42 protein-coding genes, 1 pseudogene and 1 riboswitch are annotated in these 44766 nt (G+C 60.5%); of the genes and pseudogenes, 23 read left to right on the forward strand and 20 right to left on the reverse strand.

Features of this window, described 5'->3' with window-relative positions; genetic code table 11:
* Window positions 1-62 precede the first annotated feature (62 nt).
* Window positions 63-854 (reverse strand): Type 1 glutamine amidotransferase-like domain-containing protein, encoded by a 792-nt coding sequence (locus tag FEF26_RS11110; protein ID WP_243730541.1) that lies wholly within the window; start codon window positions 852-854, stop codon window positions 63-65.
* Between the two features lie 469 nt (window positions 855-1323).
* Window positions 1324-2175 (reverse strand): alpha/beta fold hydrolase, encoded by an 852-nt coding sequence (locus tag FEF26_RS11115; protein WP_208012905.1) that lies wholly within the window; start codon window positions 2173-2175, stop codon window positions 1324-1326.
* Window positions 2176-2211: 36 nt separating this feature from the next.
* Between FEF26_RS11115 and FEF26_RS11120 the strand changes: the two genes are divergently transcribed.
* On the forward strand, window positions 2212-2784 hold the full coding sequence (locus FEF26_RS11120; protein ID WP_138253612.1) for a CGNR zinc finger domain-containing protein: 573 nt from the start codon (window positions 2212-2214) through the stop codon (window positions 2782-2784).
* An 87-nt stretch (window positions 2785-2871) separates the two neighbouring features.
* Here FEF26_RS11120 and FEF26_RS11125 read toward each other — a convergent pair whose 3' ends face one another.
* From FEF26_RS11125 to FEF26_RS11140, 3 genes and pseudogenes are all read right to left on the reverse strand, one after another.
* Complete coding sequence (locus FEF26_RS11125) at window positions 2872-4878, reverse strand: aconitate hydratase (protein ID WP_138253613.1); 2007 nt, start codon at window positions 4876-4878, stop codon at window positions 2872-2874.
* Window positions 4879-5226: 348 nt separating this feature from the next.
* A pseudogene (gene erm, locus FEF26_RS11135) lies at window positions 5227-6051 on the reverse strand (23S ribosomal RNA methyltransferase Erm).
* 415 nt (window positions 6052-6466) lie between these two features.
* Complete coding sequence (locus tag FEF26_RS11140; RefSeq protein WP_243730542.1) at window positions 6467-6943, reverse strand: GNAT family N-acetyltransferase; 477 nt, start codon at window positions 6941-6943, stop codon at window positions 6467-6469.
* Window positions 6944-7057: 114 nt separating this feature from the next.
* Here FEF26_RS11140 and FEF26_RS11145 point away from each other — a divergent pair, with 114 nt between their 5' ends.
* A complete protein-coding gene (locus tag FEF26_RS11145) occupies window positions 7058-7633 on the forward strand; it encodes a PadR family transcriptional regulator (RefSeq protein WP_138253615.1) in 576 nt (191 codons plus the stop codon).
* A gap of 52 nt (window positions 7634-7685) precedes the next feature.
* Entirely contained in the window at window positions 7686-9392 is a 1707-nt protein-coding gene (locus FEF26_RS11150; RefSeq protein ID WP_243730543.1) for an ABC1 kinase family protein, read from the forward strand.
* A gap of 38 nt (window positions 9393-9430) precedes the next feature.
* On the opposite strand, the gene FEF26_RS11155 is transcribed toward FEF26_RS11150, so the two are convergent.
* From FEF26_RS11155 to FEF26_RS11190, 8 genes are all read right to left on the reverse strand, one after another.
* Window positions 9431-10492, reverse strand: a complete 1062-nt coding sequence (locus FEF26_RS11155; protein ID WP_138253616.1) for an OmpA family protein — start codon at window positions 10490-10492, stop codon at window positions 9431-9433.
* Between the two features lie 266 nt (window positions 10493-10758).
* Entirely contained in the window at window positions 10759-11655 is an 897-nt protein-coding gene (locus FEF26_RS11160) for a dihydrodipicolinate synthase family protein (protein WP_138253617.1), read from the reverse strand.
* A complete protein-coding gene (locus FEF26_RS11165; RefSeq protein WP_243730544.1) occupies window positions 11655-12593 on the reverse strand; it encodes an EamA family transporter in 939 nt (312 codons plus the stop codon). Before FEF26_RS11165 ends, FEF26_RS11160 begins: the two co-directional genes overlap by 1 nt.
* Complete coding sequence (locus FEF26_RS11170) at window positions 12590-13330, reverse strand: B3/B4 domain-containing protein (protein ID WP_138253618.1); 741 nt, start codon at window positions 13328-13330, stop codon at window positions 12590-12592. The genes FEF26_RS11165 and FEF26_RS11170 overlap by 4 nt, the downstream gene beginning before the upstream one ends.
* The gene (locus FEF26_RS11175) at window positions 13323-13928 is read right to left on the reverse strand and encodes a helix-turn-helix domain-containing protein (RefSeq protein ID WP_138253619.1); all 606 of its coding nucleotides are present in this window, start codon (window positions 13926-13928) and stop codon (window positions 13323-13325) included. The genes FEF26_RS11170 and FEF26_RS11175 overlap by 8 nt, the downstream gene beginning before the upstream one ends.
* Window positions 13929-13992: 64 nt before the next feature.
* Window positions 13993-14985: an NAD(+) diphosphatase gene (gene nudC / locus FEF26_RS11180; RefSeq protein WP_166433004.1), complete on the reverse strand. Its 993-nt coding sequence runs from the start codon at window positions 14983-14985 to the stop codon at window positions 13993-13995.
* A 56-nt stretch (window positions 14986-15041) separates the two neighbouring features.
* Window positions 15042-16259 (reverse strand): cystathionine gamma-synthase, encoded by a 1218-nt coding sequence (locus tag FEF26_RS11185; RefSeq protein ID WP_138253621.1) that lies wholly within the window; start codon window positions 16257-16259, stop codon window positions 15042-15044.
* The gene (locus tag FEF26_RS11190; RefSeq protein WP_138253622.1) at window positions 16256-17647 is read right to left on the reverse strand and encodes an O-acetylhomoserine aminocarboxypropyltransferase/cysteine synthase family protein; all 1392 of its coding nucleotides are present in this window, start codon (window positions 17645-17647) and stop codon (window positions 16256-16258) included. Before FEF26_RS11190 ends, FEF26_RS11185 begins: the two co-directional genes overlap by 4 nt.
* Window positions 17648-17688: 41 nt before the next feature.
* Window positions 17689-17808: riboswitch (SAM riboswitch) on the reverse strand.
* 120 nt (window positions 17809-17928) lie between these two features.
* On the opposite strand from FEF26_RS11190, the gene FEF26_RS11195 reads away from it, so the two are divergent.
* From FEF26_RS11195 to FEF26_RS11225, 7 genes are all read left to right on the forward strand, one after another.
* Window positions 17929-19557: a TIGR04028 family ABC transporter substrate-binding protein gene (locus FEF26_RS11195; RefSeq protein WP_138253623.1), complete on the forward strand. Its 1629-nt coding sequence runs from the start codon at window positions 17929-17931 to the stop codon at window positions 19555-19557.
* Between the two features lie 67 nt (window positions 19558-19624).
* Window positions 19625-20563 (forward strand): ABC transporter permease, encoded by a 939-nt coding sequence (locus tag FEF26_RS11200; RefSeq protein ID WP_138253624.1) that lies wholly within the window; start codon window positions 19625-19627, stop codon window positions 20561-20563.
* The gene (locus FEF26_RS11205; RefSeq protein ID WP_138253625.1) at window positions 20560-21408 is read left to right on the forward strand and encodes an ABC transporter permease; all 849 of its coding nucleotides are present in this window, start codon (window positions 20560-20562) and stop codon (window positions 21406-21408) included. The genes FEF26_RS11200 and FEF26_RS11205 overlap by 4 nt, the downstream gene beginning before the upstream one ends.
* A complete protein-coding gene (locus FEF26_RS11210; protein WP_138253626.1) occupies window positions 21405-23090 on the forward strand; it encodes a dipeptide ABC transporter ATP-binding protein in 1686 nt (561 codons plus the stop codon). The genes FEF26_RS11205 and FEF26_RS11210 overlap by 4 nt, the downstream gene beginning before the upstream one ends.
* Before the next feature lie 55 nt (window positions 23091-23145).
* The gene (locus FEF26_RS11215) at window positions 23146-24156 is read left to right on the forward strand and encodes an LLM class flavin-dependent oxidoreductase (RefSeq protein WP_138253627.1); all 1011 of its coding nucleotides are present in this window, start codon (window positions 23146-23148) and stop codon (window positions 24154-24156) included.
* Between the two features lie 2 nt (window positions 24157-24158).
* The gene (locus tag FEF26_RS11220; RefSeq protein ID WP_138253628.1) at window positions 24159-24803 is read left to right on the forward strand and encodes a CMD domain protein; all 645 of its coding nucleotides are present in this window, start codon (window positions 24159-24161) and stop codon (window positions 24801-24803) included.
* Window positions 24803-25417, forward strand: coding sequence for an alkylhydroperoxidase domain protein (locus FEF26_RS11225; protein WP_138253629.1), 615 nt, complete (start codon window positions 24803-24805; stop codon window positions 25415-25417). The genes FEF26_RS11220 and FEF26_RS11225 overlap by 1 nt, the downstream gene beginning before the upstream one ends.
* 31 nt (window positions 25418-25448) lie before the next feature.
* Here FEF26_RS11225 and FEF26_RS11230 read toward each other — a convergent pair whose 3' ends face one another.
* From FEF26_RS11230 to FEF26_RS15760, 4 genes are all read right to left on the reverse strand, one after another.
* Window positions 25449-26075, reverse strand: coding sequence for a VOC family protein (locus FEF26_RS11230; RefSeq protein ID WP_166433006.1), 627 nt, complete (start codon window positions 26073-26075; stop codon window positions 25449-25451).
* An 86-nt stretch (window positions 26076-26161) separates the two neighbouring features.
* Window positions 26162-26389, reverse strand: coding sequence for a sulfurtransferase TusA family protein (locus tag FEF26_RS11235; protein ID WP_138253631.1), 228 nt, complete (start codon window positions 26387-26389; stop codon window positions 26162-26164).
* A gap of 22 nt (window positions 26390-26411) precedes the next feature.
* On the reverse strand, window positions 26412-27473 hold the full coding sequence (locus FEF26_RS11240) for a YeeE/YedE family protein (RefSeq protein ID WP_138253648.1): 1062 nt from the start codon (window positions 27471-27473) through the stop codon (window positions 26412-26414).
* A 247-nt stretch (window positions 27474-27720) separates the two neighbouring features.
* Entirely contained in the window at window positions 27721-27876 is a 156-nt protein-coding gene (locus FEF26_RS15760; RefSeq protein ID WP_166433007.1) for a DUF6131 family protein, read from the reverse strand.
* A gap of 303 nt (window positions 27877-28179) precedes the next feature.
* Between FEF26_RS15760 and FEF26_RS11245 the strand changes: the two genes are divergently transcribed.
* Window positions 28180-29877 (forward strand): alpha-keto acid decarboxylase family protein, encoded by a 1698-nt coding sequence (locus FEF26_RS11245; protein ID WP_243730545.1) that lies wholly within the window; start codon window positions 28180-28182, stop codon window positions 29875-29877.
* A 3-nt stretch (window positions 29878-29880) separates the two neighbouring features.
* Here FEF26_RS11245 and FEF26_RS11250 read toward each other — a convergent pair whose 3' ends face one another.
* Window positions 29881-31230 carry a proline-rich domain-containing protein gene (locus FEF26_RS11250; protein ID WP_138253632.1) on the reverse strand — a complete coding sequence of 450 codons (1350 nt, stop codon included), beginning with the start codon at window positions 31228-31230 and terminating at the stop codon, window positions 29881-29883.
* Window positions 31231-31496: 266 nt separating this feature from the next.
* Between FEF26_RS11250 and FEF26_RS11255 the strand changes: the two genes are divergently transcribed.
* Both FEF26_RS11255 and FEF26_RS11260 read left to right on the forward strand, forming a co-directional pair.
* Entirely contained in the window at window positions 31497-31934 is a 438-nt protein-coding gene (locus tag FEF26_RS11255) for a MerR family transcriptional regulator (protein ID WP_138253633.1), read from the forward strand.
* Window positions 31873-32469: a VOC family protein gene (locus FEF26_RS11260; RefSeq protein ID WP_166433008.1), complete on the forward strand. Its 597-nt coding sequence runs from the start codon at window positions 31873-31875 to the stop codon at window positions 32467-32469. The genes FEF26_RS11255 and FEF26_RS11260 overlap by 62 nt, the downstream gene beginning before the upstream one ends.
* Here FEF26_RS11260 and FEF26_RS11265 read toward each other — a convergent pair.
* Window positions 32422-33348: a sugar-binding transcriptional regulator gene (locus FEF26_RS11265; protein WP_243730547.1), complete on the reverse strand. Its 927-nt coding sequence runs from the start codon at window positions 33346-33348 to the stop codon at window positions 32422-32424. The two genes, FEF26_RS11260 and FEF26_RS11265, sit on opposite strands and share 48 nt — an antisense overlap.
* 240 nt (window positions 33349-33588) lie before the next feature.
* Between FEF26_RS11265 and FEF26_RS11270 the strand changes: the two genes are divergently transcribed.
* The 4 genes from FEF26_RS11270 (at window position 33589) to FEF26_RS11285 (ending at window position 38983) form a co-directional block, all read left to right on the forward strand.
* Complete coding sequence (locus FEF26_RS11270; RefSeq protein WP_424991739.1) at window positions 33589-35340, forward strand: glycerol-3-phosphate dehydrogenase/oxidase; 1752 nt, start codon at window positions 33589-33591, stop codon at window positions 35338-35340.
* A gap of 85 nt (window positions 35341-35425) precedes the next feature.
* Complete coding sequence (locus tag FEF26_RS11275; protein ID WP_138253635.1) at window positions 35426-36172, forward strand: MIP/aquaporin family protein; 747 nt, start codon at window positions 35426-35428, stop codon at window positions 36170-36172.
* Window positions 36173-36255: 83 nt separating this feature from the next.
* Window positions 36256-37773 carry a glycerol kinase GlpK gene (gene glpK, locus FEF26_RS11280; RefSeq protein ID WP_138253636.1) on the forward strand — a complete coding sequence of 506 codons (1518 nt, stop codon included), beginning with the start codon at window positions 36256-36258 and terminating at the stop codon, window positions 37771-37773.
* Window positions 37774-37930: 157 nt separating this feature from the next.
* Window positions 37931-38983 carry a S66 family peptidase gene (locus FEF26_RS11285; RefSeq protein ID WP_138253637.1) on the forward strand — a complete coding sequence of 351 codons (1053 nt, stop codon included), beginning with the start codon at window positions 37931-37933 and terminating at the stop codon, window positions 38981-38983.
* A gap of 32 nt (window positions 38984-39015) precedes the next feature.
* On the opposite strand, the gene FEF26_RS11290 is transcribed toward FEF26_RS11285, so the two are convergent.
* A complete protein-coding gene (locus FEF26_RS11290) occupies window positions 39016-39342 on the reverse strand; it encodes a DUF4333 domain-containing protein (RefSeq protein ID WP_138253638.1) in 327 nt (108 codons plus the stop codon).
* 275 nt (window positions 39343-39617) lie between these two features.
* Between FEF26_RS11290 and FEF26_RS11295 the strand changes: the two genes are divergently transcribed.
* From FEF26_RS11295 to FEF26_RS11320, 6 genes are all read left to right on the forward strand, one after another.
* On the forward strand, window positions 39618-40055 hold the full coding sequence (locus FEF26_RS11295) for a hypothetical protein (RefSeq protein WP_138253639.1): 438 nt from the start codon (window positions 39618-39620) through the stop codon (window positions 40053-40055).
* Window positions 40056-40393: 338 nt separating this feature from the next.
* Window positions 40394-41203, forward strand: a complete 810-nt coding sequence (locus FEF26_RS11300) for a UbiA family prenyltransferase (protein WP_243730546.1) — start codon at window positions 40394-40396, stop codon at window positions 41201-41203.
* Window positions 41200-42639: a phytoene desaturase family protein gene (locus tag FEF26_RS11305; protein WP_138253640.1), complete on the forward strand. Its 1440-nt coding sequence runs from the start codon at window positions 41200-41202 to the stop codon at window positions 42637-42639. Before FEF26_RS11300 ends, FEF26_RS11305 begins: the two co-directional genes overlap by 4 nt.
* 88 nt (window positions 42640-42727) lie before the next feature.
* The gene (locus FEF26_RS11310; RefSeq protein ID WP_138253641.1) at window positions 42728-42946 is read left to right on the forward strand and encodes a hypothetical protein; all 219 of its coding nucleotides are present in this window, start codon (window positions 42728-42730) and stop codon (window positions 42944-42946) included.
* A 176-nt stretch (window positions 42947-43122) separates the two neighbouring features.
* The gene (locus FEF26_RS11315; protein ID WP_138253642.1) at window positions 43123-43716 is read left to right on the forward strand and encodes a TetR/AcrR family transcriptional regulator; all 594 of its coding nucleotides are present in this window, start codon (window positions 43123-43125) and stop codon (window positions 43714-43716) included.
* 39 nt (window positions 43717-43755) lie between these two features.
* A complete protein-coding gene (locus FEF26_RS11320; protein ID WP_138253643.1) occupies window positions 43756-44517 on the forward strand; it encodes a maleylpyruvate isomerase family mycothiol-dependent enzyme in 762 nt (253 codons plus the stop codon).
* The last annotated feature ends 249 nt before the right edge of the window (window positions 44518-44766 follow it).

The following is a 44766-nucleotide window of genomic DNA, read 5'->3' on the forward strand; positions in this document are numbered from 1 at the left end:
CACACCGCCATCGGAGGCGCTGTTCCCTCAGCCCGCGTTCACAACCTCACGGGGAACTACAGCTAGGTGGCTCGTCCATCTGGCGAACTAACACTGGGAGAGCCTGCAATGGGCCGGCCAAGGAGCCGGACAGGTAAGTCGGCTTCGATTCCTGCATGCCCCTGACGAATGACTCGATAGGCAGGGTGACCGGGTCGTTCAGCGATTGCTTCATCGAAGATCCCGTCTTTCATCACCAACGCGCAGTATTCGTCGACCGCGAACCCATCTCCCAAGATGCCTTCGCCCACCCATTGCAGGTACTTTTCGCGACGCCCCGGTTCTCCGAAGTAGTGCGGGCATGCACTACCGGGGATAAACCCCAGCCCATCGTTCAATGGCGCTAGAGGGCCGAAAGAATCTGTGGAGGAGCTTTCAAACCAACAGTTCATGCCAGCACTGATGCCTGCAAGCACAGTGCCCACGCCGGCAGCCTCTTCCAGAATCTCAGGCAAACCGTGCAGGCGCCAGATAGCAAGAAGGTTGGCTGTGGATCCACCTCCTACGTACACGATGTCCTGGTCTAGGAGGAACCGGGGGTCTGTGTAGCCCCACGGTTGTTGGCAGAATAACGAGAGCACTGAGGTCTCGGCGTATCCGCCAAATGCGGCCTCAAACTTGTGTGCGTAGCTCGACGCGTTTCCGCTAGCTGTCGGGATGAAGCAGACCTTTGGGCGGGATTCTCCCGTGAGTTCCAGAATGTACTTATCGATCGACGTCAGTCCGCTATCAGACATGGAAAACCCGCCACCACCGAGCGCAACGACTGTCCCCTTCATCCATTCCCTCTCAGCACCGATATATTCCCGGCTCATGCCAGCCCTGTTTGTTCCACTGTACGGGTCTTAGGCGGAGGGCTTCAGTTCTATTCCGGTGAAACGATCCTGGGCGCCGGCCCATGAAGAACAACGCCGCAGCACGGACCAGTGTCAGGCTTACCGCAGCGTAGGTTGTGGCTCGGATCACTGGAAACTACAAGCGTGGAAACGAACGGACAGCCAAGAATCACCCGCGCAACCAGGGGCGCCGACAGCGATGATGCAGGCCCATCTCACCCATGGGCTCTCTGTCACGACAGCCAGTGAGGCCACCGAGGGGTCGCGGTGTTCGGGCAAGAGATCGTCCCAGCTCTCATGTGGCTCGTGAGCGTGCTGGTCAGCGGCAGGAATCATAGTGATCTGGGTGGTGGGGCGTCGTCGTCTTGTCTGTGCCAAGACAACCTCCTCAGAGCTGTGCGGAAAACTGCATAGACCTGTTGCTGCTGAGAGCGAGGGCGGACTTGGTCTACGCTGCAAGGTGGTGCTTGAGCTTATCGAGCAGGATTTCAGGCTGTTCCTCCGGGATGAAATGGCCGCAATCACTTATTGGTTCTCCGAAAGCATTCGGAGCGAAAGGCTTCCAAAACTCGACGACGTCTTTGCCTCCTACAAGTCCCTGGGCGCCCCAGAGCACCTGGACCGGGAGGTCAACAGTTCTTCCGGCGTCGAAATCTCCCGCGTCATGGACCAGATCAATGTCTGTGGCCCGGTAATCGTCGAACCCAGAACGCAGCGCCCCGGGCTGAGAGAATGCCTCCACATAGTCGCCAATGACCGGCTCTAGGGCACCGCGCTGCAGGGTCCATCGCTCAAAGAAGAAGCGAAGGTACGCATCAATATGGGGGCCGACCAGCAGCTCCGGGAGATCGTCTTTCATGTGGAAAAGCCAGTGCCAGTATCCATGGGCGGTGTCCATGCTGCCGTGGCGGAACATGTGAAGCGTCGGGGCAATGTCTAGAACTGTGAGATGCGTGAGCACTTCTCCGTGATCAAGTGCGAATCGGTGAGCGACCCTGGCGCCCCGATCATGACCGACAATGCGCACTGAGCTGTAGCCAAGGTGGTTGACCAGCTCCCGAATATCCTGAGCCATCGATTTCTTGTCAAAGCCACCGCGAGGCTTGTCCGTCAGGCCGTATCCGCGCAGATCAGGCGCGACCACGCGGTAGTGCTGAGCCAGGTCAGGAATGACCCGAGCCCAGCACTGAGAGGTTTGGGGCCACCCATGAAGAAGCACCACTAAAGGCTGTGTGCCGCCAGTATCGGTATAGCTCATCTTGATGTCACTGAGTTGTGTGATGCGCCTCATAGAAGCCATCTAACCACATAAGGTGGTTAGTTATAGGGTAGGGAAATGGAAAATTGGTTGTTTATTGGCGGTTTCGCCAGTCTCGACCTGGTCAATACCAAGCGCGATCGTTGGTCCGCAACGCCCCGGGAGACGTTGACGACCCCGGCGAGCATCACGCGGTGGGCTGATGCCCAAGGGTTCGGTCCTCATGCCTTCTGCGCTGGCGACCGTGAACTTGAAGAAGTTCGGCAGTTCCGAGAAGCGCTGTACGCATTGGTGATGTCTCCGAAGGGGCCCGCTCGTTCAGTCGACATCGACTTGATCAATCAGCATGCGTGCTCGTTGCCAGGTGCGCTCCTGCAGAAAGCTCCGCGTGAGCAGGGTGGGGTCGTTACTCGACCTGCCGTCGGGTCAGTGTCCAACCTGTTGACCGTGCTGGCTCATGAATTCATTTGGATGGTGGGGGAGTACGGCACCGGGAAGGTTAAGGAGTGCGAGCACGAACGGTGTGGCCTGGTGTTCGTCGATGCTTCGCGCGGAATGAAGCGGCGCTGGTGCTCAATGCGTCGCTGTGGCAATCGCGCTAAGGTTCAGCGGCATGCGCAGAAGGGCCAGCCCGCTCAGATCCAGGAATGAGTCCATCCTCTCCACGACTGAAGTGGCAGATTAGACGCCTCGTACTGGATTGAGCGCTTCTCTTAACGTATACCGACCAGAAAGCTCTCAGCCTTCGGGTTGGGTGGGCTTGACTTTTTCAGGGGGTACGTCGCTGTCCTGCGTGCCAGCATTGTCGGCCTCCTCCGACTGGGCGGCGCGGTAGGGAATCCTGCCTCCAGCTAAAACCATCTCCATTTGCCGTTGCGAAAGCCGATGACGCAGCTCGATCGGTTCATCACCGACCCGAACCGTCACTGAGTTCCCAGACCGCAGAGCTTGGTGCAGGCCCGAGAAGGAGAGCACATCACCTTGACTGATCTGCTCGGCATCAGCCGGATCGGCGAACTCCAGGGGCAGCACCCCAAAGTTGGCCAGGTTCTGCCAGTGAATTCGGGCGAAGGACTTTGCGACTACCACGCGCAGCCCAAGGTGGCGAGGAGCAATCACCGCGTGCTCCCGTGAGGATCCTTGGCCGTAGTTGTCACCGCCGACGATGGCGTGTCCGCCGTCGTTCTTCGCCGCCCTGGTGGGGTAGGTGTCGTCGATCTGGATATAGACGAATTCGGCGATCTTCGGGATGTTGCTTCTGTAGGGCAGGACCCGTGAACCTGCAGGCATGATCTCATCTGTGGAGACGTTATCCCCCACACTGAGCAGCACCGGAAGCTCAATGTCCTCAGGCAGCGGATCGAAAGTAGGAAGGGACTTGATGTTGGTGCCCTTGACCAGTTCCACCTCACGCGCCTTAGACTCCTCCACCGGCGGGCTCAACATCTCAGTGTTGATGCTGTACTTCTCCGGCAACTCAGGTGAGGGATAGCTCATGTCCAGATCGCGCGGATCGGTGATGCGCCCAGTCAGCGCAGCTGCGGCCGCAGTCTCCGGAGAACACAGCCACACAGAGTCCTCGTCCGTTCCGGAGCGACCTGGGAAGTTGCGCGGCATCGTGCGCAAGCTGTTGCGACCCACTGCCGGGGCCTGGCCCATGCCGATGCAGCCCAGGCAACCGGACTGATGGATGCGAGCCCCAGAACGGATCAACTCAAGTATCCAGCCGCCGCGGGTGAGGTCTTGCAGGATCTCTCGTGACGTGGGGTTGATGTCCAGGGACACTCCGCTGGCGGTCTGACTACCGCGCATAATTTCAGCAACCACAGCGAAATCGCGCAGACCCGGGTTGGCCGAGGAACCCACAACCACTTGGTGTACCTCCTCGTCTGCGACCTCACGCACCGTCACCACGTTGCCAGGAGAGGAGGGTTTGGCAATGAGTGGTTCCAGACTCGACATATCGATGCGCTCCTCGACGTCGTAGGTCGCGCCCTCGTCAGCGAGCAACTCAGTGAAGTCGTCTTCGCGGCCCACAGCTTTCAGGTAGTCGTGGGCGGCGTCGTCCGCTGGGAAAACTGTCGTTGTCGCACCGAGTTCAGCTCCCATGTTCGCGATGACGTGACGGTCCATGGCTGTCAGGTGTGCGAGTCCTTCTCCGTGATACTCAATGATCTTGCCGACTCCGCCTTTGACATCATGGCGGCGCAGCAGCTCAAGGATGACATCCTTAGCGGATACCCAGTCCGGCAGCTCACCCGTGAGTTCGACACCCCAAATCTGTGGCATCTCAACGTAAAGAGGGTCCCCAGCCATCGCCATGGCGATCTCTAGACCACCGGCTCCGATGGCCAGCATTCCCAGCGCACCGGCGGCGCATGTATGCGAGTCGGACCCGATCATCGTGGCACCGGGTCTGCCGAAATGGGCTTGGTGGACCGGATGGGAGACGCCATTGCCCGCTTTCGAAAACCAGAGCCCGTAGCGTTCGGCGGCTGACTGCAGGAACAGGTGGTCTTCAGTGTTCTTCTCGTCCGTCTGCAGAAGGTTGTGATCAACGTACTGGACGGAGAGTTCGGTTTTGATGCGTCCCAGGCCTAACGACTCAAGTTCCAGCATCACCATTGTCCCAGTAGCGTCCTGAGTGAGGGTCTGGTCGATGCTCAGCCCGATTTCGTGACCGGGTTCTGGTGTTCCACTGATCAAGTGCGAGTGAATGAGTTTCTGGGCTACATTGAGTGACATCCCCTACCTCCTGCCTGTCGGCCGTGCTGCTAAACGGGGACGCAGTGGTCGCAGCAGTAAATCTCTCCATGTGCCTTGGTGCCGTGCCCCAAGATCCGACAGCCGCACGTCCCGCAGGTCGGCGCCATAGCGTGCATGGCACACTCGAAGCTGTCGAAGACGCCGCTGCGGCCATTTTGGGTGATAGTCATAGGAGTTTCGTACGTGTTCCCGCAGGTGTCGCAGGGTGCCATGAAGAGCCTCCAATGCTCATTGGCGGTGGCCCTATATGAATGGGCCTCGAACTTCCGAGGGTATGCAGATGAGTTCGCCAGCGTCAATGATTCACTGCTGCGCTGAGAAGCGATGCTATGAAGGTCTCGTGGCCTGGCGACGGTGAGGCCCGCCGCGCGCAGACTTTCCCATGGAGCCGGGAAGGCACGCCCACAGTTTTGCCCACTGCTCGGCAGTGAGGTCCTTTGGCAGAGATTGAGCGTGAACCCCTGCTCGGCCGCATAAATGGCCCACCTCGGATTTAGTCAATCCGCGGATGCGCCTCAGGATCTGCGCTATACGCCGCCCCGGTCCGGTGAACGCTGAATGGATGAATCGCGCATACCGTTTTCGATCAGCCCACGGCACCAGGGGAATCGAGCGCCGGCTCATAGTGAAGATCCCACCGTCAACGCTCGGGGCCGGTGTAAAGGCACGCGCAGGCACTCGGCCTTCCAGCGCGAACTCATAGAACGGCGCCCATTGGGCGGTCATCATGCTCGACCCACCCACTCCTGCACGTCGTCGGGCGACTTCCCATTGCGTGAGAAGAACGGCCTCGTTCCAGTGCTGGTCGTGGAGTAATTTCCGCAGCAGGGCGGTGGTTCAGTGAAACGGCAGATTCCCTACGACGACGTGTGGCTTACGGGGCAGCGGATAGCTGAGGAAATCAGCGGTGACCACTTGGTTCTGCCCTTGAAGCTTGGTTTCCAACGCTCGCGCGAGCCTACAGTGGATTTCCACGGCGGTGAGCGGACGTTCGAGCTTTTGCAAGGGCAGGGTGAGTGCGCCTCGCCCTGGTCCGATCTCCAGGATCGGGCCCTGTGTGCGGCTGACGATATCGATGATCTGAGCGATAGTGCGGTTATCAGTGAGGAAGTTCTGGCCGTGTTCGTGACGGCCGTCGGTGAAGGTATGCAAGGAAGTTCTCCCTGGAATCGTGATGGTTCCAGGCAGGCACAGAAACACTGCGCAGACGCAGATGTGTGGGGTCTGTCCTGTGCCGCCCAGCTTTACGGCTGGTGCGGCGAAGCGCAGGAAGATCTAAGCAGACGCGTGAGATGTGGGCACGGCTTGAGGCGCAGCCGAGGGCATGCGCAGTGCCTTTGGGGTCTTTAGATCAGATGCTCGACGCCGCAGCGTCCATCCAAGGACGCATCGCGGCGAACTTTATTGATGCTCCATTTCCCATGCTGGCATCATAACCGGCCAAGCCGAGGACAAGGAATCCGACCGCCAAATTGGCAGGTTGTCCGACTGCGAGTCCTCAAGCTTTCCCTCGGCCTGAGCAGCATTGCGGAGTTAGCAGTTCAAGAGAACGCGCTGTCCACGTTCTCTACCTCAGGTCGAGCAGCATCGTGTCGGAACTTGCGTTGCGCCCGACGCGGCTGAAGCCTGCCCGCTCGTACTGTCGGCGCGCATCATTGCCGTCCTCAACGCTGAGGCTGATAGCAGGGACGCCGCGGCTGCGCGCCTGGCTTATCAGCTCCGACAGCAGGGAACTGCCGATGCCCAGACCTCGCCATGCGGCGAACGTCGTCATACTCAACTCCGGCGTCTCTGGATCCACGAATCCATACCCCGGATCATCGGCGGAGAAGTGCACCAACCACGCGACAGCTTTCACGACGCCGCCCTCATCGTCAGCGAGCCCAAAGTCCGCTCCGGAAGGGAAGTTCGTAAAGTAGTGAGAGATTTCGGGGCTGGCATCGACGTCGTCGAGAGTGAAACGCGTCCGGCTCCAGTTCATATTTGCCAGCGTGGCTTCACGCAGGATCCACCGGTCGGACCCTAATAGCTGGCGAATCGTCACAGCGGACACATTACCGGTGAGTCTCGAAACGTCACATCCTCGCCAAAAGGTGCTCACCGATATATCGTTAAGTCAGTCCGAACCCATAGTGGGTGCGGCGTTTAGGAGGTTGTGATGACTGATTCAACTCGAGGAGACTCACGCGGCAGGAGCATCTTCGGAGACTGCCGGCCACCCGCAGGGGGCCCCTCAGCTGATATCTGGGACGCCCTGGACCAACTGCGCGGCGCTTTTAAGAACAAATCGGCACCGCGAGCCAGCCGTGGTGACGTACGTGCGGCGGTTCTTTCCCTTCTGGCCGAACGGTCGATGCACGGATACCAGATCATTCACGAGATTGAACAGCGCAGCGGAGGGGCATGGAAGCCCAGCCCTGGCTCGGTATACCCCACGCTCCAGCTTCTGGCCGATGAAGGCCTTATCCATGCTGAGGCAGAAGGTGGACGCAAGACATATTCACTGACGGAAGAAGGCCGTGAAGCTGCAGCCGCAACGGATCAGTTGCCTGCTCAGTGGCAGGGCGCCGATCACCATGGTCATTCGGTCCGGACTTTGTCCAAGGCGGGGATGGAACTGGCTCAAGCAGCAGCGCAGGTCGGCCGCTCCGGGACACCTGACCAGATCAAGCAGGCGGAGCATGAGATCGACCAGGTGCGCCGCAAACTGTATTCCATCCTCGCTCAGGACTGAACGGCGTGCCCGCAACGAGTGACCAGTGGGGTTGCGGCCTCCAGGGCGTCGAGTGAGAGCTTCGGCTAAACCGCTCCGTACCCGGTACCGTCGAATTCTGCGATTCGCTGCACTCCACCTGGCACAGGTGTGGTGGTTCGAGCTGTTCCTGCCCCGACTTGGTCTGGGTCGGCTTTCCGCACCGGGCCGGTCTCGGCGTATGCAGCGTCTGGCTCAGCGTTTTCATGCCCTCGCCGTCGACCTCGGTGGGCTGATGATCAAGGTCGGCCAGTACCTTTCGTCGCGCCTTGATGTGCTGCCTCCGGAGATCACCAAGGAGTTGGAAGGACTGCAGGATGAGGTCACCCCCGTGGCCTTTCCGGACCTCAAGCAGGTCGCAGAGGCAGAACTCGGCGCACCTCTTGAGGGCATCTACGCCTCGATGGACCCGTCCCCCGTAGCGGCCGCCTCACTGGGTCAGGCGCATCGAGCAACACCCACGGACGACGACGCCGAGCTAGCTGGCTTTAATGCCGCGGTGGTGAAGATACAGCGCCCTGGGATTGACGAAATCGTCGATGTGGACCTGGCCGCGCTCCGGAGGGTCGGAAGGTGGCTGTCCAGAATCCGTTTAGTCAGTAGTCGTGTCGACGCACCCGCGCTGGTGGAGGAGTTCGCCACCACCAGCATGGAGGAAATCGACTATCTCCACGAGGCGTCCAATGCAGAACGTTTCGCTGCGAACTTCGCTAAGGATCCGCGGGTCTCCACTCCTGAGGTGATGTGGGAACGCACCACCCGGAAGGTACTCACCCTTGAGGATGTCACCGCGATCAAGATCAATGATGTGGAGAAGCTCAAAGCAGCGGGCATCGACCCCTCAGAAGTTGCCACAGAGTTCGCGAACGTGATGTTCGATCAGCTGTTCGTCCACGGCTTTTTCCATGCCGACCCACACCCTGGAAATATCTTCGTCACCCCGGCGGCGCCCAATCGTGAAGTCCCTGCAGAGGCAGCTCAGGGCCCGCACTGGCACTTGACCTTCATCGATTTCGGCATGATGGGGGAAATCCCGGACACTCTGCGCAAAGGGCTGCGCAGGGTGTTCATCGCCGCGGCCTCGCGAGACGGCAAGGCTCTGGTTGAGGGCATTCAGGACGTAGGCGTTCTGCTCCCATCGGCAGACACTGCCGAACTTGAACGGGCCATGACTCAGCTCTTCGCACGGTTCGGCGGGATGGGCTTCGCAGAGCTGAAAGAAGTAGATCCCCGTGAATTCAGGGAGTTCGCCAATGAGTTCGGCGAGCTGGTGCGCTCGCTGCCGTTCCAGCTGCCGGAGAACTTCCTGCTGATGCTGCGCACAGTGTCCCTCATCTCGGGGGTCTGCAGCACTCTGGATTCTCGGTTCAACATCTGGGACGCCATCGAGCCCTACGCCGAGCAGCTCATCCGTGACCAAACCGGCCCAGCAGTTCAAGACGCGGCGCAAAAGGTCGCGAGCACCGTAGCGACCGCCTATCGGCTGCCGGGCCGGCTTACCGAAGTAGCCGACCGCATTGAAGCCGGACGCATCGCGGTGCGCACCCCTGATCTCGACCGCAGAATCGCCTCCCTAGAACGGGTCGGCCGGCGAGTCATCTCCGCAGTGCTCTTCACAGGACTGGCGATTACTGGAACTCTGCTGGTCACCGACCACAGTGCTATCGGCTACGCGGTGATGGCCGTGTCCCTCATCCCACTTCTGCACTCCGTCTTGCCTGGACGGAGAGGCAAGGGTTAAGTGTCCAAAGTCAGGGCTGTTGGTTCGTGGTGACCGGCTCAGCCGTCTTCGAGTTCGTAGTCAATGTCTGAGGTCCCTTCGGCTGGCTTCACCGTGATGACGACTCGCCGGTTTTGCTGACGGCCCTCATCGGTGTCATTGCTGCCACGCGGGTAGTCCTCACCGAGACCGGAGGTTGACACAGCATCAGCGTCAACACCGGCGTTTTCGACCAGCCAGTCCGCCACAGACTCAGCGCGTAATTCTGAGAGCTCGTAGTTGTCGGCAAAGGTACTGGTCGGAAGGTTGTCGGTGTGCCCTTCGACGTCAATGAGGTAGTCATCATCGCGCAGGGCCATGTCTTCGGCGATGGCCTGAAGCTCTGATTCAGCATCTGGGCGCAGGTCGAACTCGTCACTGTCAAAGAGCACATCGCCTTCAGTGATGTAGGAGACTTCATCGTCACCGTCTGTGCGTTCTGTGTCCTCTGCGCCCTCCAGCTGGTAGGCCTCCAGGATCCCTTGGGGGACAACAACCTGTGGGACCACCAGCTGTGGCGCTACGACTTGGGGCAGCACCATTTGAGGCACAAACCCATCTCCTGCTTCGTGAATGGGACGAGTCTGAATTGACTGGGTTTCAATGCCTTGTACAGTGATTGAGCGCACTGCGATGGGCCGGTGGGCTAGGGGTACGTAGTCGCCGCCATCCAATTCTGATTCATCAGACTGACACGCTTCCTCTTGCCTTATCCCAGGCTCCTCCACCGCACTGACCTGAATCTCTTTCGGGGTCACTTCCGGAAGTACCGTCCCATCTGGCAAATCGACTTCCGGGATAGAGCGGCTTGGAAGCGTGAAGCCCGGCGTATACGCAGGCGAGATTTCCACAGCTGGCAGGCATCCCCCTGGGGCGTCGTACTCGATGATGCAACCGGCCTGACCCACTCGCTCCGGTACGACGATTGACGGCGCACCGGGAATTGTCAGGGTTTCACCACCGACCTCGACCGTCACGTCATCAAGTCCCTCATGCTGTTCTTCTGCGATGACAACATCCTCGAGCCAGGTCACAGTGGCCTCACCGGAATCTTCCGCCTCCACGCAATCGGCGATCTCCACGTTGAGGTGGAATCCGGGGAGGTTGTGGTTCCACCATCACCTTCCTCGGGATCTGCAGGGGGACAGCCCGTCAGGACTAGGGCTACCAACACCGCCATTCCGGATGCAGGGCGCAGAAGCGTCGTCTTCAACGGTGGAGTCGATGCAGCGGCTGTCATCGCGATGCTCCTCGCTGGATTCTCTTGTGCCGGGTGGTCACGCCTAGGAGCCTCACAGCAATGCTCACAACAGTGGCTCTTAATGCAAGGTTCTATCACAAATACGGCTTATAGGGGAGTGACTTCAAGGTCCTCCAATACGTTGCGGACCCGGGCAAGCTTCACAGCAGAGAGCCCGTGCATAGGTGCAGGAAGGTTGGGTCGATCAGTGAGTCTGAAATGTTCGGCGATTGCTGCGACAACCCGAAGGCTGCCGTGTTCAGCAAAGAGGTCCCATAGCGGAGTCAGTCGTTGAGACGCCGCAAGAGCCTCGGTGAGATCTCCGTTCAGAGCTGGTCTGCTAATGCGCTGAGCCAGCTCGGGCAAAGTGCCAGCAATGACGGAGTACCAGGCATCGCAACCTGCAAGCAGCCCAATTGCCGCAGCAGAATCACCTGAAATTCCGATCGTCACATCACCGGGAATGACGGAACGAATCTCTTCAACACGCGCGCGTGCACGCTGGAGATCAGTATCAACCGGTGGGATCTTGATGGAGGCGATCGCTGGCAACGTGGCGATGCGCCCGTAGAGCTCAGTGCTGAAGGTGAAGTGGGTTGTTGTCGGGTTGTCGTAGACGACGACCGGCACTGAAGCAATCTCAGTCACGGCGCGGAACAAGCCATAGACCTCATCCTCAGTTAGGGGTTGATAGCTCATCGGTGCCACCAAGAGTCCGGAGGCACCTGCCTGCTGGGCGTTCTCCACATTGGTGATGACGTCGGAGGTGCGCAGCGACCCCACTCCTACGATCACGGGCACGTTCTTCGCATGAGTCACCGCCAGTTCTGCAACGCGGGCACGCTCTGCTGGTGATAGGTAGGCATAGGACCCGGTTGAACCTAGGGCGGTGATTGAGTCGACGCCCGCTGAGGTGAGACGTTCTATGAGGCGAACGAAACCTGCCTCATCGACGGCGTCATCCTTGATGGGGGTCAGGGGGAATGCGCTGAGGCCTGTGAACATTACAACTCACTTTCGGGACGTGGATGTCGGACAGATTTATTCGTCGCAGGCGCAATGGGCGAAGACCCGGTCTCCAGGAGAGCATGGTCACGGCGTCCGTGGCGTTGGGCGGCCGCTCCGGCAACGACCACTAGGACTATTCCTAGAGTTTGGATGGTGCTCGGGAACTGTGTCAGCACAATCAGTCCCAAAAGCAGGGCTACTGCGGGCTCAAGGGCCATAAGCGAGCCGAAGGCGGTGGCGGTCATTTTTCGCAGTGCTGCGAGTTCGAGAATGAACTGAGCCACCGGAGCCAACAGAGCCAGCCCCAGAGCGAGAAGGAGTATCTGAAAATCGATATTGGGCGCAGCCTGGGGAACCCCCATGATTGCAGCGACGACTGCCGCAATCGGCAGAATAATGGAGAGCACTCCGGAGCCGGTGAACCGGTCGCCTACCTTCTGTAGAAGGACGATGTAGGCACCCCACCCGGCACCAGCAAGAAGCGCGAAGCCCACGCCGGGAAGGTTGATATCGCCTTGCCACGGTTCGGTAAGGAGTACGACTCCGCACAGGGCAAGAAGCGGCCAGGTCAAAGCACGCAGACTTCCGCTTCGCATCGCGGCGACGCTCAGGGGGCCGAGGAATTCGATAGCCACCGCAGTGCCCAAGGGAATCCGTTCGATTGAGGCCAAGAAAGCAACCGTCGTCAGTCCCATGGCAGCTCCCAGTGCTAAGAGCACCGGGACATCGCGGCGTCGAATGGACCGCAGCGGTGGGGGAGCTATCAGTATCAGAAGCACGGCGCCCAGGCTCAGTCTCAGCCAAGCGGCCCCCGCTGGGCCGACACTTTCGATCAGCCCTACTGAGAGGGCGGAACTCAATTGGATGGCGAAGATGGCCACGACCGCCAGTAACCATGGTGGGCCTGGAATCCGGATGAAGAGTTTCGAGGTCACACGCTGATCCCGGTGGCGTTCTCTGCGGTGATCACCCGATGTGCTGATCGCAGGCCGGGGCTGAATGCCCTGAGGTGCCTCACTAAGTCTTCTGCCGCTGCAAGGAGATCCTTGTTACCGACCGGGCTGAGCGCGTCCATGATGAACAGTGCCTGGGTTGTCTCATCGGTGAGCTGCGTGCGTGAGCCCTGCCGCCAGTTCCACCGTCGGCACGTGCCACCCAGGTCATCGCACCAGATCACTTCGCCGGGCTTCGGGTATTCGGTAATGACCTCGCCTCCGGACTTCACGTCGAACGGTTCATCGCCTTTGGCGCGCACCAGCCGTGGCGCTCCGGTGTAACCGTTCAGGTCCTCACCACCCAGCGGGATCTGGTGCAGAACCGAGATGGCGTTGTAGATGTCGGTCAGTCGGTTCACGCGTGGGAGTCCTGACTCAGTGCGGAGGGTCAGAGCTTCAAGACTGTTGCGGGTTCGTTTCGGTTTCGCACCGAAAGCACGGTGAGCCTCCCGCCAGGACGCGATATGCTCCCATTCCTCAACGCGCTGCTCCTGCTGCAGAGCGGCACCGAACTCTTCTGCTCGGTGCACGAGTTTCTCGCTGGCGGCATCGGAGGCTCCGGGAGCAATCCCGTCGGCGACGAGCAGTAGTGCTGTGTAGTCGGGGCGAAGCGTAAAGACCTCTTCGTCAACATGCGCGGCAGTGAGAAAGCTCTTGAGGTCAGTCAGTTCAGGCACGAATGGTCTCCTTGCGTGGTGTGGCTGTCAGGCCGGGTTCGAAGACGGTCAGAGTGAATCGGGCTGGTATGTGATGAGGGTTGGCATAGGAATGCGGGATGTCACCAGGGAAATTCAGTGCATCACCAGTGGTGAGTGTGTGGATTTCGCCTTGGACATCGACCTCCATTGACCCCTCCAGCACCTGGAGCAATTCCTTGGTGCCCGGAGTGTGGCCAGTGCTCGAATGGGTATCATTCGGGCCGAGGCTCCAATCCCACAGTTCCACGACGTTGGGAGGGCCCACCGATGTCATCAGTACGCCACGTCCGCCTGCCTCCCCGGACCAGAGCAGTGCCCCTTCACCTTTTCGGGTCACCCTGGCACCGCGAACCGCAGGAGGCTCCACGAGTTCGGGCAGTCCCACACCCAATGCTTCGCTGAGTTTCAGCAGGGTTCCCACGCTTGGGTTGGCCGTCCCCTGCTCGACATTGATCAGCATTCTGCGACTTAGACCTGACGCCTGCGCTAAGTGGTCAAGGGTCCATCCACGTGTGGTGCGATGTTCGCGCACCCGTAGTCCGATGGCTGTCGATAAAGTGCTCTGATACTCATCCATGTGAGCAGTATAGTGCACTAATTGGGGTCAGTTAGTGCACTTTTGGGGGCAGCGTCGTGCTGTTTTAGTCCGTTTCAGGCAGTACGCCTCCGTACCAGTGAGTAATCAGGGCGTGGGAGATTGATGATCTGGACGGCAGCGTGACAGTGCCGTTTGTGACGGCGTCGCGGAGTTGTTCGCGGGTGAACCAGCGGACCTCGCGGATCTCGTCCTGGTCAGCGGTCGCGCAGGAATCGCTGGTGTGAGCCAGGAATCCCAGCATGAGCGAGCGGGGGAAAGGCCACGCCTGAGAGCTGATGTACTCGACGTGGTCTACGACGACGCCGGCTTCCTCTTTCACCTCACGCACTATGGCGCTCTCCAGGGATTCGCCAGCCTCTACGAACCCAGCGAATGTGGAGTAGCGGTGAGTCTCCCACCGCACGGCCGAGCCCAGGAGAAGGCAGTCATCGGCGCCAATCACTGCCGTGATGACTGCCGGATCAGTGCGGGGAAAGTGCACTGTGGTGCATTGCAGGCAGCCCCGCGCCCAGCCTGAGCTGAGTGTTTCCGTGGCACCGCCGCAGGCTGCGCAGAATGCGGAGGAAGCGTGCCAGGCGGTGAGGGCGGTGGCATGAGTGAGCAGTTCAGCTTGGACGGCCGGCAGCAGGCTGCCTACGCTGCGCAGGCTTTCCCAGGGGGTCGCCTGAGGTGAAGAATCGTGACCATTATCTGCGTGTGAGTTCTCGGTCGGTACTGCTACGACGTGGCCAGGTGCGGTGCCGTCGGGGAAGGTGCCGGAGTCCTGGTCGCTGATTTCACCAATGTAGATGGCGTTGACCGGCAGCGCCCCCTGAGGTGCGCTCAGCAAGAGGTGTGGTTCCGTGCCGGATTGAGCCTCGTTCGGCGAACCGGCGTCGGCGTCAAGAGGCGCTTTGCCTCGGTCGATGCGCAGCACGCGGGTGCTCGGCAGTGCCCATACGCGGCTCAGCCAATCACTGTCTTGGCGATCCTGGTCATGGCGGTCCAGCCGGGGCGCGGTGAGGGTGCGGGCACGGAGGCGAGAATCAGGCGACACCGCCACACAGTACCGCGCCGACCTGAGCAAAGCGGGCTTGAAGAGGGTCGCGAACCTTAGGGGGTGAGCAGCGCTCGGTCGAGATCGTCGATCAAATGCTCGACATCCTCGATCCCCACCGACAGCCGCACGAGATCTCGGGGTGGTGCCTGGGGTGTGCCCGCGGTGGAGCCATGCGTCATGGTGGCCGGGTGGGAGATCAAGGATTCCACGCCCCCCAAGCTGACTGAGAGACCGAAGAGTCGCGTGGATTCAGCGACGACGCGTGCAGCGGCCTCGCCACCGGTCACGCGCAGGGTCACCAGTCCTCCGAATCCGGACATTTGCTGCGCTGCGATGTGGTGAGTGCTGTGTTCCGGCAGGCCGGGGTAGAAAACCTGTTCGACCCGTGGGTGGGTGGTGAGCCAGTCTGCGATGCACGCGGCATTCTCACAGTGCTGACGGATGCGCACTCCCAACGTTTTGAGCCCTCGGGCCGCAAGAAATGAGTCCTGAGGACCCGCGACCGCCCCGACGGCGAACTGCTGGAAGCCCACCAGGTCCTGAAGCGGCTGATCTTCCCACACAGCATTACCGACGACGACGGCTCCGCCGAGCACATCTGAGTGGCCACCTATGTATTTAGTGGTCGAATGCACCACCGCATCGGCGCCCAAACTCAGGGGAGTCTGCAACGCGGGAGAGGCGAAGGTGTTATCCACTACGCACAAGACACCGTAGGCGTGGGCGATCCGGGTCCATTCCGCGATGTCCAGTACCGTCAGGAGCGGGTTGGTAGGTGTCTCCACCCAGAGCACCTTGGCGCTGTGATCTGCAGTAAGGGCGCGTTCCAGCTCTCCGGGGTCCTGCGGGTCCACGAACACTGTCCGGACTCCCCATCGGGAATAGACATGGGTGAGGAGACGGTGTGTGCCTCCGTAGCTCTCAGCGGCGGCGATGACTGTATGCCCAGGACGCAGTACTGCCCTGAGTAGAGCGTCTTCGGCAGCCATCCCGGAGGCGAATGCGAACGCTGCCGTACTGTTCTCCAGCGCCGCGAGCTGTGTCTCAAACGCGTTGCGCGTGGGATTGCCGCCGCGCGAGTACTCATACCCGTTCTTCAGGGTCTCGACCCCATGCTGAGTGAAGGTGGAGGTCTGGTAGATCGGAGGTACCACGGCCCCGGTCAGCGGGTCGGGTTCCTGGCCGGCGTGTACTGCATCCGTCGCGAAACCCGGACGGATCCTGAGATCTGGTCGCGCCGTCGTTCTCGCTGTTTTCGTGCGCAGGCTCATACCAGGGCCTCCTTCTTCAACCGCGAAGCGGCGTCGTCGTCAGATCCCCATCCACTGGCGGCGAAGGCCTGCTGGAGATCACTCCACAGGTCCTCGACGTTCTCCCGCCCCACAGAGAAGCGGACTGTCTGCTCAGTGATTTCACCGGCGGCTCTCAGCTCGGGGCTGAGCCGGCAATGGGTCATCGACGCCGGGTGGGCGACCATCGAGCGGGCGTCACCGATGTTCGCGGCCAGTTTGAAAAGCGTGAGCGAATCGATGAACCGCTCCACAACTGTGGGCCCGCCTGCCAGCTCAATGGACAGCACCGCGCCAGTGCCCCGAGGAAAGTCGCGCTTGGCGAGTGCGGCATTAGGGTCTCCGCGGAGGCTGGGGTGGCGGACACGGTGCACAGCTGAATGGTTCGAGAGCCGTTCGGACAGCGTCTCGGCGTTGCGACAGTGCCGGTCCAGGCGCACATCAAGGGTTTCGATCCCCTCCAGGACCTGCTGGGCGCTCCACGGCGCTAAGCAGGGGCCGAAGTCATGCAAGTACTTGGCGCGGATCAGATGAAGCACCGCGCCGTGCTCGCCATAGCGCTCCACCAACGGCGTATCACCAAAACGGGCCGTCGCGGCGGTGAACTGCGGCCATTTGTGCGGTTGATCGGTGGGGGAGAAGCTCCCCGCGTCGACGACGACGCCGGCAAGCGCGGTGCCATTTCCGGACAGGTACTTGGTGGCCGAGTGAATGACGAAGTCCGCACCCAGCTTGGCAGGCTGCACTAGGTAAGGGCTGGCGAGTGTGTTGTCCACGATCAGCGGGATCTGCGCGGTGCGGGCGATCCGAGCCAGGGCGGGAATATCGGGAAGGTCAGCGTGCGGATTGCCGATGGACTCCACAAGGCAGGCACGTGTTCGCTCTGTGACAGCATCGGCCCAAGCCTGGGGCTGATGTGGGTCGACCCAGGAGACACTGATGCCGGCCTCCGCCAAGGAATCGTTGAGCAAGTCCGCGGTGCCGCCGTAGATCTTGGCGGAGGCCACTACATGCCCGGCGGGGATATCCACGTGAGCGCGACCGTCGGGGCTCTGACCGGAACGCCCTGCCAGGGCTAAGAGAGTCAGAGCGATGGCGGCTTGCCCTGATGCGACAGCGACGGCGCCGACACCGGCTTCGAGCTCCGCCACGCGCCGCTCCAACAGCGCCACGGTGGGACTGCCAGTACGGGAATAGGTGAAGGCTGCCTCACGCTGGGCGAAGGCTTCACGGGCATCGCGGAGGCTGGTGAAGTCATAGGCCGCGGAGAGATAGACCGGTGGTTGCACTGGCCGTAGGTCTGAATCTGAGTTCAGTCCGGCGTGAATCTGCGCTGTAGCGCTACAGTCCGGCTTTCGCAGTGATGGCATACATTCCCCTGCCGTTGGGGCGATGCGGGCGAGCCGCGATCGCGCCGTGCTTACCAGCGAACATCGTGAACGCCGGTCGGATCGTCATCTGGGGCACCCCGTCACAGCGGAAGGGTTGCCGACCGGCCAGCCAGAGCTTTGATGAACCGGTACTCGTGATCCCTCTGAACATAATAACCCAGGACGCAAATGCTCACACCCAGATGGCAGTTTCTATGCCGGTCCTTCACATCGCGTCACAAAGCTTCTGGGTTGAGCGGATGAATCAGTATGTTCATCGTATGAGTCCTTCACACCTTCGCCTGGGCGTCCCCGTGCTCGCAGCTTCACTCGCCCTTGTCGCGTGCGGCGGTAATGCCGATACCGAGGGCGAACCGGAATCCGGCGGTACCCTGACGTACCTCGAACACCAGCCGTATGACACCCTCTACCCGCCAGCGGCGGGCTTCTACCCCAATGGGGCGGTCATCAATAACATCGCTGACCGGCTGCTCTGGCAGGACCCCGAGACGCTGGAGCTGCACCCCTGGATCGCCACCGACCTTCCCGAGGTGAACGACGACGCCACCGAATTCACCTTCACTATCCGGGACGACGTCACGTACTCAGACGGAACGGAACTCACGGCCGAAAACGTGGTCAAGAACTTTGACCTCTACGGTCAAGGTGACTCTGACCGCACCCTGTCAGTCTCCGAGGCGATCAACAACTATGACTACGGCGAGGTCATTGACGAGACCACTGTTCGGTTCCATTTCACCGAACCGGCCCCTGGCTTCGCTCAGGCGGCCTCGACCATCAACTCCGGGCTGCTCTCTGACGAGACGCTTGACCACACACAGGAGGACTTCGGTCCGGGGAACGCGACGACCATCATTGGTTCCGGCCCCTTCGTTGTCGCAGAAGAAGAACTGGGCACCGAGTACACCCTGGAGGCCCGCGAAGACTACGACTGGGCACCGGAAGAACACGACCACCAGGGGCCCGCACAGATTGACGCAGTCCAGGTGATTGTCACCCCGGAGGACAGCGTACGCATCGGGTCTCTGGTGTCCGGTCAAGCAGACGTGGCCCGTCAGATCGAAGCTCAGGACGAAGAGCAGTTGGAGAACTCCGGCGCGTCGATCGAGGCCTATGGCACCAAATCGGTGAACAACGGCTTCAACTTCCGCATCGGTCACCCCATTTTGGAGGACCTGGAGACTCGCCAGGCCATCATTCACGCGGTGGACCGTGAAGCGGTCTTGGAAAACCTCTTTACAGATTCCTACCCGTTGGCGACCTCCCCGCTGGCCTCCGACGCCTTGGGCTACTCGGACCAGTCAGAACATTATGAGTATGACCCTGATCGGGCGATCGAATTACTTGAGGAAGCTGGCTGGGAGGAAGGCCCCGACGGGATTCGCGAACGCGACGGCGAGCGCCTACAGCTGACCGTCAACGAGGCACATCCGCAGCCTCGCTCGGCAGAACTGGTGACGGTGGTGGCCCAGCAGCTGCGAGAGGTGGGGATCGAGCTTGAGCTGCTTTCGGGTGACCGTGCGCAGCAGAATGAGGAGGCCCAAGACCCAGAGCTGGTCCAGATCTTCCACTCGATGGTCGGCCGGGCGGATTACGACGTCATCAAGAGTCAGTACCACTCCGAGAACCGCAACGTTCTGCTCAACGGTTACGACGAGGACGTGACAGACCCGGAGCTGGAATCGCTCCTGGAAGACATCGCCTCGCTGCCGAATGAGGCTGATCGTGTGGTGGCCAGTGAGCAGGCTCAGCAATATCTGGCGGAGAACGCCTATGTGCTGCCCTTCTTTGAAGAGCCGCAGGTCTATGGCGTTCAACCACATGTCCTCGGGTTCGAGACAGAATCCGTGGCACGGCCAAGCTTCTACGGCGTCTCGCTGGACGACTGAGATCCCACTCCTTGACATGGCGGGAGCTGTGACAGCGCCCGCCCCCTTCGACAAAGGTTGACTTTCGATGTGGTCCTACGTGCTGCGCCGGCTAGGACAGGCGCTGCTGGTGCTCCTCGTGGCATTCACCGCAACGTTCTTCCTGCTGCACTACCTGCCGGGAGATGCCGTCATCGCGCGCTATGGCAGCCCGCAATTGGGACTGTCTTCCGCTGAGGTCGCTGAGATCAGAGCATCCATGGGGGCGGATCAGCCGGTGTGGACCCAGTTCTGGCTTGCGCTGACCGGCTTCCTGACGGGAAACCTGGGGTATTCGGCCCAGACCGGGGCCTCGGTGAGTTCGATGCTGACCACGGCCTTGCCGGAGACGGCGGCGCTGACGCTGACCAGTTTTCTGCTCGCTGTGGTGCTGGCCTTCACCATCGCCTTCACCTCCACCTTCGGACGTTTCGCGTGGCTACGCCGGGTGATGCGCGCCCTACCTCCCCTGTTTATTTCCATTCCGGTGTTCTGGCTGGCGATAGTGCTGATCCAGATCTTCTCCTTTCAGCTGGGGCTTGTCCCGGTGATCGGGGCTTCTGACCTGCAAGCGCTGGTCCTCCCTTCGCTGGCCATCAGTGTGCCGATCGCAGCTCCACTGGCGCAGATCCTGGTGAGCAGCATCGATGAGGTGCGCAGTCAGCCTTTCGTCTCGGTGGTACGCGCCAAGGGTGCTTCCACCAACTGGCTGCTCTGGCGCAACGTGTTAGGCAACGCGTTGCTGCCGGCGCTGACGATCGCCGGGCTTCTTTTCGGTGAGCTGATCGCCGGAGCTGTGGTCACCGAGACCATCTTCGGCAGATCAGGGATCGGACGAATGACCGAGCAGGCGGTGGCCAATCGGGATATGCCGGTGCTGCAGGCGATCGTGGTGCTCTCCGCAGCGACGTTCGTCCTGATTAACCTGATTGTGGACTTGCTCTACCCCGTGCTGGACCCACGTTTACGAAAGAAGGTGCGCGTATGAGCAGCATCGCCACAGTCTTTACCCGATCCCGCAAGGCCCAGACCGGCACGTCGCTTCTTCGTCCCAGTGTGCTCTTGGCCTTCGGGGCATTGGGGGTCACTGTTTCCTGGGCCCTGGTGCCGGGACTCTTCACCTCATATGATCCTATCGCCAACGTCGGCCCGAGCTTGCAGGCCCCCAACGCCGAACACTTCTTTGGCACGGACTCCACCGGCCGGGACGTGCTCTCCCGAGTCATCTATGGAGCCAGAGAGACCCTCACGGGGGCGCTCATGGCCGTCGCCGTCGGGTTCCTGGTCGGTACCGCCATGGGAGTACTCTCCGGCAGTTCGCACAGAAGCGTAGATGAGGTGCTGATGCGCATCGTCGATGTGCTGCTGGCCATCCCCTCTCTGCTCCTCTCACTGAGCGTGATCATTCTGTTGGGCTATGGCACTGTGAACGTGGCCATCGCAGTGGGAATCACCTCGATCGCAGCATTCGCCCGCTTGTCCCGATCTCAGGTGGTGCAGGTCTCGCGCAGCGACTTTGTGGAGGCCGCCTACGGCTCCGGGGGCAGCTTCGGCACAGTCCTCTGGCGCCACATTCTGCCGAACTCGCTCACCCCAGTATTGGCGCTGGCTGCACTGCAGTTCGGCAGTGCGATCCTACAGATCTCCACCCTGGGATTCCTGGGATACGGTGCTCCTCCACCGACCCCCGAGTGGGGACTGATGATCGCTGAGTCCCGGGACTTCGTCGCCACAGCATGGTGGCTGACCACCCTGCCCGGACTGGTGCTGGTGATCACGGTACTGTCCACCAACCGGCTCAGCTACGCCATCCAAGCCAGGAGGAACGCATGAACCGAACAGAGACTCTGCACAGCGCCCCGCAGAGCACGACGACGGCGGACCGGCTCGACTCCTCCGCCCACCGCTCTGCGCTGCTGGCTGTCGAGGACCTCTCCGTCGCCTACACCTCACGCGGCGTGCAGCGACCGGCAGTTGACCAGGTCTCCTTCACCCTGGACCGCGGCGAGACACTAGCCGTAGTGGGCGAATCAGGTTCAGGGAAGTCCACCATCGCCCAATCCCTCATCGGGCTGCTGCCAGCCGGGGGCAACGTCACCTCAGGCACCGCACATCTGGGGGACAGGTCAGCGGATCTGGATCTCCTGCGGCTGAGCGATCAGTCCATGCGTCCCATCCGGGGCCGGCGCATCGGCCTGATCCCCCAGGACCCCAGCAACTCGCTCAATCCTGTGCGGACCGTGGGCTGGTCTGTAGCTGAGGCGATGCGCATCCACCGGCGCGGGGATAAGCGCACCCGCCAGCGCAGAACTCTGGAACTCCTGGAACGCGTAGGCATCGATGACCCAGAACGGCGCGCCCGGCAGTACCCACATGAGCTCTCTGGCGGACAGCGTCAGCGTGTGTTGATCGCCGCGGCGATCGCCCTGGAGCCTGAGCTGATCATTGCCGATGAGCCCACCTCCGCGTTGGATGTCACTGTGCAGCGGGTAATTCTTGACCTCATTGACGAATTGCGTACCGAGCTCAACGCCTCGGTGCTGTTCGTCACCCATGATCTGGCTGTCGCTGCCGAACGCGCAGACTCGCTCCTGGTGCTCCATCAGGGCACCGTCAAAGAACGCGGCCCAGCCCGGACAATCCTTACCTCGCCACAGGATGACTACACCAAGCGGTTGCTCTCGAATGCGCCGTCCCTGCTGTCCCCACCAGACCGCCGGCCTGTTCCACAGACTGATCCACGTTTCGTCGCTGTAGATGGACTCACCCACAGGTACAAGACCGGAAAGTCCTCGTTCGCGGCGGTCAAAGATGTCAGCTTCACGATCGCCCGGGGCAGCACTCATGCTCTGGTGGGCGAATCCGGATCGGGAAAGACCACCCTGGGTCGGGCGATCGCCGGTTTCCACGCCCCGAGCACAGGCAGTGTCACAGTCGGGGGAGTTGACGTTGCCTCAGCGCGGAAACGCCCTGAGTTCCGTAAACAGGTCCAGCTTGTCTACCAAAACCCCTACGGTTCCCTAGACCCCCGGCAAAGCGTCGGGGAGATCGTTGCCGAGCCACTACGAAACTTCGGCGTCAAAGACCGTGGCGAGCGGCGGCGTCGTGCTCTGCTCGAACTTGAACGGGTGGCGTTGCCCCCAGAGATTGCTGACCGTCTCCCGCGAGAACTCTCTGGAGGTCAGCGGCAGCGCGTGGCGATAGCTCGGGCGCTTGTGCTGCGTCCAGACCTGCTGGTCCTCGATGAGGCTGTCTCCGCGCTGGATGTGACCATTCAGGCGCAGATCTTGAGTCTGCTGGAGAAACTGCAGCAGGAGCTGGAGCTGACCTACGTCTTCATTTCCCACGACCTCGCGGTGGTCAGGCAGATCGCCGATACGGTCTCCGTGCTGGCTGCGGGGGAGCAGGTGGAATCAGGACCCACCGAGGCGGTGTTCAACTCTCCAGAGCATGAATACACCCGTGCTCTGCTGAGCGCCATCCCCCGCCCCCGAATCACGCCCACAGTTCCCTGACCCGCAGAGAAAAACCCGTCCCCGCACTCAATAGGCACCAGAAAGCAGGATTCCCGTGGCCCCCCGCATCGGATTCTTCACCCGGCTTCTCGAAAATGACACCGCCGCGAACCGCTACAGGTTCGCCCTGGAGCAGATGAGACACGCCGAAGCCTGCGGGTTCACCACCGCGTGGATCGCTCAGCACCATTTTGACGCCGACGAAGGTGGGCTCCCCTCGCCCTGGCCGATGCTGGGTGCGGCTGCTGCGACAACCGACAGCATCCGGCTGGGAACTGCCGTGGTGACGCTTCCCCACGAGAGTGCGCTGCGCACCGCGGAGGACGCCTCCGTGGTGGACCAGCTCTCCGGCGGACGACTCGAACTGGGAGTCGCACCCGGGGCCTCTCCAGAGACCCTCGCGGCATTCGGATATGGCGGGGAGAACCCACGAGAGCTCTTCGCCGCGAAGTTCGATGTTCTGCGCAGTGCCCTCCGAGGAGAACCCATAGACGACACCGGCTTAACTCTCCAGCCCCTATCCGAAGGGTTAGAGTCGCGCATCTGGCAGGCGACCTTCTCTTCCAACGGTGCCGCCCGAGCCGGCAGCGCCGGCGATGGACTCATGCTTTCCCGTGTCCAGCCCGGCAGCCCAGAAATCTCCATCAACGAGGCACAGAACCCGATTGTCGACACCTACCTGGAGAGCCTCCCGGAGTCTGACGCTGCACGTATCCTCACCTCGCGCACCTTGGTGGTCATCGATGAGGAGAACCGTGAATCTGTGACGGCGGCCGCCCGACCCCGGTTGGAGGAGCTGGCGGCCAGGACCTACAAGATCAGCGGGGAGAGTCTGACGGACCAGGAACTCTTCCGCCTGACCAACAGTTACTTCGGGACCCCGGAGCAGGTCCTCGAGCAGCTCAGTGGCGATGAGATCATCGCCCGCTCCACTGACGTGAGCTTCCAGGTTCACTCCATTGACCCGGGCCATGAGCTGACGCTGCGCTCCCTGGAGTTGATCGCCACTGAGGTGGCCCCTCAGCTGGGCTGGGCACTGAGTGACAAAGTTCTGCAGAAAGTGTGACTATGACTGAAACGACCCACGCGCAGACAACCAGCGGCTCGGCCGACATCATCGACTCTCTCTGCCAGATCACCCCTGGCAGCGACCTGGACACCATCCGCCGCAGCCGCGCGCAGGCGCGTGAGAACGCCCAACGGAGCTTCGAGGTTCTTCTCGACCCCCAAGATCCAGGAACATTCCCGCTCTCCGAACGCTACGCGGTCGCGGCCTACACAGTGGCTCTGCAGGCCAGTCAATCCGCCGCCCTAGACTTTTACCTGGAACTGACCGAAGAGGAGACCGACTCCCACTTCGCGCGCAGTATTGAGCAGCTGGCCCGCGCGGCGCGGAGCGTAGGGCCCTACGGAGAGTACCGGGAGCCCCGCCACACAAGGGAGTCTGAACCGGGGACGACGGTCCACTACGACGCGAAGGAGGTCCCGGGGTCCTCCCCGAGGTTGGCTGCGGCACTGGAGCACGCACATCTGCTGAGCCTGCATCCGCGAGATGCCCGGCCTGAGCATCTGAAGCGTCTGGAGAACGCAGGGTGGTCGGCTGATGAGATCGTCACGTTGAGCCAGTTGATTGCCTTCCTGGCCTTCCAGATCCGTGTTGTTGATGGTCTGCTGGCTCTTGCTGACAACCCTTCCCCTGAGGAGACCCGCTGATGTCTGCAGTCATTGAGTATGAAGAGCTGAACCGGCCAGATGGCTTCACTCAGGAAGGTCTGGGTTGGGTGCCATGGTTACGGCCGATAACTGAGGAGGACCTCACGGAGGAGCAGCGGGAAGCGCTCATCCACGAGTTCCGGATCAAGAGTGATTATTTCCGATTGCTGGTGCGCAACCCGGAGGCGCTGCACGCCCGGACGCTGACCGATGTGGACATCTTCACTAACCCAGCTGGCGGCCTGCCCCGGGCAGACCGGGAGATCGCGGCTTCTGCGGCCTCGCGTGTCAACGGTTGTGTCTATTGCGCGTCGGTGCACACGGCGCGCGCTACCCATGAATCCGGCCGAAGGGAAGATGTTCAGCGTCTCCTCGATGAGGGCGTTGAGGCCCCGCTGGGGGAGGAGTGGGAAGTGGTGGCGCAGGCCTCAGCAGCCCTGACCCGAACCCCGTCTCAGTTTGGTGCTGGAGAGATCACCTCTCTGCGCGAAGCCGGGCTCGACGACGCCAGCATTGTCGATGCCATCAACGGAGCAGCATTCTTCAACTGGGCCAACCGACTCATGCTCAGCTTAGGCGAGCCCACAGTCCCTAAGCGGCGGAATAGAGCCTGAAGGTGCTTCAGTAGAAGAGGCAGTGTCTTGCCTAGAGAGTGATCCGACCGGCCGGCCCTTCCAAGGTCACCTCAAGCTTGGCCGGTCCGTGTTTGACGTTCAGGTCCGTTCCCAGGGCGCGCAACAGTGGAACCACGGTCTCTGGCTCTGGGTGTGAAGCCGTCAGCTGCACCAGCTTCAGTGTGGCCGTTGTGGTCTCTGCCGGCGTCGTCGCTCCCTCCCAGTCCAGCATGAACGGCACCACCCCTGAAGGTTCGGAGAAGGAGTGCGTGAGCTTCCATTCCAGAAGCGACCCGTCCGGACGACGCCGTGATTTGGGCTCCGGTTCCCCGGGGTCCACGCCGTGGGCGCGTGAGGCGACCACGGCGGCCTCGATATCCTGCGGAGTGATGGCCCATGTGGCCGCGAAGGTTCCAGTGGCGTCGTCGATCCCAAACGGTCTGGTTCCTGTGTACCCGGTGTTCTCCCTGTCCACACCGATGACTTCCAGATAAGCTCCGGAGCCGAAGCTGGCCAGATAGTTCCGAGTCCCGAAGCTGGGGTGAACACCTCCCGGTTCCAGGGTGACCCCGGTTGCCTTGGCGATCTGTTCTACGGCGGTATCAAGGTCGTTTGTGACGACGACCACGTGGTCCAACAGCGCGGGGGTATTCGTCATCTGGCACTCCTCGGGTCTAAGGTTTGCTGCTCTTCGACATGCTGTCTCGGACAGTGTATCCACGCTCATATGGGGCATTTCGTGTCTCAGGCCTTTCGAACCGTGATGCTCCACTCGGCGGCACCGCGCTTGATGAATTCGGTGACGGGGTAGCCGTTCTCGGCCGCCCATTGGGGTATGGAGTCGGTGGCCTGGGTGCAGTCGAAGTTGATGATCAGTTCGTCACCCAGGTCGATCTGGTTGATGGCCTGTTTGGCTTCCACCAGCGGGAACGGGCAGACCTGACCATCGGTTTCTAGCAGATGCTTTGTCATGAGTTCTTCCTTTTGTGAGAGTTCAGCTGACTGTGCTCAGCACCGGCTTCGGACCGGCGCCTTGGCGTTTGTGGTTCGTGATGAAGATTCTGGTTGCCGCACCGGTGCCCAGCACCATGAACAGCAGTGCGGTCCATCCCTGGAAACCGAAGGTCGCAGTGTTGACCATCGCATTGCCGATCGTGCAGCCACCGGCCCAGGCTGCACCCCAACCCATCATGGCGCCGCCAGTGATAGAGCGCACGGTGGTGGTGGCGTCTGGCACGCGGATCTTGAACTCACCTGAAGCTTTGGCGGCGATGAAGGAGCCGATCAGCAAGCCGAGCACCAGCATCATGCCCCAATCAACAAGTGCCATGTCCCCGGTGCCGAGGAACACGCCGATGTTCGCTGATGGGCCGGTGATGCCCAGGCCGGACTCACGCCCGGTGGCCCAGGACAGCGGCCAGGCGAGCGTGGCGATCACGCCGATGATTACAGCGGTCATGAACGGGTGCCACGCTCTCTCGGTGAGCACGTGCGCGAGGCCAGTCTTAGTCGCCGGCAGGCTCATTTTGTGCACCTGACGTTCCCGGTTGAGGTGACGCAGGGCGGCGACTGCAACGGCCGCCACCAGCAGGATGACGAGGATCCAGGGGGTCACGCCGATGGTCTCGTAAAGGTTGCCGTTGGAGATCTCGATGGACCGGATGGAGTCAGTGGTGCCGGCCAGCGGACCGAACCTGAAGGCTGCGGCGCCCAGGATGTAGAAGATTAGTGCCAGCCATGAGCCGACGAGCCCTTCGCCGGCCCGGTAGTAGGTGCCCGTGGCGCAGCCCCCGGCCAAAACGATGGCAAACCCGAAGATGAAGCCGCCGATGATCGTGCCCAGCCACGGGAACGTCCCGCCGCCAAGTTCGATCACGCCAACGGCGTCCAGCGCGAAGACTCCGATGGACTGGACGGCGACGATCACCATGAAGGCAGTGAACCATCGGGTGCTCCTTGTGGTGAAGAGGTCCCGGAAAGCGCCGGTGACGCAGAAACGCCCACGCTGGAACACGAACCCGAGCACAGTACCTAAGAGAAGACCGGAGATGATCATGTGGAACATTAAAAGTCCCTGGACCAAGAATGTTCAAATAGTGTGACGGAGTGCTACGCCATGTGTCTTTATCTCGCGCTTGATCATGTCAGGGTGTGGTCAATTTCTCACACCGCGCTTGAGAAGCATGAGTATCGAGTTGGCAGGTGGAGTCAGTGAGATGGCAGTGGCCCGGGATTCGTTCGGTGCCTCCAGATGGAAGTGCGAAACGAAGCCCAGGCCGCTGCCCAGTGGTCCCGGTGGTTGTCTACCAGTAGTGGCGCCGTCCTCCGACTGCACGGCCTAGAGCGCCCAAAATCCAGAGGATGGCACCGACCACAACCAGGATGATGCCAATGCTCCAGAGAATAGGGATGTCGATGACGGCTCCCAGAATCAGCAGAATGACGCCCAACGTAATCATGCGGTAGTTCCCTTCAATCGTGCGGCGCGGAATTCGCGCCTCCTACGTTGAGGCTAACGCCCCAGATCACGCGGAGGAAGTGGCGACCGGTAGGGGCTGACTTGGTCTGACGCTACGGGGCAAGCTGGGTGACGGCGCAGAGCTCATCAGGACTGCGCAGAGTGTGAGGGCGCAAAGCCCTTCGCGTCTTCCTGCCATAGCTCTGGAGGCTCCGACGTAGACTGGGCGCACCGTAGACCGTTGGCCGCCCAGTCGAACCACCCGCATCGCTGGAGCCGGCCAAAAACCATGAAGGCGAGACCCATGCCCGAAGAAGAAATGTCCGAAGCAACACCGGGCGAATCCCTCGAGAACTACACGATCGGTGACTACCTTTTGGACCGGTTGGCCGAGCTTGGCCTGACCGAGCTGTTCGGTGTCCCCGGAGACTTCAACCTCCACTTCCTGGACCATGTGGTGACCCACCGCAGCATCCGCTGGGTCGGCTCCGCCAATGAGCTCAACGCCGGTTACAGCGCTGACGGCTACGCGCGCATTCGTGGCATCGGCGCGTTCCTCACCACCTACGGAGTCGGTGAACTCTCCGCGATCAACGCCGTCGCCGGCTCCTTTGCTGAGTCCGTGCCGGTGGTTCAGATCGTCGGCGCTCCACCGAAGGAGACTCAAGCCTCAGGCCGCAAGATCCACCACTCCCTGGGTGACGGCGACTTCAAGCACTTCCTGCGCATGGCCGAAGAGGTCACCTGCGCCCACGCCGATCTCGACGCCGCCACGGCCACGTGGGAGATCGACCGCGTCCTGCGCGACGTCGTCTTCCGCCGCCGTCCCGGTTACCTCATGCTCGCTGCCGACGTCGCCGAGGTCGCCGCCTACCCGCCTGCGGAACCGCTGACCACTGACCTTCCAGTGACGACGCCGCGCGCTGTCGCCGCCTTCGAGGAGGCCGTGCGCCGCTTCCTGCCCGGGCGGCGCACCGCCGTCCTGGCCGATCTGTTGGTCCACCGGCTCGGTGCCACCGAGGAACTGGCCTCCTTCCTCAGCGAGTCCCAACTTCCCTTCGCCACCCTGGCCTGGGGCAAGACCCTTGTCGACGAGTCGGATCCCAACTTCGTGGGCATCTACGCTGGAGCGGCATCCCAGGACCGGGTGCGTGAGGTCATCGAAGGAGCCGATGCGCTGATCACCCTCGGGGTGGAATACACCGACAACACCACAGCCGGGTTCTCCATGGACCTCGACCCGGCCCGGATGATCGACGTTTCTCGGTTTGGCGCACGGGTCGGGGACGAGGTCTTCACCCCGATCTCGCTGCAAGACGCTCTTGCGGTCCTTCACCGGGTGGCCACTGAGCTCGATGACGTCGCTCCCATGCCCGCAGCCGAGGCTCCCGCCGCGGAGGCTCCGCGGGAACCATCCGAGGGTCCGCTGACCCAGGACGGGCTCTGGTCTGTGATGGCCTCACAGCTGGAGTCAGCGAACATCGTCGCCGCGGACCAGGGGACCAGCTACTTCGGAATGGCCTCTCATCGGTTCCCCGCGAAGTCCACTTTCATCGGGCAACCCATGTGGGGCTCTATCGGCTATACCCTGCCTGCGATCATCGGTGCCGGACTTGCCGATCCGAGCCGCCGGCCGGTGCTGCTGATTGGTGACGGCTCCGCCCAGCTGACCATCCAGGAGATGGGAGTGATGATCCGGGAGAAGCTGCCCGTGGTCGTGGTGCTGGTCAACAACGACGGCTACACGGTTGAACGCGCTATCCATGGACCTGATGAGGTCTACAACGACATCGCCCCCTGGCGCTGGGAGCTGGTACCGCGGCTTTTCGGCGCTGCAGAGGAGGATTACCTCTACCGCCGGGTCACCACCGAGGCGGAGCTGCTTCAGGCATGTAAGGACGCCATGAGGAACCGCGAGAAGCTGGCCTTCATCGAGGCGGTCACCGACCGTGATGACATCCCGCAGCTGCTGGAGGATGTGGCGAACGCGCTGAAGCGCTGAGGCTTACTCCCAGATGACTTCTAGCTCGTCGGCAGCCATATCTACGAGGGGGGTACCGAGGGTACCTGGATCGCCGAAGTACAGCTCGTAAAGGCTTGTCACACCGCCTTCTTCAGCTTCATACGTCACATCAACCTGGCCGCTGAAGTATTCAGCCCCGACCAAGGTCGGGGTGCTGTAGCTCGGCCTCGGCGTCAACCGCTGCAGCGCTTGGGTAGTCTCAGCCGGCAAGGACCGAGAAACGCTTCCCTCGACCACGGTGGCACCAGAGACATTCTCCGGCAGGTCCAACCCGCAACCGGCCTCCATCTCTGTCGAGGCCACACATTCCTCCACCTCGCTGACAATCAGATCGCGCCACGTCTCGGTGGCTTCCTCTGTGAGCCCGACCTCTAGCATGCTCGCACTGGCATAGGTATCGGTGACTTCCACCAGGCCGTCGCCGTCGATGGTGAAGTTCTCATCATCGAGTCCGAGCTCGTACATCAAACCTAAGAACACCGTGGCTTCGGAACCTGAGAAGGGTTCACCGTTGATGGTTGCCTCCAGGTCACCAAGATCTGGCTCCCGCAGCGCAGCGGCCGCGTCGACCTCCCAGCTATCGGTGTCGCGGTTTTCGTAGGTGTAGAGCCGCTTCGTCACAGGCGAATCTCCGAGGGTGTAGCTGACCTGCACCTCCTGAGAAAAAGCAGTCTCGTCAGTGAGTTCCTCTTCGGTCACTTGCACGTCAGTGATGGGCGCTAACTCGAGTGAGGCCGCGAGCATCTCGTCGGTGAGGTATGTAGCATCACTTGCGTCATAGATGAAGGAGCGAGCGGTCTCAGCGTCGCCTTCGGCCAGTGCGTTGAAATACGATTCCACAGCGTCGTGCGGCGTCTCAACCTCAGCAGTGGGGGATGGCTCCGTGGCCGTCTCATTATCGGACTCATCCGACTCAGTGGACTCAGTGGCATCGGCCCGTTCATCGTCACCGCTACCGAGGAGGAGCACCACTACCAGTGCGACGATGGCACCTACGATCACGACTCCGGCTGCAATAAGGACCCACATGAGCCCCCTATTCTGGCCGTTGCCCCCGTCACTGGGGCCGCCAGGGCCCTGCGGGTAGATGGGGTCACCCGGCCCACCGGTACCGCCGGAGTAGTGAGCACCCTCGGGTCCTTGCGAGTATCCGGGCTGATTGTGCCCCTGTTGACTGAAGCCCTGGTGATCGAAGTTTGGCTGTTCAGGCCCTGGATGTCCCGGCTGCTGATGGCTGCCGTATGACGGCTGACCTTGTCCGGGGTGACCCCCGGGGGGTGCGAATCGGTTGTTTTCGGGTCCTCGACCAGATTCCGGCTGCTGATGTGTCATTGTGCGTTCCTTGATTGCGGCCAGCTGCTGCCCACTGGCGACTTGTTTTTTACCCCGTGGCCCCTCTGGCTCGGTTGGCGATACTCGGTATCTATAGCACCCGTGATTCGCGATTCTTACACTACCGTCATTGAGACTTGATTGGTGTAGATCTAACACTCTGAGTACTACTTTTCCAAGCTTCGTGAACTTTCGATGCACCGCTGGTGACACCACAGGATGCTAGGTGCCAACGTATCTATTCAGAAGCGAGGAATAATGGGTACATGAGAGTGGGTGAACTTTCGGCGCGGACCGGTGTCAGCGTTCGGTCTCTGCGCTACTACGAGGAGAAAGGACTGCTCTCTCCGCAGCGCACCTCGGCGGGTCATCGTGTCTACGCGACCGCAGACGAGACACGAGTCGTCAAAATTCAGAACCTTCTCCGAGCAGGCTTTTGCAGTTCAGTCATCCAGGAACTGTTGCCGGCACTCTCTGAACCGAACCGAAACAAGCAGACCCTGGCGTCATCGTTGGCTGCTGCGCGAACCAGACTAGAGAGTGAGAAACAGTCCATCGAAGCCGAATTAGTGGCCCTCGAACAACTGGGAATCAGCCTGGGACTTGCACCTGACATGCATGTCAGGTCCGAGGATAGATCACATGACCCAACAGAAATCCCCCCAGCAGTTACGTTTGATCATCGAGACAGACGACTTCGATGAAGCCCTCCGGTTCTACCGCGACGTCTTAGGGATGCCGGAACAACCGGCATTCGCCACCGAAGGAGATGATCGCGTGTCGATTCTGAGCGCAGGAATCGCGACCATAGAACTTGCCACACCGACCCACATCCGCAACATTGATGCCATCGAACAAGCCCCCACCACCGACGGCCCCACATTGCGCATAGCGCTGGAAGTCCACGACACGGAGAATGCCGTCAACGCAGTTGCCGCGTCCGGTGCAGAGCAACTATCCCCCGTTGTTCACACGCCCTTCCAAACACTCAACGCCCGAGTTTCGGGCCCCGGAGGATGGCAGGTGACATTCTTCCAAGAACTCGAATCATTGGAGGACCGTGCGGGCAGAGCCGGCTTCTTGACTGACGATCAACGCGCCAGATTAACGTGGCGTAGCCGATCCCCGTGCCCACTATTCGGCTGGCATGACGAGGACGAGCATGACTGGTCTCGATGGGGCCTTGGAGTGCTAGCTTGCGGTGATACCGGCTTTCCTCACGAGGAGGCGAGCTGTTGAATCATCGAGCACGATATCCGTCGGCAGACCCGCGTTGAGAGCCCCAAGGAGACCTTGAATTTTGGCCTGACCTGAGACGACGCATACACGACGCGGGGTTGAGCGCAGTAGGTCAAGGGGAGGACCGCTTGAGCGCTGGTTGATTTCGATTCCGGCGTCGCTTCCATCGGCACGGAAGAAAATTGTGGCCGCATCGCCGACGACTCCGTCTTCTTCCAGACCATTCAGAGCAGTTCTATCCAGATAGTCGCCGGTGTAGACATGGCTCGGGATTTCCGCGCCAACGGAACCCAGGCCGAAAACTGCGGTGGTCATTCGTTCCTGATAGTCCAGGATGCGTTGTACGCTGCGTTCCTTCCACATTGCCGATTTTGTTGAGGGATAGTCAAAGAATGCTGGCACGGGGAATTGTTCGACACTGAGGTTGAATGCGCCGCTAAAGCGTCTGAGAATCTCACTGGCGTAAGCGATACCGCTGGTTCGAGTGTTTCCGGCACCGTTTAACTGCACGACAGTTCCGTCGTGGATCTTCTTCGGGACTAGATGTCGACTGACTGCGCTGACGGTGGAGCCCCACGCGATGCCGATAATTTCCTCTGAATCGAGCAGGGGCCCTAAGGTCCGTGCAGCCTGCATGGCCACTCTGTCGAGAATCTTTGCTCCGTCAAGGGTCGCGAAGATTGGAACGATGTGTGCGCGCACACCAAAGTGCTTCTGTATCTGCAGCTCGAGTCGAGGTGCTTGCTCGTGCGGATCGGTGAGCTGCAGTTGGATGAGACCAGTCTCGCGAGCCAATGACAGCAGCCTGGAGACAGTCGATCGAGAGGTCCCCAAATCGCGTGCGATTGCTCCCATGGTCATGTCTTGGAGGTAGTACATCTGTGCGGTTCGATAGGCCTGACGAGCCCGTGAGTCCACACCGTCATCATCGTCAACAAAAGCGGCCCCTCGTCGTTGACCAGGCTTTTTGCCGTGATTCTTGGTAGATGACTGCTCAGGCATCAGCTGCTCCTTTCTGCACATACGTGCATGTCCATTGACTGTCGAATGTGAGTGTCCTCACAATGGTTTACTAGTAAAATAATATACACACAAAGGCTTCTTGTAAGGACAATATTCTTGAGTATAACAGATTCAAGCAATTCGGATTCAGGCGATAAATCTAATTCGTATAAGACGAGAGCTTCGGTGGAATCGCTGGCGTCGCGGCCCTCTGCGCAGGTCCTTGTGATCGGCGGTGGGATCAATGGCGTGTCCGTCTTTCGCGACTTGGCTCTTCAGGGCGTGGACGTTGCGCTGGTTGAACGCAACGACTTCTGCAGCGGAGCAAGTGGTGCTTCCTCGCACATGATTCATGGGGGGATCCGGTACCTGGAGAACGGCGAGTTTCGACTCGTTTCGGAATCGGTGGATGAGCGGAACGACCTGCTCAAGACTGCGCCGCACTACGTCAAGCCACTCGAAACGACGATTCCGATCTTCACCACATTCTCAGGCGTCGTCTCTGGGGCACTGGGGTTCTTTAAGCGCCGGAAAGCCAAGCGCACAGAACGTGGCGCCGCCCTCATCAAAGTGGGCCTCACGGTCTATGATGCGTTTTCTCGCAGACGAGGTTCGGTTCCACGTCACAGGTTTGTTGGCAGGACGACTGCCCTGCGGGAGATGCCCATGCTGCACCCAGGGATCCGCTACGCTGCAACGTATTTTGATGCTTCAGTGCACAACCCAGAGAGACTCACACTTGATGTGCTCTCGAGCGGGCTGGAGGCGAACCCTTCAGCCCGAGCGTCGAACTACTTAAGTGTGCATTCCATGGGGCCTGAAGGCATCTTTCTCCGAGACGAGATCACAGGTGAAGACATTCCATTCGACGCAGAGGTCGTAGTGAACGTTACCGGCGCTTGGGTCGATGAAACGAACGCCGCCTCCGGGCTGCCGACGGCGTACATGGGAGGCACAAAGGGCTCCCACATTGTCCTGGACGATCCCACTTTGCTCAAGGCATGCGCAGGCAGGGAAGTCTTCTTCGAACACACGGATGGGCGGATCGTTCTGATCTACCCCATCGGTGAGCGGGTGTTGGTTGGCACAACTGACATTGCGACGTCAGAAGAAGATCCCGTAGGGGAAGCTGTCTGCACCGAAGAGGAGATCGACTACTTCTTTGACCTGATCTCGCATGTTTTTCCTGCCATCACCGTGGATCGCAGCATGATCGTCTACTCATTCTCAGGCGTACGTCCCTTGCCGAGCCAAGAGAACCTCGAGCCAGGGCTTATCTCCCGGGACTACAGGCTAGAGCGCAACGTTGAAAAAACTCCAGAAGGTACGCAGGCCATCATCAGCGTCATCGGCGGCAAATGGACAACGTTCCGTGCTCTAGGAGCGCAGATTGCCGACGAAGTCCTTCCCATGGTGAAGGTGAGCCGAAAGGCCAACACGCAGGGCCTGCCCATTGGGGGAGGCTGGAACTACCCGACGGCCAATGGTGCCGAAACAACATGGGTTGAGCAGCACCTCTCCGGAGGAATCAGCCCGAGCAGGGCCACCCTGCTGTTCGAAAGATATGGCACACGCGCCCCAGAAGTCCTTTCCTACCTCCAACGCCACAACGATCAGCTGTTCACCTCAACACCAGAACTCAGCACTGCCGAGGTGAAGTACATGATCGAGCACGAGCAGGCCTTGCACCTCGCGGATATCCTCCAGCGCCGAACCGACCTGACCTTCACAGGAGAGGTGACTCTTGCGGTGCTGGAAGAGCTCGCCGCTGTGATGGCCACATATCTGCAGTGGAGTGATTCGTTCAAAAAGGCTCAGCTCAACACCACTCGAGACGTCCTAAGCCAGCGGCACCACGTGCGTCTCTGAGGCGCATCTCTCAACCCACTCCGGGAGGCACTCACGACCACAACACACCGTATCCCTCTTGAACTTTGATGAGAATGGAATACATATGACTTTAATTGAAATATTTCTTTCCGAGATGTTCGGAACCGCGATGCTTATACTTCTCGGTTGCGGCGTCGTCGCCAACGCAGCGCTGGGAAAGACCAAAGGTAACAACGGCGGCTTCCTCATGGTCAACTTCGGTTGGGGCCTTGCCGTCTTCGCCGGGGTCTACGTGGCCTTCGCCTCAGGTGCTCATATCAACCCCGCCGTCACCGTGGGCATACTGGTCAACCCCGACTCCGCAGAGTACGCCCCGGGAGCGAGTATCACCTTAGCGACCACCCTGATTTACTTCGCCGGGCAAATGGTGGGAGCAGTTATCGGGGCAACCCTCGCCTGGTTGTCCTATAAGCGCCACTTCGACGAAGAGCCAGATCCGGCCGCAAAACTGGGTGTCTTTGCCACCGGGCCTGCGATCCGGTCAAAGGGCTGGAACATGGTCACCGAAATCATCGCCACATTCGTGCTTGTTTTTGTGGTCCTCATGTTCGACAACACTCCCAGTGGGCTAGGGCCGCTCGCCGTGGCCCTGCTCGTCGTCGGCATCGGCGCATCACTGGGTGGGCCGACCGGCTACGCCATCAACCCAGCCCGTGACCTCGGCCCACGTATAGCGCACGCACTGCTGCCCATCAAAGGAAAAGGCACAAGCGACTGGGGATACTCATGGGTACCCATCATTGGTCCTGTCATCGGAGGATCCATCGCCGGACTCCTCGCGCCCATCCTCTCAGCGTCAGCCGGCGGGTGATGCAGGCGGCCGCCCAAGGTTGAGTTACACGAACCCCCGTGATGTCCTACATCACACGACATACCATTCAAAGGAGCATATTTATGTCGAACTACATCATTTCGATTGACCAAGGTACAACGAGCACTCGGGCGATCGTGTTCGATCACGAAGGCCAAATCGTTTCCAGTGGGCAGAAGGAGCACAAGCAGATCTTTCCTCACGCCGGCTGGGTAGAGCATGACCCCATTGAGATTTGGGCCAATACTCGTGAGGTCATCGGGTCAGCACTCTCAAGCGCGAACCTGACTCGCCACGAGATCGCTTCGGTGGGAATCACCAACCAGCGCGAAACAACAGTGATCTGGGACAAGAGCACCGGACAGCCCGTCTACAACGCCATCGTCTGGCAAGATACGCGCACCCAATCGATCGTGGATGAGTTGTCAGGTACAGAGGGGCCAGAAAGATTCAAGCGCCGCGTCGGGCTTCCCCTGGCGACCTATTTTTCCGGTACCAAAATCAAATGGATCCTGGATAACGTTGAGGGGGTTCGGGAGCGCGCTGAAGCCGGAGACCTCTTGTTCGGCACCACTGACAGCTGGCTCGTCTGGAACCTGACGGGTGGAACAGAAGGCGGCGTGCACATTACAGACGTCACCAACGCCTCACGCACACTGTTCATGGATCTGGAAACGCTGCAGTGGGACGACGAAATACTCGAAATCTTCGGGGTCCCCAAGTCGATGCTTCCCGAGATCAAGTCCTCTTCAGAGGTGTACGGGAAAGTGCATGGCCGCCAACTACTCCGTGAGGTACCTGTTGCCGGCATTCTCGGTGACCAGCAAGCGGCAACGTTCGGCCAAGCAGCCTTCGAAAAGGGCGGGGCCAAGAACACGTACGGCACGGGGAACTTCCTTATCATCAACACGGGTGAAGAAGTAGTCCATTCCAAGAACGGGCTCCTGACCACCGTGTGCTACAAACTCGGTGATGCGAAGCCGGTGTATGCCCTCGAAGGAGCGATCGCAGTGACCGGGTCGCTCATCCAGTGGCTGCGCGACAATCTGGGACTCATCAAAACCGCCCCAGAGGTCGAAGAGCTTGCCAAGACGGTTGACGACAATGGTGGGGTCTTCATTGTTCCTGCGTTCTCAGGGCTCTTCGCTCCGTACTGGAAAGGGGACGCCCGGGGAGTAATCGTCGGACTCACCCGATACGTCAATAAGGGTCACATCGGCAGGGCCGCTCTGGAAGCTACTGCGTTCCAGACTCGCGAGGTCCTCGATGCGGCAAACGCTGATGCCGGTGTTGATATGGAAGATCTGCGTGTGGACGGAGGCATGGTCGTCAATGACGCGCTCATGCAGTTCCAGGCCGACATTCTGGGCATTCCTGTGATCAGGCCCAAAGTCGTAGAGACTACGGCCCTGGGTGCGGCATACGCAGCAGGGCTCGCGGTTGGGTTCTGGGACACCACTGACTCGGTGACTGAGAACTGGGCTGAAGACAAGAGGTGGGAGCCGCAAATGGATGCCCCTGAAAGAGAACGGCAACTCCGGCTGTGGAAGAAGGCCGTCACGCGCACATTCGATTGGGTCGACAGCGACGTCGAAGCGTAGTCAACGCCCTGGTGGACTTTGGGGTTGCGGTGATCGGCAGCGATGATCCCACCGCAACCCCAAATGTGCGATGTGGACTTGCCCCCGAGCTCGGCGCTGGTGAGCAGTACACTACCTGCGGGCAGAGCGGGACTTGGCGATCTGGTGTAATCGGACGATGACTGTTCCGGCGTTTAGTAGCGTCCCTAAGGCGAGACCAGGCGACCGCGTAGCTGTTCTCTCACCTGCTTTTGCGGCACCTGCGGTGTCAGAGGCTGTACACGATCAGGCGATGCGGCGGCTGACTGAAGTGACCGGGCTCGTCCCCGTTGAGTTCCCGACAACCCGCCAGCTGGGTGCCAGTGCGGAGGCTCGTGCTGCGGATCTCACGGCGGCGTTCGGGGATCCGGCCATCAAGGCGGTTCTCGCAACGATCGGCGGTAATGATCAGATTACGGTGATTCCGCATGTTGATGCCAGTGTGCTTGCCGCCAATCCCAAACCATTTCTTGGATACAGCGATAATACGAATCTGCACAACCTGCTGTGGAGCCTCGGGGTGCCCAGTTACTACGGTGGGTCGACGCAGGTGCATCTTGGCCCGGGGCCCCACCTGGATGAGGTGCACAGAGTCTCGTTGCGCACTGCCCTGCTAGACGGGGGCGTGGTCGAGCTTCACGACCCGGGGGAGTCCCAGGATGTAGGTCTGCCGTGGACGGATTCTCGCGCTCTGAGCGAGTTTGGTCAGCGTGAGCAGACTGAGCCGTGGTCTTGGGCTGGTCCTGATGCCGTGGTCGAGGGAAGCACATGGGGCGGTTGCCTCGAAGTGATCGATCAGATTGCGATGGCAGGCCGGATGCCGCCCCCTGAGGCCCTCGCTGGCGCGATTCTGTTGCTTGAGACGAGTGAGGAGCTTCCGTCTGCCGATGAGGTTAAGCGCTGGGTGCGTGCTCTCGGGGAGAGGGGCGTTCTTGAGGCGGTGGCTGGGGTGCTTGTAGCCAGGCCGCCGGTCAGTGAGTTGAGTTCTCCTGCTCCGGGGGATGAGGAGCGAGCACGGCTGCGTGCCGCTCAGCGAGATGCGGTGATTGAGCAGGTTGCGCGATACAACCCCGATACCGTTGTGTGCGTCGGAGTCCCGTTCGGTCACACTCGGCCTCAGTGGATCGTCCCGCACGGCGGTGTAGTCCGGCTAAATGCTCTGTCCCACACCGTCACCGCGGACTTCACCTGAGGCCAACGCGCGAATCCGAGAAACCGCTCCCGTTACTCGGTGATAGGTTCGCCATCCACATGGGTGACTTCAAAGCCGAACTCGACTTCACTTGTGTCTTCGTCTACTTCCAAAATGGTGACCTCGACCGTTTCGGTCATATCGTCTTCCCATTCGAGCTCACAAGTCATTTGTTCGCCGACTTCAGCATCGATGTCGCCATCGCACTCAACGTCGAACTCGTCTTCGGAGTATTCCTCGGTGAGGTCCTGCTCAATACTGGCTTCGACATCAGCAGCCGCCAGATATTCCCCACAACCGGTGAGAGTGAGCGTGGCAACTGCCCCCATGCCAGCAAATACAATCAATTTGTTGCGCATACCTTTTGTTCTCCCCTTGCGATGGCTATGAAGATGCTGTCCAAGTCATATTAGCCCTGATCTACCGATGAAGCTGGGCTGCTGAAGCTGATCAATGCCTTGGGCAGGTCGAACTGGCCGAAGAATCAAGGGCGTTTCAGAGAGTTGCCCTTCGTGGGGACTTTCTTCAGCTTTGGCCCAATTACTCGGTGATCACATAACTATGGACGATGCCCCTCCTGGCTTCGTTCCTTCGACAGAGCCGCGCCTGCACTGCCATATGGCAAGGTGAACGGATGAATAGAAAGTCATTGAACTCCGCTAAAGGCCTCTTCTTTCTGGTTCCGGCCTTGCTTGTCGTCGCCTCCTGCGGTGAAGACGCCAGTGAGACAACGTTCGACAGTGTCGACGAGCTCACGTCTTCGATGCAATCTGAAGGTCTCGAATGTAACGCCATGGACAGCACGACATACGAGACTGGCACGAATGAAGTGGCCGAGCAGGTTCTGTGCGTAGAGGGCCACTCACTGACGGTGTGGGAGGAAGGCTACGACGCCGATGATGAATCTAGTGAGACCGACCCATTGGTGAGGGAAATGGAGGAGCAGGGAACGATCGAGCACCTACGTGGAGCGAATTGGCACGTGATGTCTATTAACGGCGACCTGCTAGACGAACTTCATGAGACCTTCGGCGGACAACGAAACGAGCAGGACCTCCCGGACTTCGGGTAACGCTGAGTCGTGAGGGCTCAGAAGCCAGCCCATTTGAGCGTCGCTTGGTGCTCAAGATCGCGGACCGGTACTGCCGATTCCGACCGAAATGAACCAAAGGACACCTGCGATGAGAGCTAAGGCTCACTGATATTAGCCGTGTCGGTATCTCCCGTAGCATTGTGACCTTGGGTCCCTCCGGCGGCAACGACTGGCCACCGCAGAGTCAGGCCACCCGGGAAAACAGCCGAATAGGTCATCCAGGAACAACAGTTTTACGAGGCAGAAGGGGCTCCACCGTCAAATCTCATTCGGGAGCTGGACCTGTCCTCCAACGATTGGTCCACATTTCACGGCCGGTGCTGTGGATCAATACCATCGGTCCCGCCGTTCTGGGAATGTGGCTGGCCGGTCACTTGTGGCATTGGGATGCATTCGCGTTGCTCTTATGGCTGACGCTGCCGTTCAACCTTCTCATTTACGGTGTCAATGACATCTTCGACCAAGAGACCGACGCGCTCAATCCGCGTAAGGGGTCTCTTGAAGGTGCCAGGATTCGCTCTGGTGAGGTTTTTTCAATCTGGGCCGGCGTTCTGGTGACCAATATTCCGTTTCTGGCCTACTTCGTATGGGCGCTTCCCGGTGGTGCACTGCTGTGGATAGGGCTCTACCTAGTGGTGTTCATTTTCTATTCGGCGCCGCCGCTGCGGTTCAAGGCGCGCCCCTACCTGGATTCGCTCAGCAACGCCGCCTATGCCCTGCCGATGGTCTTTGTTCCGCTGGCCCTGGGTACCGGTCCGGTCTGGGCCGCTGCTCTTGCGCTTATGGCATGGAGCGCGGCCAAGCACACTTTCGACGCAGTGCAGGACATCGAGGAAGACAAGGCGGCCGGAATACCCACTACGGCGGTGCGTCTGGGTGTTCGCGGGGTGGTGCTCTGGAGTGGGCTCTGGTGGACGTTGGCTACCATCGGCTTTGCACTGCTCAATGTCCCGGTTGCTCTTGCCAACGCGCTGATTAGCGGAGGATTGCTCTACGTGCTGTTCCGTTCCCCCCTCATCACCACCGCCCATGGTTTGTACCGTTACTCCATTGCCTTTCCCTATGTCGCCGGAGCTGTGGCCGGCATTCAACTTGCTGCGGCGCTGCTGCTGGGGTGGTACCCATGAGCCGTGTGGTGGTGGTTGGCGGCGGAGTGGCGGGCCTGACGGCGGCAGTGCTAGCAGCCTGGGAAGGACACGCCGTCACGCTTCTGGAGGCGACCTCGACGCTGGGGGGTAAGAGCCACCGAATCGACGTTGGTGGTCAAGTCATCGACACCGGCCCCTCGCTGTTCACATTTCCGGCCGTCTGGCAGGAGCTGCTGCGCCGACTGGATGATTCCAGTCAGGGTCCACCCTCAGCGGCCGAAGAGATGGCAGGCCTGGATCTAGAGCAGCTTCCGGAAGTCGGGCAGTATTACTTCCGCGGTGAAGCCTGTTCACTACCTGTTCCGCCGGGACACCCGTGGCACCCGGCGTGGGAGCGTTTCGCTGCGCTGCACGCACCAATCGGGCCAGATGTGACCCGGCTCCTGACCACAGCAGTCTTGGCACGCGATGCGCACCCCTCCCTGGCTCGCTTGGGGCGCCTTTACGGGCACCGGCTCACGACCCGCAGCTACCTCGACAGTCTCACCTGGCTGCCCGATGGGCTGCGCGAGGTGATCGCTATCCACACACTCAACGCAGGTGTGGGCCCCTCCCGCACCCCGGCGTTGTATGCCAGTATGCCTGCGGTGATGGCCAAAGACGGGGTGTGGGTACCCCGGGGTGGCATCTACGAACTGGTGCGGGCCCTCGAGCGGCTTGCGCGAGCGGCAGGCGTCGATATTCGCACCGATGAGCCCGTTCTTGGCCTGGAGAAGGGAAAAGTCAGCACCGCACAGAATGTATACCGGGCCGACGCCGTGGTCAGCGGTATAGACGATCACCGCCTCGAAGGGCTCATTCGCGGGCGCAAACCTCGGCCCCCGCGGAAGCTGTCCTGCTCAGCGGTCGCTGTGTACGCTGCGCTCAAGCGCCCCCTTCCGGCGGATATGTCGCGGCACAGTGTTGTGCTGCCCGATGATCCAAAGGAGCTCTATGCAAGCCTGGAGGCGCAACGCGAACCGAACCAGACCATGGCGTTTCTCAACTACTATCCAGCATCGGACTCAGGAACCAACGACGCCGACACCCTCGCTGTTCTGCTGACAGCACCCTCCAATGGGCACAGCTACGGCCTCCAGAGTGCCTTTGTCGACCGAGAGCTTCGCCGCGTGTGGAACACAGTAGGGCTGCCCGGAAGTTTTGACTCGTATATCGATGAGACCGCCATCCTGGATCCGCACTATTTCAGTCGCGCAGGCTCTTCCGGGGGTGCCCTGTATGGGCCGATCCGCCCTTTGCTGATGAGCGGACCGCTGCACCGTCCAGCTCACCACAGCCTGAGGCGGCCATGGCTGTGGCGGGTGGGAGCCTCGGTCCATCCGGGCGGAGGATTGCCGGCAGTAATGGGCGGGGCCATGATTGCGATGAACGGATTGCTTCGCGCATTGCCCTCCGACCCTAGTGGCCATAGCTAACTACCGTGGTGGAACAGTCGCGGCATTTCTATACGGAAGCCTCACGTTGGGCCCGTCATTTGCTCGCCTCGCTGATCAAGGAGCAATCATGAGCGCTCATTCCCTGTCACATGTACTGTTCGGGGCTGCCACTCTGTTGGCGCTTACTATCACCGTCTCCGCGGTGGGAGAACTACTCGGTTGGTGGCAGCGTTCACTGGACACCTCATTGGTGGTCAGTGGGGTTGCGGTGTCACTGGTGCTCACCCTGTGTGCAAGTTACCTTCGACGCGACAAGCGTGGCGCCGCCTCACAAGCCGGCACCTAGAGCGATATCTGGCAGGTTCCAACTCGCTACAATCACGGTCCACGCCGGTGGGACCAGTGTCGGCGTTGGTGCCGGTGCGCCCTTGTCATCGGCTATTTCGGGGTAAATGACTCTTCTGCTGCGATTGGGCCGGCGAGCCTAGACAAGCTGATTGCCGCAGTGCTGTAATTCTAACTATGTTAGGTGAAACTAAACGTGATAGGCAGGCCGAACGCCGTGAGGCAACTCGGGCAGAGATCATTGATGCGGCGTGGGACATGACGGGTGAGGTAGGACTGGCGCAGATCACCCTGCGAGGGGTCGCAGAACGGGTGGGCATGCGTGCCCCTTCGCTCTACTCGCACTTCGACTCGAAGAACGCTATCTACGATGCGATGTTCGGCCAAGCCTGGAGTGAGTGCCTCGCGCACTTCGAGTCAGTCAAGGAGCAGGTACCCCCTGGTGCGCGTGAGGCGGTTCGGTTCGCGGCTCGCACCTTCTTCGACTTCGCGGTCAGAGATCTTGCTCGTCATCAACTGATGAACCTTCGGACGATTCCCGGTTTTGATCCGAGCGAGGAGAACTACGCGCCGGCGGTTGCCGCACTCGATCTTGTTCGAGAGATTTTTCACAGACACGGCATCACCGCCCCCGAGGAGCTGGATCTTTTCACCGCTCTCATAGGGGGCTTGGTCGATAGCCAGCACGCCAATGATCCCGGAGGCGACCGGTGGGCCCGCCTACTTGACCCTGCTGTAGATATGTTCGCCGACCACCTCGGTCTGCCCTAGAGCTCTCACCCACCCCATATCTAGCACTAAGGAGCAGTCATGAGCACCACATCAGAAACGCTCACTGCCAGAAAGAATGCACGCCGTCCTCAGCTTGACCGCGATTCCGCGATGCGGCTGGCCGCCACCGAGTATGCACGAGTCGCTGATCTTTTAGGGCGTCTGACTCCTGAGCAGTGGGCGGCCAGGACCGACTGCCCCGCATGGGATGTGCGCGCGATGGCCGGTCACATGCTGGGCATGGTTCAGATGGTCGCGACGGTTCCCGAACTGATGCGTCAGCAATTGGCCGCCGGCCGAAGAGCCAAGCGCACTGGGGGACTTCAGATCGATGCGCTCACAGCTTGGCAGGTAGAGAAGAATCTCACCCTTACTCCCGACGAACTCGTGAGCGAATTCAGGAGACTGAGCCCCAGGGCGATGAGGAACAGGCGTCGGTCACCGGCAGTTTTGCGGAACCGAACGATGCAGGAAGAGACTGACGGTCTGTGGACCTTCGGCTACCTCTTTGACGTGATCCTCACCCGTGATCCCTTCATGCATCGCATCGACATCTCCCGCGCTACGGGATTGTCGATGGCTGTCTCCGCAGAGCATGAAGTGGCCATCGTCGACGACGTGGTAAAGGAGTGGGCGCAGCGCCACGGCGAGCCGTACTCACTCGAGCTCAGTGGACCCGCAGGCGGGCATTGGCAGGCTGGGGACGGTGACCGTATTGCCATGGACCCGTTCGAGTTCTGCCGCGCGATCAGCGGGCGCGCACCAGCAGCGGGACTACTGGCGACCCAAGTTCCGTTCTAAGCCCACAGGACCCGGGGCGAGGAGGAGGGGGTGTGTCTAGGTGACGCTGAAGGGGGTCTAGCGTCTGTGGAAGGGAAGAGTTTTCACTCAATCGGGAGCGATTTCGTTGGAATGTACGCGGTGTTGATACCGAAGAGGAGACTCTCCCACCATGCGTTTAAAGGCCGTACTGAATGCGCTCTCGGTCAAGTCCCGTGTAGTGGTGTAGCTGGCCCTGTTGTTCTTCGAGGCTTTCGTTGGTCAGCCAGG

The sequence above is a fragment of the Nesterenkonia salmonea genome (assembly GCF_005771525.1).
Classification (GTDB): Bacteria; Actinomycetota; Actinomycetes; order Actinomycetales; family Micrococcaceae; genus Nesterenkonia; species Nesterenkonia salmonea.

What these genes read in the sequence shown, in the direction of transcription:
- FEF26_RS11190 (WP_138253622.1), bottom strand. Translation starts at nt 17,647, where the DNA reads ATGCCATCACTGCGAAAGCCGGACTGTAGCGCTACAGCGCAGATTCAC.
- FEF26_RS11210 (WP_138253626.1), top strand. Translation starts at nt 21,405, where the DNA reads ATGAACCGAACAGAGACTCTGCACAGCGCCCCGCAGAGCACGACGACG.
- FEF26_RS11145 (WP_138253615.1), top strand. Translation starts at nt 7,058, where the DNA reads ATGACTGATTCAACTCGAGGAGACTCACGCGGCAGGAGCATCTTCGGA.
- FEF26_RS11295 (WP_138253639.1), top strand. Translation starts at nt 39,618, where the DNA reads ATGAATAGAAAGTCATTGAACTCCGCTAAAGGCCTCTTCTTTCTGGTT.
- FEF26_RS11125 (WP_138253613.1), bottom strand. Translation starts at nt 4,878, where the DNA reads ATGTCACTCAATGTAGCCCAGAAACTCATTCACTCGCACTTGATCAGT.
- FEF26_RS11285 (WP_138253637.1), top strand. Translation starts at nt 37,931, where the DNA reads ATGACTGTTCCGGCGTTTAGTAGCGTCCCTAAGGCGAGACCAGGCGAC.
- FEF26_RS15760 (WP_166433007.1), bottom strand. Translation starts at nt 27,876, where the DNA reads ATGATTACGTTGGGCGTCATTCTGCTGATTCTGGGAGCCGTCATCGAC.
- FEF26_RS11115 (WP_208012905.1), bottom strand. Translation starts at nt 2,175, where the DNA reads ATGGCTTCTATGAGGCGCATCACACAACTCAGTGACATCAAGATGAGC.
- FEF26_RS11200 (WP_138253624.1), top strand. Translation starts at nt 19,625, where the DNA reads ATGTGGTCCTACGTGCTGCGCCGGCTAGGACAGGCGCTGCTGGTGCTC.
- FEF26_RS11235 (WP_138253631.1), bottom strand. Translation starts at nt 26,389, where the DNA reads ATGACAAAGCATCTGCTAGAAACCGATGGTCAGGTCTGCCCGTTCCCG.
- FEF26_RS11175 (WP_138253619.1), bottom strand. Translation starts at nt 13,928, where the DNA reads ATGGATGAGTATCAGAGCACTTTATCGACAGCCATCGGACTACGGGTG.
- FEF26_RS11250 (WP_138253632.1), bottom strand. Translation starts at nt 31,230, where the DNA reads ATGACACATCAGCAGCCGGAATCTGGTCGAGGACCCGAAAACAACCGA.
- FEF26_RS11320 (WP_138253643.1), top strand. Translation starts at nt 43,756, where the DNA reads ATGAGCACCACATCAGAAACGCTCACTGCCAGAAAGAATGCACGCCGT.
- FEF26_RS11310 (WP_138253641.1), top strand. Translation starts at nt 42,728, where the DNA reads ATGAGCGCTCATTCCCTGTCACATGTACTGTTCGGGGCTGCCACTCTG.
- FEF26_RS11315 (WP_138253642.1), top strand. Translation starts at nt 43,123, where the DNA reads ATGTTAGGTGAAACTAAACGTGATAGGCAGGCCGAACGCCGTGAGGCA.
- FEF26_RS11290 (WP_138253638.1), bottom strand. Translation starts at nt 39,342, where the DNA reads ATGCGCAACAAATTGATTGTATTTGCTGGCATGGGGGCAGTTGCCACG.
- FEF26_RS11260 (WP_166433008.1), top strand. Translation starts at nt 31,873, where the DNA reads ATGACCCAACAGAAATCCCCCCAGCAGTTACGTTTGATCATCGAGACA.
- FEF26_RS11230 (WP_166433006.1), bottom strand. Translation starts at nt 26,075, where the DNA reads ATGACGAATACCCCCGCGCTGTTGGACCACGTGGTCGTCGTCACAAAC.
- FEF26_RS11120 (WP_138253612.1), top strand. Translation starts at nt 2,212, where the DNA reads ATGGAAAATTGGTTGTTTATTGGCGGTTTCGCCAGTCTCGACCTGGTC.
- FEF26_RS11160 (WP_138253617.1), bottom strand. Translation starts at nt 11,655, where the DNA reads ATGTTCACAGGCCTCAGCGCATTCCCCCTGACCCCCATCAAGGATGAC.
- FEF26_RS11275 (WP_138253635.1), top strand. Translation starts at nt 35,426, where the DNA reads ATGACTTTAATTGAAATATTTCTTTCCGAGATGTTCGGAACCGCGATG.
- FEF26_RS11240 (WP_138253648.1), bottom strand. Translation starts at nt 27,473, where the DNA reads ATGATCATCTCCGGTCTTCTCTTAGGTACTGTGCTCGGGTTCGTGTTC.
- glpK (WP_138253636.1), top strand. Translation starts at nt 36,256, where the DNA reads ATGTCGAACTACATCATTTCGATTGACCAAGGTACAACGAGCACTCGG.
- FEF26_RS11255 (WP_138253633.1), top strand. Translation starts at nt 31,497, where the DNA reads ATGAGAGTGGGTGAACTTTCGGCGCGGACCGGTGTCAGCGTTCGGTCT.
- FEF26_RS11205 (WP_138253625.1), top strand. Translation starts at nt 20,560, where the DNA reads ATGAGCAGCATCGCCACAGTCTTTACCCGATCCCGCAAGGCCCAGACC.
- FEF26_RS11265 (WP_243730547.1), bottom strand. Translation starts at nt 33,348, where the DNA reads ATGTACTACCTCCAAGACATGACCATGGGAGCAATCGCACGCGATTTG.
- FEF26_RS11220 (WP_138253628.1), top strand. Translation starts at nt 24,159, where the DNA reads ATGACTGAAACGACCCACGCGCAGACAACCAGCGGCTCGGCCGACATC.
- FEF26_RS11305 (WP_138253640.1), top strand. Translation starts at nt 41,200, where the DNA reads ATGAGCCGTGTGGTGGTGGTTGGCGGCGGAGTGGCGGGCCTGACGGCG.
- FEF26_RS11195 (WP_138253623.1), top strand. Translation starts at nt 17,929, where the DNA reads ATGAGTCCTTCACACCTTCGCCTGGGCGTCCCCGTGCTCGCAGCTTCA.
- FEF26_RS11245 (WP_243730545.1), top strand. Translation starts at nt 28,180, where the DNA reads ATGCCCGAAGAAGAAATGTCCGAAGCAACACCGGGCGAATCCCTCGAG.
- FEF26_RS11185 (WP_138253621.1), bottom strand. Translation starts at nt 16,259, where the DNA reads ATGAGCCTGCGCACGAAAACAGCGAGAACGACGGCGCGACCAGATCTC.
- FEF26_RS11225 (WP_138253629.1), top strand. Translation starts at nt 24,803, where the DNA reads ATGTCTGCAGTCATTGAGTATGAAGAGCTGAACCGGCCAGATGGCTTC.
- FEF26_RS11110 (WP_243730541.1), bottom strand. Translation starts at nt 854, where the DNA reads ATGAGCCGGGAATATATCGGTGCTGAGAGGGAATGGATGAAGGGGACA.